At 70.4% G+C, this 55,358-nt stretch carries 57 protein-coding genes and 1 riboswitch (1 of these 58 running past the window's edge); of the genes, 36 read left to right on the plus strand and 21 right to left on the minus strand.

Going from position 1 to position 55,358, the window contains the following annotated elements; all coding sequences use genetic code 11:
• The first annotated feature begins 248 nt into the window (after positions 1-248).
• From AB0E90_RS24360 to metK, 7 genes are all read left to right on the plus strand, one after another.
• The gene (locus AB0E90_RS24360; RefSeq protein WP_360409781.1) at positions 249-1,523 is read left to right on the plus strand and encodes an adenosylmethionine--8-amino-7-oxononanoate transaminase; all 1,275 of its coding nucleotides are present in this window, start codon (positions 249-251) and stop codon (positions 1,521-1,523) included.
• A 299-nt stretch (positions 1,524-1,822) separates the two neighbouring features.
• Positions 1,823-2,653, plus strand: a complete 831-nt coding sequence (pyrF, locus tag AB0E90_RS24365) for an orotidine-5'-phosphate decarboxylase (protein ID WP_360409784.1) — start codon at positions 1,823-1,825, stop codon at positions 2,651-2,653.
• 185 nt (positions 2,654-2,838) lie between these two features.
• Positions 2,839-3,156 (plus strand): integration host factor, actinobacterial type, encoded by a 318-nt coding sequence (gene mihF, locus AB0E90_RS24370; RefSeq protein WP_203797403.1) that lies wholly within the window; start codon positions 2,839-2,841, stop codon positions 3,154-3,156.
• A gap of 33 nt (positions 3,157-3,189) precedes the next feature.
• A complete protein-coding gene (gmk, locus tag AB0E90_RS24375; protein WP_360409787.1) occupies positions 3,190-3,789 on the plus strand; it encodes a guanylate kinase in 600 nt (199 codons plus the stop codon).
• Between the two features lie 13 nt (positions 3,790-3,802).
• Positions 3,803-4,066 (plus strand): DNA-directed RNA polymerase subunit omega, encoded by a 264-nt coding sequence (rpoZ, locus tag AB0E90_RS24380; protein WP_015623990.1) that lies wholly within the window; start codon positions 3,803-3,805, stop codon positions 4,064-4,066.
• A gap of 86 nt (positions 4,067-4,152) precedes the next feature.
• Complete coding sequence (gene coaBC / locus AB0E90_RS24385; RefSeq protein ID WP_360409790.1) at positions 4,153-5,340, plus strand: bifunctional phosphopantothenoylcysteine decarboxylase/phosphopantothenate--cysteine ligase CoaBC; 1,188 nt, start codon at positions 4,153-4,155, stop codon at positions 5,338-5,340.
• Between the two features lie 105 nt (positions 5,341-5,445).
• The gene (gene metK, locus AB0E90_RS24390) at positions 5,446-6,636 is read left to right on the plus strand and encodes a methionine adenosyltransferase (protein ID WP_360409793.1); all 1,191 of its coding nucleotides are present in this window, start codon (positions 5,446-5,448) and stop codon (positions 6,634-6,636) included.
• Between the two features lie 50 nt (positions 6,637-6,686).
• Here metK and AB0E90_RS24395 read toward each other — a convergent pair whose 3' ends face one another.
• Positions 6,687-7,460, minus strand: a complete 774-nt coding sequence (locus tag AB0E90_RS24395) for a class I SAM-dependent methyltransferase (RefSeq protein ID WP_360409796.1) — start codon at positions 7,458-7,460, stop codon at positions 6,687-6,689.
• A gap of 96 nt (positions 7,461-7,556) precedes the next feature.
• Between AB0E90_RS24395 and AB0E90_RS24400 the strand changes: the two genes are divergently transcribed.
• The 6 genes from AB0E90_RS24400 to AB0E90_RS24425 all read left to right on the plus strand — a co-directional run bounded on the left by AB0E90_RS24400 (position 7,557) and on the right by AB0E90_RS24425 (position 14,735).
• Positions 7,557-8,150 (plus strand): TetR/AcrR family transcriptional regulator, encoded by a 594-nt coding sequence (locus AB0E90_RS24400; RefSeq protein WP_360409799.1) that lies wholly within the window; start codon positions 7,557-7,559, stop codon positions 8,148-8,150.
• A gap of 43 nt (positions 8,151-8,193) precedes the next feature.
• A complete protein-coding gene (locus tag AB0E90_RS24405) occupies positions 8,194-10,452 on the plus strand; it encodes a primosomal protein N' (protein WP_360409802.1) in 2,259 nt (752 codons plus the stop codon).
• A 50-nt stretch (positions 10,453-10,502) separates the two neighbouring features.
• Positions 10,503-11,711 (plus strand): cytochrome P450, encoded by a 1,209-nt coding sequence (locus tag AB0E90_RS24410; protein ID WP_360409805.1) that lies wholly within the window; start codon positions 10,503-10,505, stop codon positions 11,709-11,711.
• A gap of 66 nt (positions 11,712-11,777) precedes the next feature.
• Positions 11,778-12,335, plus strand: coding sequence for a peptide deformylase (def, locus tag AB0E90_RS24415; RefSeq protein ID WP_360409808.1), 558 nt, complete (start codon positions 11,778-11,780; stop codon positions 12,333-12,335).
• Positions 12,336-12,339: 4 nt separating this feature from the next.
• Positions 12,340-13,266, plus strand: coding sequence for a methionyl-tRNA formyltransferase (gene fmt, locus AB0E90_RS24420; protein ID WP_360409811.1), 927 nt, complete (start codon positions 12,340-12,342; stop codon positions 13,264-13,266).
• On the plus strand, positions 13,263-14,735 hold the full coding sequence (locus AB0E90_RS24425; RefSeq protein ID WP_360409814.1) for a transcription antitermination factor NusB: 1,473 nt from the start codon (positions 13,263-13,265) through the stop codon (positions 14,733-14,735). The genes fmt and AB0E90_RS24425 overlap by 4 nt, the downstream gene beginning before the upstream one ends.
• Here AB0E90_RS24425 and AB0E90_RS24430 read toward each other — a convergent pair.
• Entirely contained in the window at positions 14,732-15,997 is a 1,266-nt protein-coding gene (locus tag AB0E90_RS24430; RefSeq protein ID WP_360409817.1) for an enoyl-CoA hydratase-related protein, read from the minus strand. The two genes, AB0E90_RS24425 and AB0E90_RS24430, sit on opposite strands and share 4 nt — an antisense overlap.
• A 51-nt stretch (positions 15,998-16,048) precedes the next feature.
• Between AB0E90_RS24430 and AB0E90_RS24435 the strand changes: the two genes are divergently transcribed.
• Complete coding sequence (locus tag AB0E90_RS24435) at positions 16,049-16,342, plus strand: helix-turn-helix transcriptional regulator (protein WP_360409820.1); 294 nt, start codon at positions 16,049-16,051, stop codon at positions 16,340-16,342.
• Here the strand turns inward: AB0E90_RS24435 and AB0E90_RS24440 are convergent.
• Positions 16,330-17,193, minus strand: a complete 864-nt coding sequence (locus AB0E90_RS24440; protein ID WP_360409822.1) for a septum formation family protein — start codon at positions 17,191-17,193, stop codon at positions 16,330-16,332. The genes AB0E90_RS24435 and AB0E90_RS24440 overlap by 13 nt on opposite strands.
• Before the next feature lie 116 nt (positions 17,194-17,309).
• Between AB0E90_RS24440 and rpe the strand changes: the two genes are divergently transcribed.
• From rpe to ribH, 6 genes are all read left to right on the plus strand, one after another.
• On the plus strand, positions 17,310-17,987 hold the full coding sequence (rpe, locus tag AB0E90_RS24445) for a ribulose-phosphate 3-epimerase (RefSeq protein ID WP_360409825.1): 678 nt from the start codon (positions 17,310-17,312) through the stop codon (positions 17,985-17,987).
• A 34-nt stretch (positions 17,988-18,021) separates the two neighbouring features.
• Complete coding sequence (locus AB0E90_RS24450) at positions 18,022-19,032, plus strand: response regulator (RefSeq protein WP_360409828.1); 1,011 nt, start codon at positions 18,022-18,024, stop codon at positions 19,030-19,032.
• Between the two features lie 85 nt (positions 19,033-19,117).
• Positions 19,118-19,290: riboswitch (FMN riboswitch) on the plus strand.
• A 124-nt stretch (positions 19,291-19,414) separates the two neighbouring features.
• Positions 19,415-20,500, plus strand: coding sequence for a bifunctional diaminohydroxyphosphoribosylaminopyrimidine deaminase/5-amino-6-(5-phosphoribosylamino)uracil reductase RibD (gene ribD, locus AB0E90_RS24455; protein ID WP_360409830.1), 1,086 nt, complete (start codon positions 19,415-19,417; stop codon positions 20,498-20,500).
• Positions 20,501-20,511: 11 nt separating this feature from the next.
• A complete protein-coding gene (locus AB0E90_RS24460) occupies positions 20,512-21,111 on the plus strand; it encodes a riboflavin synthase (RefSeq protein WP_360409833.1) in 600 nt (199 codons plus the stop codon).
• Complete coding sequence (locus AB0E90_RS24465) at positions 21,104-22,309, plus strand: bifunctional 3,4-dihydroxy-2-butanone-4-phosphate synthase/GTP cyclohydrolase II (RefSeq protein WP_360409836.1); 1,206 nt, start codon at positions 21,104-21,106, stop codon at positions 22,307-22,309. Before AB0E90_RS24460 ends, AB0E90_RS24465 begins: the two co-directional genes overlap by 8 nt.
• Positions 22,310-22,354: 45 nt before the next feature.
• Positions 22,355-22,828 carry a 6,7-dimethyl-8-ribityllumazine synthase gene (ribH, locus tag AB0E90_RS24470; RefSeq protein WP_360409839.1) on the plus strand — a complete coding sequence of 158 codons (474 nt, stop codon included), beginning with the start codon at positions 22,355-22,357 and terminating at the stop codon, positions 22,826-22,828.
• A 5-nt stretch (positions 22,829-22,833) separates the two neighbouring features.
• On the opposite strand, the gene AB0E90_RS24475 is transcribed toward ribH, so the two are convergent.
• The 4 genes from AB0E90_RS24475 to AB0E90_RS24490 form a co-directional block, all read right to left on the minus strand.
• Positions 22,834-23,295: a hypothetical protein gene (locus tag AB0E90_RS24475; protein ID WP_360409842.1), complete on the minus strand. Its 462-nt coding sequence runs from the start codon at positions 23,293-23,295 to the stop codon at positions 22,834-22,836.
• 129 nt (positions 23,296-23,424) lie between these two features.
• On the minus strand, positions 23,425-24,165 hold the full coding sequence (locus tag AB0E90_RS24480; RefSeq protein WP_360409845.1) for an amino acid ABC transporter ATP-binding protein: 741 nt from the start codon (positions 24,163-24,165) through the stop codon (positions 23,425-23,427).
• Positions 24,165-24,935 carry an amino acid ABC transporter permease gene (locus AB0E90_RS24485; RefSeq protein WP_360409848.1) on the minus strand — a complete coding sequence of 257 codons (771 nt, stop codon included), beginning with the start codon at positions 24,933-24,935 and terminating at the stop codon, positions 24,165-24,167. The genes AB0E90_RS24480 and AB0E90_RS24485 overlap by 1 nt, the downstream gene beginning before the upstream one ends.
• 71 nt (positions 24,936-25,006) lie before the next feature.
• A complete protein-coding gene (locus AB0E90_RS24490; protein ID WP_360409851.1) occupies positions 25,007-25,879 on the minus strand; it encodes an ABC transporter substrate-binding protein in 873 nt (290 codons plus the stop codon).
• Between the two features lie 68 nt (positions 25,880-25,947).
• Between AB0E90_RS24490 and AB0E90_RS24495 the strand changes: the two genes are divergently transcribed.
• The 10 genes from AB0E90_RS24495 (at position 25,948) to pheT (ending at position 34,763) form a co-directional block, all read left to right on the plus strand.
• Entirely contained in the window at positions 25,948-26,220 is a 273-nt protein-coding gene (locus AB0E90_RS24495) for a phosphoribosyl-ATP diphosphatase (RefSeq protein ID WP_239133161.1), read from the plus strand.
• A 50-nt stretch (positions 26,221-26,270) separates the two neighbouring features.
• A complete protein-coding gene (gene hisG, locus AB0E90_RS24500; protein ID WP_360409855.1) occupies positions 26,271-27,113 on the plus strand; it encodes an ATP phosphoribosyltransferase in 843 nt (280 codons plus the stop codon).
• Between the two features lies 1 nt (position 27,114).
• Positions 27,115-27,567 carry a PH domain-containing protein gene (locus AB0E90_RS24505; RefSeq protein WP_360410169.1) on the plus strand — a complete coding sequence of 151 codons (453 nt, stop codon included), beginning with the start codon at positions 27,115-27,117 and terminating at the stop codon, positions 27,565-27,567.
• A gap of 335 nt (positions 27,568-27,902) precedes the next feature.
• The gene (gene infC / locus AB0E90_RS24510; protein WP_360410172.1) at positions 27,903-28,538 is read left to right on the plus strand and encodes a translation initiation factor IF-3; all 636 of its coding nucleotides are present in this window, start codon (positions 27,903-27,905) and stop codon (positions 28,536-28,538) included.
• 54 nt (positions 28,539-28,592) lie between these two features.
• Positions 28,593-28,787 (plus strand): 50S ribosomal protein L35, encoded by a 195-nt coding sequence (rpmI, locus tag AB0E90_RS24515; protein WP_203797340.1) that lies wholly within the window; start codon positions 28,593-28,595, stop codon positions 28,785-28,787.
• Between the two features lie 39 nt (positions 28,788-28,826).
• A complete protein-coding gene (gene rplT, locus AB0E90_RS24520) occupies positions 28,827-29,219 on the plus strand; it encodes a 50S ribosomal protein L20 (protein ID WP_360409859.1) in 393 nt (130 codons plus the stop codon).
• An 86-nt stretch (positions 29,220-29,305) separates the two neighbouring features.
• Positions 29,306-30,082: an RNA methyltransferase gene (locus tag AB0E90_RS24525; protein ID WP_360409862.1), complete on the plus strand. Its 777-nt coding sequence runs from the start codon at positions 29,306-29,308 to the stop codon at positions 30,080-30,082.
• Complete coding sequence (locus AB0E90_RS24530; RefSeq protein WP_360409865.1) at positions 30,082-31,074, plus strand: alcohol dehydrogenase catalytic domain-containing protein; 993 nt, start codon at positions 30,082-30,084, stop codon at positions 31,072-31,074. The genes AB0E90_RS24525 and AB0E90_RS24530 overlap by 1 nt, the downstream gene beginning before the upstream one ends.
• 148 nt (positions 31,075-31,222) lie before the next feature.
• Entirely contained in the window at positions 31,223-32,284 is a 1,062-nt protein-coding gene (locus AB0E90_RS24535; RefSeq protein WP_360410175.1) for a phenylalanine--tRNA ligase subunit alpha, read from the plus strand.
• Positions 32,285-32,288: 4 nt separating this feature from the next.
• Complete coding sequence (gene pheT, locus AB0E90_RS24540) at positions 32,289-34,763, plus strand: phenylalanine--tRNA ligase subunit beta (RefSeq protein WP_360409868.1); 2,475 nt, start codon at positions 32,289-32,291, stop codon at positions 34,761-34,763.
• A 22-nt stretch (positions 34,764-34,785) separates the two neighbouring features.
• Here the strand turns inward: pheT and AB0E90_RS24545 are convergent, their stop codons facing one another.
• Complete coding sequence (locus AB0E90_RS24545; RefSeq protein ID WP_360409871.1) at positions 34,786-35,154, minus strand: MerR family transcriptional regulator; 369 nt, start codon at positions 35,152-35,154, stop codon at positions 34,786-34,788.
• Between the two features lie 193 nt (positions 35,155-35,347).
• On the opposite strand from AB0E90_RS24545, the gene AB0E90_RS24550 reads away from it, so the two are divergent.
• Positions 35,348-36,220, plus strand: coding sequence for a DUF4143 domain-containing protein (locus AB0E90_RS24550; RefSeq protein ID WP_360409874.1), 873 nt, complete (start codon positions 35,348-35,350; stop codon positions 36,218-36,220).
• 3 nt (positions 36,221-36,223) lie between these two features.
• Here the strand turns inward: AB0E90_RS24550 and AB0E90_RS24555 are convergent, their stop codons facing one another.
• Positions 36,224-36,964 carry a hypothetical protein gene (locus AB0E90_RS24555; protein WP_360409877.1) on the minus strand — a complete coding sequence of 247 codons (741 nt, stop codon included), beginning with the start codon at positions 36,962-36,964 and terminating at the stop codon, positions 36,224-36,226.
• Between the two features lie 49 nt (positions 36,965-37,013).
• Here AB0E90_RS24555 and AB0E90_RS24560 point away from each other — a divergent pair, with 49 nt between their 5' ends.
• The gene (locus AB0E90_RS24560) at positions 37,014-38,027 is read left to right on the plus strand and encodes an LLM class flavin-dependent oxidoreductase (RefSeq protein WP_360409879.1); all 1,014 of its coding nucleotides are present in this window, start codon (positions 37,014-37,016) and stop codon (positions 38,025-38,027) included.
• Here the strand turns inward: AB0E90_RS24560 and AB0E90_RS24565 are convergent.
• The gene (locus AB0E90_RS24565) at positions 38,024-38,491 is read right to left on the minus strand and encodes a hypothetical protein (protein WP_360409882.1); all 468 of its coding nucleotides are present in this window, start codon (positions 38,489-38,491) and stop codon (positions 38,024-38,026) included. The genes AB0E90_RS24560 and AB0E90_RS24565 overlap by 4 nt on opposite strands.
• Before the next feature lie 133 nt (positions 38,492-38,624).
• On the opposite strand from AB0E90_RS24565, the gene AB0E90_RS24570 reads away from it, so the two are divergent.
• The 3 genes from AB0E90_RS24570 (at position 38,625) to AB0E90_RS24580 (ending at position 41,937) form a co-directional block, all read left to right on the plus strand.
• The gene (locus AB0E90_RS24570; RefSeq protein ID WP_360409885.1) at positions 38,625-39,377 is read left to right on the plus strand and encodes an ABC transporter ATP-binding protein; all 753 of its coding nucleotides are present in this window, start codon (positions 38,625-38,627) and stop codon (positions 39,375-39,377) included.
• Positions 39,374-41,230 (plus strand): ABC transporter permease, encoded by a 1,857-nt coding sequence (locus AB0E90_RS24575; protein ID WP_360409888.1) that lies wholly within the window; start codon positions 39,374-39,376, stop codon positions 41,228-41,230. The genes AB0E90_RS24570 and AB0E90_RS24575 overlap by 4 nt, the downstream gene beginning before the upstream one ends.
• 167 nt (positions 41,231-41,397) lie before the next feature.
• Positions 41,398-41,937, plus strand: a complete 540-nt coding sequence (locus AB0E90_RS24580; protein WP_360409890.1) for a hypothetical protein — start codon at positions 41,398-41,400, stop codon at positions 41,935-41,937.
• Between the two features lie 1,302 nt (positions 41,938-43,239).
• Here AB0E90_RS24580 and AB0E90_RS24585 read toward each other — a convergent pair.
• The 8 genes from AB0E90_RS24585 to AB0E90_RS24620 form a co-directional block, all read right to left on the minus strand.
• Positions 43,240-43,896 carry an FMN-binding negative transcriptional regulator gene (locus tag AB0E90_RS24585; protein WP_360409893.1) on the minus strand — a complete coding sequence of 219 codons (657 nt, stop codon included), beginning with the start codon at positions 43,894-43,896 and terminating at the stop codon, positions 43,240-43,242.
• A gap of 146 nt (positions 43,897-44,042) precedes the next feature.
• Positions 44,043-44,906 (minus strand): hypothetical protein, encoded by an 864-nt coding sequence (locus AB0E90_RS24590; protein WP_360409896.1) that lies wholly within the window; start codon positions 44,904-44,906, stop codon positions 44,043-44,045.
• Entirely contained in the window at positions 44,903-45,427 is a 525-nt protein-coding gene (locus tag AB0E90_RS24595; RefSeq protein ID WP_360409900.1) for a SigE family RNA polymerase sigma factor, read from the minus strand. Before AB0E90_RS24595 ends, AB0E90_RS24590 begins: the two co-directional genes overlap by 4 nt.
• A gap of 68 nt (positions 45,428-45,495) precedes the next feature.
• Positions 45,496-46,563 (minus strand): DUF3616 domain-containing protein, encoded by a 1,068-nt coding sequence (locus AB0E90_RS24600; RefSeq protein ID WP_360409903.1) that lies wholly within the window; start codon positions 46,561-46,563, stop codon positions 45,496-45,498.
• A 42-nt stretch (positions 46,564-46,605) separates the two neighbouring features.
• Positions 46,606-47,973, minus strand: a complete 1,368-nt coding sequence (locus AB0E90_RS24605) for a M28 family metallopeptidase (RefSeq protein ID WP_360409906.1) — start codon at positions 47,971-47,973, stop codon at positions 46,606-46,608.
• Between the two features lie 70 nt (positions 47,974-48,043).
• Complete coding sequence (locus tag AB0E90_RS24610; protein WP_360409909.1) at positions 48,044-48,649, minus strand: hypothetical protein; 606 nt, start codon at positions 48,647-48,649, stop codon at positions 48,044-48,046.
• 122 nt (positions 48,650-48,771) lie between these two features.
• A complete protein-coding gene (locus AB0E90_RS24615) occupies positions 48,772-50,094 on the minus strand; it encodes an ATP-dependent 6-phosphofructokinase (protein ID WP_360409912.1) in 1,323 nt (440 codons plus the stop codon).
• Between the two features lie 25 nt (positions 50,095-50,119).
• On the minus strand, positions 50,120-50,827 hold the full coding sequence (locus tag AB0E90_RS24620; protein WP_360409915.1) for an ElyC/SanA/YdcF family protein: 708 nt from the start codon (positions 50,825-50,827) through the stop codon (positions 50,120-50,122).
• Between the two features lie 6 nt (positions 50,828-50,833).
• Here AB0E90_RS24620 and AB0E90_RS24625 point away from each other — a divergent pair, with 6 nt between their 5' ends.
• Positions 50,834-51,526, plus strand: a complete 693-nt coding sequence (locus AB0E90_RS24625) for a GNAT family N-acetyltransferase (protein ID WP_360409918.1) — start codon at positions 50,834-50,836, stop codon at positions 51,524-51,526.
• Positions 51,527-51,556: 30 nt separating this feature from the next.
• Here AB0E90_RS24625 and AB0E90_RS24630 read toward each other — a convergent pair whose 3' ends face one another.
• From AB0E90_RS24630 to AB0E90_RS24640, 3 genes are all read right to left on the minus strand, one after another.
• Positions 51,557-53,794 (minus strand): glycoside hydrolase family 3 N-terminal domain-containing protein, encoded by a 2,238-nt coding sequence (locus tag AB0E90_RS24630; RefSeq protein WP_360409921.1) that lies wholly within the window; start codon positions 53,792-53,794, stop codon positions 51,557-51,559.
• 114 nt (positions 53,795-53,908) lie between these two features.
• Positions 53,909-54,142 carry a hypothetical protein gene (locus AB0E90_RS24635; RefSeq protein ID WP_360409924.1) on the minus strand — a complete coding sequence of 78 codons (234 nt, stop codon included), beginning with the start codon at positions 54,140-54,142 and terminating at the stop codon, positions 53,909-53,911.
• Positions 54,143-54,150: 8 nt separating this feature from the next.
• Positions 54,151-55,358: the end of a tetratricopeptide repeat protein gene (locus AB0E90_RS24640; RefSeq protein ID WP_360409927.1), read on the minus strand. Its footprint extends 1,660 nt past the window's final position; the window shows 1,208 of its 2,868 coding nt (coding positions 1,661-2,868); the start codon falls outside the window, past its right edge — the gene reads right to left on this strand; the stop codon is at positions 54,151-54,153.

A 55,358-nucleotide genomic window follows, 5' to 3' on the forward strand; every position in this document is an offset into this window, starting at 1 on the left:
TCGCGGATCGGGTGCGCGAGTGCGCGCGGCGCGGCGGGCGCGGTACCCGGCGGTGCGCGGGGCGCGGCGGTGCGCGGGGCGCGGCGGTGCGCGGGGCGCGGCGGTGCGCGTGGCGGTGCGCGGGGCGTGGCGGTGCGCGGGGCGTGGCGGTGGCGCGGGGCGTGGCGGTGGCGCGGGGCGTGGCGGTGGCGCGGGGCGTGGCGGTGTGGGAGTGCGCGCGTGGGGAGATGTGGCTGTGAGGTGTGGGCGTGAGTGAGGGTGCGCGGGAGCTTCTTGCGCTTGATCGGGCGCATGTGTGGCATCCCTACGGGCCGATGCCGGGTCGGAGCGATCCCTATCTCGTGGAGAGCGCCCAAGGCGTTCGGCTCCGGCTCGCCGACGGGCGGGAACTCGTCGACGGGATGTCGTCGTGGTGGGCAGCCATTCATGGGTACCGGCATCCGGTGCTCGATGCGGCCCTCGCCGATCAGGCCGGCCGGATGAGTCACGTCATGTTCGGCGGGCTCACCCACGAGCCGGCTATCGACCTGGCCACCACGCTGGTCGAGCTCTCGCCCGACGGCCTGGAGCACGTCTTTCTGTGTGACTCGGGCTCCGTGGGGGTCGAAGTCGCGATCAAGATGGCGCTTCAGGCGCAGCTCGCGCTCGGGCATCCGGGCCGGCGCCGGCTGCTCACCTGGCGCGGCGGCTACCACGGGGACACGTTCCACCCGATGACCGTGTGCGATCCGGAGGGCGGGATGCACTCGCTCTGGACCGGGGTGCTGCCGGTGCAGGTCTTCGCGGACGTGCCGCCGGCCGAGTTCGACGAGGGTTACGCCGCCGCGCTCACCGCGCTGATCGAGCAGCATGCGCACGAGGTGGCGGCGGTGATCGTCGAGCCGGTGGTGCAGGGGGCCGGGGGGATGCGGTTCCACCATCCGGAGTACCTGCGGGTGCTGCGGGAGGCGACCGCGGCGTACGGAATATTTCTGATCTTCGACGAGATCGCCACCGGGTTCGGGCGGAGCGGGGAGTTTTTCGCGGCCGATCACGCCGGCGTCAGCCCCGACATCATGTGCGTGGGCAAGGCCCTGACGGGTGGTTATCTCACTCTTGCGGCGACCCTGTGCACCTCGGAAGTCGCCGCGGCCATCTCGGCCGGTGCGGGTGGTGGGCTCGCGCACGGGCCGACCTTCATGGGCAACCCGCTCGCCTGCGCGGTCGCCAACGCCTCCCTGGGGCTGCTTCGCGGCGGAGACTGGCGGTCCCGCGTACGGCTGATCGAAAACGGTCTACGGCGTGATCTGGAGCCGCTTCGCGGGGCGCCTGGCGTGGCCGACGTGCGGGTCCTGGGCGCGATCGGAGTGGTGCAGCTCGATCATCCGGTGGACATGGCCAAGGCGACCGCCGCGGCTGTCGACGCCGGGGTCTGGCTGCGGCCGTTCCGGGACCTGATCTACACGATGCCGCCGTATGTGGCGGACGAGGACGACGTGGCCCGCATCGCCGCGGGCATCGCCGCCGCGGCGGCAGCGGGCTGACGCCGAAACCGGGCGGGCTGGCGCCGAAACCGGGCGGGCTGGCGCCGAAACCGGGCGGGCTGGCGCCGAAACCGGGCGGGCTGGCGCCGAAACCGGGCGGGCTGGCGCCGAAACCGGGCGGGCTGACGCCGAAACCCGGCGGGCTGACGCCGAAACCCGGCGGAGTGACGCTGGGACCTCGGTGGGGTGGGCCCGGCATGCCGTCGCGGAGGCGGCGGAACGACGACACCGTCGCGGTAGCGGCGGGCCGACTGAACCGTCGCGATCGCGACGACTGACACGGAAGAGGGAACGCCGCGATGGAGACCTTCGGGAAACGGCTCACGGACGCCATGGGGAAGCGGGGACCGCTCTGTGTCGGCATCGATCCGCACCCCGCTCTGCTGACCCGCTGGGGCCTTACCGATGACGTCGCCGGCCTGGAACGCTTCGCCCGTACGGTGGTCGACGCCCTGGCCGATCGGGTGGCTGTGATGAAGCCGCAGTCCGCGTTTTTTGAGAGATTTGGGTCACGTGGCATCGGCATTCTTGAGTCAACTATCCGACAGTTACAGGAGGCCGGAGCCCTCGTCCTGCTCGACGTGAAGCGCGGCGACATCGGTTCGACGATGGCCGCGTACGCCTCCGCTTATCTTGATCCGTCAAGTTCTTTGAGTGTTGACGCGATTACTCTCAGTCCCTATCTCGGGGTCGGCTCGTTGCAGCCGGCATTCGACCTCGCGGCCGCGAACGGGGCCGGCGTCTTCGTTCTCGCGCTGACGTCCAACCCGGAGGGAGCGAGCGTCCAGCATGCTGTCGCGAACGACGGCCGGACCGTCGCGCAGACCGTGATCGATGAGATTTCCCAGCTCAACAAGGGTGCCCAGCCGCTCGGCAACCTCGGGCTCGTGGTCGGAGCGACGATTGGACGGACCGGTCATGACCTGTCCGAAGTGAACGGTCCACTGCTCGCTCCGGGCCTCGGAGCGCAGGGCGCGACCCCCTCCGACCTGCGCGCGGTCTTCGGCGAAAGCCTGCGCAACGTGCTGCCGTCGTACTCACGCGAAGTTCTCAACGCGGGACCTTCCGTGTCCGAACTTCGGGCCGCGGCAGAGCGCGCCGTGGATGACTGCAGGGCCGCTCTCGGGTGAAACGCGCCTGCTTATCAGGCCCCTGGACAACCGGAGCGGGGGTACCCCCACGTTGCCGAAACCGTCGTTGACCGCTAGTTTTCCCGGCGCCGGGAACCACATGCCCCTTTGGTTCCCTGGCACACCACGTTTCACAGAAGCGCCGGTATTGATCTACCGCCGCGATAGGGACCTGAGGAGAACTGGTGCCGCTCCCGTCACTGAGCCCCGAGCAGCGCGCTGCAGCGCTGGAGAAGGCCGCGGAAGTTCGCAAGGCCCGGGCTGAGCTGAAGGAACAGCTCAAGTCCGGCAAGACCACCCTGGCCGCGGTTCTTGACCGCGCCGAGGGGGACGAGGTCGTCGGCAAGCTGAAGGTCTCGGCCGTGCTTCAGGCGCTGCCGGGCATCGGCAAGATCCGCGCGACGCAGATCATGGAGAAGCTCAAGATCGCTGACAGCCGCCGGCTGCGCGGTCTCGGCGACCAGCAGCGCAAGGCCCTCCTGGGGGAGTTCGCTGCGAACTGACTCATGGGCTCGTGTTGAATGAGCCTTGTGAGCATGGATGACGACGCGCGCCCGGCAGCCCGCCTCACCGTCCTGTCCGGCCCTTCTGGGGTCGGCAAGGACAGCGTGATCGAGCTGATCCGGGCGCGCTCGCCTTGGATCAAGCTCTCTGTGTCGGTGACGACCCGGAAGATGCGCGACTACGAGACCGACGGCGAGCATTACCACTTTGTGAACCGCTCGGAGTTTCAACGACTGATCGACGGCGGTCAGCTCTTGGAGTGGGCCGAGTTCGCCGGGAACCTTTACGGAACCCCGCGGGCCCAGGTCGAGGGCTGGCTGAGCCAGGGCCGTCCGGTCCTGCTCAAGATCGACCTGCATGGCGCGCGCCAGGTGCGTGCCGTCATGCCGGAGGCGCAGCTGGTGTTCCTGGCGCCGCCGAGTGTCGAAGAACTCAAGCGCCGGCTGGTCGGCCGGGGCACCGAGGACGAGGAAACGATTCGTCGCCGGCTGGCTCACGCCGACGAGGAGCTGTCGCACGAGAAGGAATTCGACCGTACGGTCGTCAACGACTTCGTCGAGCGGGCAGCGGACGAGCTGGTAGGATTGCTCGGTTCGTCATTTTTGACACCTGCGCAAGCTCCCGAGCATTAAGGATCTTCCAACAGTGGGAACCATCGCGAACCCCGAAGGCATCACCAACCCGCCGATCGACGAGCTGCTCGACAAGACCTCGTCGAAGTACTCGCTGGTGATCTTCGCGGCCAAGCGCGCCCGCCAGGTGAACGCGTACTACAGCCAGCTCGGTGAGGGCCTGCTGGAGTATGTCGGGCCCCTGGTCGAGACCACCCCGCAGGAGAAGCCGCTCTCCATCGCCATGCGTGAGATCAACGCTGGTCTGCTGACCGCCGAGGCCACGGACAACCCGTAAGCCCCCGGTTATCCACAGCTCTGAGTTATCCACAGCTCTGGCATCTGGTCCCGCGTCCGGTCCTCGGACGCGGGATCATTGCTGTCATGACCGAAGTCGTGCTTGGCGTCTGCGGCGGGATCGCTGCCTACAAGGCCTGTGAGTTGCTCCGTCTGTTCACCGAGTCGGGGCACAGCGTGCGGGTGGTCCCGACCGCCTCGGCGCTGCAGTTCGTCGGGGCGCCGACCTGGGCCGCGCTCTCCGGCAAGCCGGTGGCCACGCAGGTGTGGGACGACGCGCACGAGGTGCCACACGTGCGGATCGGGCGGCAGGCGGAGCTCGTCGTCGTCGCGCCGGCCACCGCCGACATGCTGGCCAAGGCCGCGCACGGCATCGCCGACGATCTGCTGACCAACACGCTTTTAACGGCAACATGCCCGATTGTGTACGCGCCGGCCATGCACACCGAGATGTGGGAGAACCCCGCGACTCGCGCGAACGTGGCCCTTCTCCGCGAGCGTGGCGCAATCGTGATCGAACCGGCCGTCGGTCGCCTCACCGGGGCTGACACCGGCAAGGGGCGGCTGCCGGACCCGTCGGCGATCTTCGAGCGGGCTCTCGGCGTACTCAAGCGGGGTCCGAATTTTGACCTTTCGGGCCGGCATGTGCTGGTGACGGCTGGTGGGACGCGTGAACCCATAGATCCCGTGCGTTTTATCGGAAATCGGTCATCCGGCAAGCAGGGTTATGCCATCGCCAAGGTGGCCGTGGCCCGCGGCGCGCGAGTAACGCTCGTCACTGCGAACGTCGCGCTGGCCGATCCGGCCGGGGCCGAGATCGTCCGCGTCGGCACCACCGAGGAGCTGCGCACGGCGACGGTCAAGGCCGCCGTCGATGCGGACATTGTGGTCATGGCGGCCGCGCCCGCCGATTTCCGGCCGGCCGCGATGGCGCACCAGAAGATCAAAAAGACCGAGGGCGGTGTACCGGAACCTATCGTTCTGGTGACGAACCCGGACATCGCCGCCGAGCTGGGCGCCAACAAACGTCCTGGTCAGGTGTTGGTTGCCTTCGCTGCCGAGACCAACGACGCGCTCGAGCATGCGCGGGTTAAATTGGTCAAGAAACGTGCCGACGTGATCGTCGTCAACGAGGTGGGTGTGGACCGCGTCTTCGGCTCCGACCACAATGAGGTCACGCTGCTTGGGGCCGACGGCAGCACGACGGCCCTCGGTGAACTCCGGAAAGAAGATGTGGCCGATAGGATTTTCGACCACGCCATCACGCTTCTGTAACGCCAGGTCGATGCCGGTGAGACGGCATAGCACCCATGCGTCCTTCGCGGTGCGTGATGACTACACTCTCGCGATACGTTGAAATTCGACAAGCTGAGGAGCACCGTGGCACGCCGCCTGTTCACCTCCGAGTCGGTCACGGAAGGCCACCCGGACAAGATCGCTGACCAGATCAGCGATGGCATTCTCGACGCTCTGCTGGCGCAGGACCCGCGCAGCCGGGTGGCGGTCGAGACGCTCATCACCACCGGCCAGGTGCACGTGGCGGGTGAGGTCACCACCCAGGCGTATGCCGATATCCCGAGCATCGTCCGCGAGACGATCCTGCGCATCGGCTACGACTCGTCCAAGAAGGGCTTCGACGGCGCGTCCTGCGGCGTGAGCGTGTCCATCGGTGCTCAGTCGCCCGACATCGCCCAGGGCGTGGACAGCGCGCTCGAGCTGCGTGCCGGCGACTCCGAGCACATCCTCGACTCGCAGGGCGCCGGCGACCAGGGCATGATGTTCGGCTTCGCCTGCTCGGAGACCCCCGAGCTGATGCCGCTGCCGATCGCCCTCGCGCACCGCCTGGCCCGCCGGCTCTCCGCAGCCCGCAAGGACGGCACGATCCCGTACCTGCGTCCCGACGGAAAGACCCAGGTCACGATCGAGTACGACGGTCTCAAGCCGGTCCGTCTCGACACCGTGGTGGTCTCGTCGCAGCACGCGGCCGACATCTCGCTCGAGTCGCTGCTCACCCCCGACATCCGCGAGCACGTGATCGCGCCCGAGCTCGAGGGCCTGGGCATCGACACCGAGGGCTACCGGCTGCTGGTCAACCCGACCGGCCGCTTCGAGATCGGTGGCCCGATGGGTGACGCCGGCCTCACCGGCCGCAAGATCATCGTCGACACCTACGGCGGCTACGCCCGCCACGGTGGCGGTGCGTTCTCCGGCAAGGACCCGTCCAAGGTGGACCGCTCCGCGGCGTACGCGATGCGCTGGGTTGCCAAGAACGTCGTGGCCGCCGGCCTGGCCGAGCGGTGTGAGGCCCAGGTCGCCTACGCGATCGGCAAGGCGCACCCGGTCTCGCTGTTCGTCGAGACCTTCGGCACCGAAAATGTGCCGGTGGAGCGGATCGAGAAGGCGATCAACGACGTGTTCGACCTGCGTCCCGCCGCGATCATCCGCGACCTCGACCTGCTCCGCCCGATCTACCAGCAGACCGCGGCGTACGGCCACTTCGGCCGGGAGCTGCCCGACCTGCTGTGGGAGAGCACCGACCGGGCGCAGGACCTGAAGAACGCCGCCGCCTGAGTCTGGTTCTTCGACCGGCGCCCCCGAGTTTCTCGGGGGCGCCGTTTCGTTCATGGCTTCGTCGCTGTGACCGCCACGGTGGCGTAGCGCATGACGAAGCTGTCGGCGATGGCGCGTTCGGTTGCCGCGAGCAGTTCATCCATTTTTTCCTTCGGGAGGCGGCTCATCCCGCCGAAGGTGGGCAGCTGGTCCAGCCAGTCCTTCTTCGTGTAGGCGCGCTCCCAGTCGACGCGCCAGCGCTCCGCCCGGGTGAAACATCCGGATTGCTCCAGGCCGCCCTCGGCTGCGGCGAACATCAGGTCGTACGTCTCGAGGATCGGGCGATCGCCCGCCCATACGTTGGGAAAGCCTGACAAAACAGACTCGTAGGTCGTGGCGAACGCTTTCCTTGTCGCGGGTTCGGGCTCGAAGACATTCCAGATCAGGGCGATGCGGCCGGTCGGGTTGAGGAGTTCGGCGGCCTTTGTCGCGCCGGCGATCGGGTCGACCCAGTGCCACGCCTGCGCCGCCACGATCGTGTCGAAGTGGCGGCCCTGGGCGTCCCAGTCCTCGAACTTCGACACCTCGACCTCGAGGCCCTGGCTGCGGGCCTGCTCGGCCATCCGTGGGTCGACGTCGAGGCCGAGCACCTCGCGCTTCTCGGCCTGGAACTGGCGGGCCGCTATGCCGGTGCCGCAGCCGACGTCGAGCACCCGTGGGCCGGGATTATTCGCGGCGATCCGGTGGATCAGCTCCGGGGGATAACTCGGGCGGGCGCGGTCGTAGCGCTCGGCCTCCGCGCCGAACGACTCGGCGGCCTGCCGCTGCTGATGTGACTCGGTCATCGGGCTCACGCTCCTTGCGGCCGTATAGTGGGCACGCGCCCACCTTAAGTGGGCGAGCGCCCACTCGCTACCCCTTCGTCGTTCGGGAGAGACTTCGTGCCAACCGGTGTGGCGCTTCGAGACGTCCGTGAGCAGTTGTTCGCCGCCGCCGAGCGGGTGTTGCTGCGCGACGGGCCGTACCTGCTGACCAGCCGGGCGGTGACCGCCGAGGCCGGGGTGGCCAAGGGCGTGCTGCACCGGCATTTCACGGATTTCGACGACTTCCTGACGGAGTTGGTGCTCAACCGGATCGGCCGGGTCGAGCGGCAGGCCGAGTCGCTGCTGGAGTGGGCCGGTCAGGGCTCGCTGGTGGCCAACCTGGCGACGGCGCTGCAGCAGATCTTCAACCCGGTGGCCGTCGCGATGGTCAGCCTGATCACCTTCCGCGACGATCTGCGCGCGCGGCTCCGGTCGGCGCGCGGACGACCGGGGATTCCGCTGCTGTCCGAGGCCGGCGAGATGGTGGCGGCCTACCTGGCGGCCGAGAAGGAACATGGCCGGCTGGCGCCCGGCGCCGACGTGGAGACGCTGGCCCCGATGGTGATCGGCTCCGGGCATCTGCTGTTCGCCGACCGCAGCGACGCGACGCCGTCACCGGCGGCGGTGGAACGGATGGTGGCAGCCGCGCTGTCGGGCGCCGTGCGCGGTTGAGCCCGCCGATTCCTGTCACACCCCTTCGGCAGAATGTTCCCCGATGACCAGCAAGAGCGCACACAGCGAACGAGTCCCGGCCGAGCGGTTGCCGGTCGCCCGGGTGTGCGTCGACGTGCCCCTCGCCCACCTCGACCGGCCGTTCGACTACCTGGTGGCCGCGGCCGACGACGAGGCGGCGCAGGCGGGGGTGCGGGTCAAGGTCCGGTTCGCGGGGCAGTTGGTGACCGGCTTCCTGCTCGAGCGGATCGAGTCGTCGCCGCACGCCGGCAAGCTGGCCTACCTCGACAAGGTGGTCTCGCCGGAGCGGGTGCTCGACCCGGAGGTGGCGCGGCTGGCGCGAGCGGTCGCCGACCGCTACGCCGGAAACCTCTACGACGTCCTCCGGCTGGCGGTCCCGCCCCGCCACGCCCGCGTCGAGGCGCAGACCACCCCCGACCCCAAGCCGGATTTATCCGACATGGAGGATCCGGCGGGCAGCGCGGCCCCGACCGTCGAGTCGCCAGGCCCAGGAGCTGCGGAGCCGGGTGTTGCGGGAGCTGCGGAGCCGGGTGTTGCGGGAGCTGCGGAGCCGGGTGTTGCGGGAGCTGCGGAGCCGGGTGTTGCGGGAGCTGCGGAGCCGGACGCTGCGAGGGCTGAGGCTGCGCAGGCTGTGGGTTCGGGCGCTGGTTCGGAGGCAGCTGCGGACTCGGGCGACTCGGGCGCGGGCGTGGGGTTGGCGGCGGTTCTGCCAGCGGGGAAAGGGCTGCCTGCCGCTGGGGGGTGGGATTCCTACACGGCGGGGCCGGCTTTTTTGCGGGCGCTCGAAGATGGGCGGGGGGTTCGGGCTGTTTGGGGGGCGCTGCCGGGGGAGGACTGGGCCACGCGGATTGCGGAGGCTGCGGCGGCGACTGTCCGGGCTGGGCTCGGGGCGGTCATCGTGGTGGCGGATGCGCGTGACCTCGAGCGGGTCGATCGGGCGCTGGGGGCGGTCCTCGGGGACGGGCTGCATGTGGCGCTCAATGCGGCGCTCGGGCCGGCTGAGCGATATCGGCGGTTCCTGGCGGCCAGCCGGCATCGGGTGCCGGTTGTCGCCGGAACACGGGCGGCCATGTGGGCGCCGGTCGCCAAGCTGGGGCTTGTCGTCATCTGGGATGACGGCGACGATCTGCACGCCGAGCCGCGAGCGCCCTATCCGCACGCCCGGGAGGTGCTGCTGACGCGGGCCCGGCTGGCTGACTGCGCGGCCATGGTGGCGGGGTATGCCCGCACCGGCGAGGCGCAGCTGCTGCTGGAGACCGGGTGGGCCAAGGAGATCGCGGCCTCGCGGGACGTGCTGCGCAACCGGGTGCCGGCCATCGCACCCACCGGTGACGATCCGCAGCTGGCGCGGGACCCGGGCGCGGCCACCGCGCGGCTGCCCAGCCTGGCCTGGCAGGCCGCTCGGCAGGCGCTGCAGGCGGAGACGCCGGTGCTGGTTCAGGTTCCGCGGCGGGGCTATCTGCCCTCCGTCGCGTGCGCGGAGTGCCGGACGCCGGCGCGGTGCCCGCACTGTTCGGGGCCGCTGTCGCTGGCGGGCGCCCGGGACGTGCCGACCTGCCGCTGGTGCGGGCGGGCGGCTGCCGACTATTCGTGCCCGGCCTGCCACGGGCGCCGGCTGCGGGCGTCGGTGACCGGCGCCAAGCGGACCGCCGAGGAGTTGGGGCGTGCGTTTCCCGAGGTTCCGGTGCGGACCTCGGGGCGGGACGAGATTCTCGGCACGGTGCCGGCCGGGCCGTCCCTGGTGGTCGCCACGCCGGGGGCCGAGCCGGGGGCCGAGGGCGGTTACGGCGCGGTGCTGCTGCTGGATACGTGGGCGCTGCTGACCCGTTCCGATCTGCGGGCGGCCGAGGAGACCATGCGGCGGTGGTTCAACGCGTCGGCGCTGGCCCGGCCGGCCAAGCAGGGCGGCAAGGTGGTCGTGGTGGCCGACGGGTCGCTGGCCACGGTGCAGGCGCTGATCCGGTGGGACCCGGCCTGGTTCGCGACCCGGGAACTGGCGGAGCGGCGCGAGCTGGGCTTCCCGCCGGCCGCGCGGATGGCCAGCCTCACCGGCCTGCCCGCAGCCGTCGCCGAGCTGCTCGGCGCCGCGAAGCTGCCCGACTCGGCCGAGGTGCTCGGCCCGGTCCCGGCCGACGACGAGCAGGAACGCATGCTCGTGCGCACGAACCGTTCGCAGGCCGCGGCGATGGCGGCCGCCCTGCACGAGGCCGCAGCGGTCCGCAGCGCCAAGAAATCCGCCCTCCCGGTTCGCATCGAGATCGATCCGGCAACGATCTTCTGACCGATGAATGCGGGGCGGCGGGGATTGCGTCTGGCGTGGATGATCGGGGGATGGATGCTGGTGAAGCCGCTGGGATTCTGCTTGCGCCGCCCACTGACCGGGAGCCGGATGCCGCCTATGCGGCGTTGCACGCGCACGGGCCGGTGCTGCAGGTCTCGGAGTCGCTCTTTCTTGTTTCCGGCTATGACGCCGTTGATCGGGCGCTGCGTGACTCGGCGATGGAGACGTTCGACAAGGAGCAGCTCGACTCGGCGTGGCCGGGGTGGCGGGAATATCGGGCGATCGCGCTCTTCGCCGATTCGATGCTGCGGTCCAACGCGCCGCACCACACGCGACAGCGCCGGCTCGCGGCGGGTGTTTTCACCGCGCGGCGGGTGGCGGCTCTGCGGGAGACCATCGCCGGGCAGGTCGACGAGTTGCTGGGTGGGCTCACGGCGTACGGCAGCGGGGTGGATCTTGTGGGTCGCCTGGCCTATCCGCTGCCGATTTGGGTGATCACCGCGTTGCTGGGGGTTCCGGAGGCTGATCGTGGGCGGTTCCGGCGGCTGGCCGAGGCGTTGACCGGGGTGCTCGAGCTGCACTGGACCGAGGAGGATCGGGTCAAGGCCGACGCGGCCGCTGACGAGCTCATCGACTACTTCGCGCACCTGGTCGAGCTGCGCCGGGCGGAACCGGCCGATGACCTGGTCACCGCGCTGGCTGCCGCGCACGATGCGGACGGGGAGCGGCTCACCGCCGACGAGTTGCTGGCCAATCTCGCGTTGCTGCTGGTAGCCGGGTTCGAGACGACCACCAACCTGATCGGCAACGGCGTGGTTCTGCTGCACGACCATCCGACGTACGCGGAAAAGCTGCGCGAGGATCAGGAGCTGGCCACGGCGTACGTCGAAGAGATCTTGCGAATTGATGCGCCGGTGCAGCTCACCACCCGGCGGGCCGCCCGGGAGGCGCAGGTTGCGGGGGTTGCCGTGCCGGCCGGGGCCGAGGTCGTGCTGCTGCTCGGCGCCGCCAACCGGGACCCGGGCCGATTCGACCGGCCGGACGTGTTCGATCCGACCCGGGCGGGGCCATCGCCGCTGTCGTTCGGCGCCGGTGTGCATTACTGCCTCGGTGCGCCGCTGGCCCGGATGGAAGCGCAGGTGGCGCTGTCGGCGCTGCTGCGGCGTTTTCCCGATCTCGCCCTTGCGGCCCGGCCGGTGCGTCGCGCCCGGATGAACCTGCGCGGCTGGCGCGAGCTCCCGGTCACGCTGGCGAGATGATCCGGTCGGCGACTCCGTAGGATAGGAGGCTGCCCGCCCCGCAATGATTGTCAGGAGTACCGCCGCGTGACCGTTCAGCCCATCCGTCTCTTCGGTGATCCGGTGCTGCGGACGCCGGCCGATCCCGTCGTCGATTTCGACAAGGAACTGCGTTATCTCGTCCGGGATCTGGTCGAGACCATGCAGGACGAGGGTGGCGCCGGCTTGGCCGCGCCTCAGCTCGGTGTCGGGCTGCGGGTCTTCACGTTCGACGTCGACGACGTCGTGGGGCACATCATCAACCCGGCGCTGAGCTTCCCCGACGAGGAGGAGCAGGACGGGCCCGAGGGTTGCCTCTCCATCCCGGGCATCTACATCGACACCAAGCGCCGGCAAAACGTCGTGGCCAACGGCTTCAACGAGCATGGCGATCCGATCCAGTTGGTCGGCACCGGTCTGATGGCTCGGTGTGTGCAGCACGAGACCGATCACCTCGACGGCGTTCTCTTCCTGGACCGGCTCGATTCGACCGGCCGCAAAGAGGCGATGAAGCAAATCAGAGCAGCCGAGTGGTACGACGCGGGGGCGGCCCCGACGATCAAGGAGAGCCCGCACAGTCGCGGCATCTTCGGCCTGGGGCGGTGACCGGATGCGCCTGATCTTCGCCGGCACGCCGGCCGTGACGCTGCCCGCTCTGGATGCGCTGGCGGCTTCAAAGCATGAGCTTCTCGCCGTCGTCACCCGCCCGGATGCGCCGGCCGGTCGGGGCCGCCGTCTGCTCCGATCGCCCGCGGCCGCCTGGGCCGACGAGCGTGGCATCGAGGTGCTGACGCCGGCGAAGCCCCGGGAGCCAGAGTTCCAGGAGCGGCTGAAGGAGCTGGCTCCGGACTGCGCGCCGGTCGTCGCCTACGGCGCGCTGGTGCCGCCGAGCGCCCTCGAGATCCCCAAGCACGGCTGGGTCAACCTGCACTTCTCGCTGCTGCCGGCCTGGCGTGGCGCGGCGCCGGTGCAGCACGCGGTGCTGCACGGCGACGAGGTGACCGGGGCCAGCGTGTTCGAGCTGGAGGCGGGCCTCGACACCGGCCCGGTCTACGGCACCCTCACCGAGGACATCCGGCCCGCCGACACCTCCGGTGACCTGCTCGGACGGCTCGCCGTCTCGGGCGCGGGCCTGCTCGTGGCGGTGCTCGACGCGATCGAGGCCGGCACCGCGGTGGCGCACCCGCAGCCGGGCGACGGGGTGTCGTTCGCGCCGAAGCTGACCGTCGAGGACGCGCAGATCCGCTGGTCGGACCCGTCGTTCGCGGTGGACAGGCGGATCCGGGCGTGCACGCCGGCGCCAGGCGCCTGGACGACGTTCCGATCGGACCGGGTCAAGCTCGGTCCGGTGAAGCCGATCGCCAATGGTCCGGCCCTCGCCCCTGGCGATCTCCTCGTGGAGCGCAGCCAGGTGCTCGTGGGCACGGCCACCACACCCGTTGCGCTCGGCGAGGTGCGCGCGGCCGGAAAGAAGGCGATGGCGGCCACCGACTGGGCTCGCGGCTCGCGGATCCAGTCAGGGGAGAAATTCGAATGACTTCGCATCAGGCAGATCGGCCGCGTGGGTCCGGAAGACCTCGCGGGGCCGCAGGTCCGGGCTATGCCCGCGACGATCGCACGGGCCGGGCTCCGCGAGGCGGTCGCCCTCCGTCGGATCCGGCACGGCAGGCTGCGTACGAGGCGATCGCCGCCGTTCACCGCGACGACGCGTACGCGAATCTCGTGCTCTCCGACATCCTCCGCGACATGGGGCTGAGCGGTCGCGACGCCGCGTTCGCCACCGAGCTGACCTACGGCACCCTGCGCGCGCTCGGCACCCTCGACCTGATCGTGGCCGACGCGGCGGGCCGTGACGTGGCCCGCATCGACCCGCCCGCCCGCGACGCCCTGCGGCTCGGCGCCTACCAGTTGCTGCACACCCGGGTGCCGGCGCACGCGGCGGTCAACCAGACCGTCGACCTGGTGCGGTCGGTGGCGCCGGGTGCGGCCGGCTTCGCCAACGCGGTGATGCGCACGATCTCCGAGACGTCGTTCGAGGACTGGATCGCGAAGCTCGCCCCGGCCTACGACGAGGACCCGGTCGGGAACCTGTCGGTGGTGCACAACCACCCGCAGTGGATCATCCGGGCCTTCTCCGAGGCGCTCGGTGGCGACCTGGACGACACCGCCCGGCTGCTGATCGAGGACAACCAGGCGCCGACCGTGCACCTGTGCGCGCGCCCGGGCCGGGCCGAGGCGGTCGAGCTGGCCGACGAGGTGGGCGGGCAGCCGGGGGCATTCTCGCCGTACGCGGTGTACCTCAACGGCGGCTCGCCGCGCGAGCTGGCCGCGATCCACGACGGTCGCGCGCACGTTCAGGACGAGGGCTCCCAGCTGGTCGCGGCCGCGCTGCTGGCCGCGCCGATCGAGGGCCGGGACACCCGCTGGCTCGACCTCTGCGCCGGGCCGGGTGGCAAGGCCGGCCTGCTCGGGTCGATCGCCGCGTCGCGGGGCGCCGAGGTGACCGCGGTCGAGGTGGCCGAGCACCGGGCCCGGCTGGTCGAGCACGCCACCGAGGGCATGCCGGTGACCGTGCTGCCGATGGACGGCCGTTCGGTGGGGCGCGATCCCGACCTGCCGGAGGAGTCGTTCGACCGGGTGCTGGTCGACGCGCCGTGCACCGGCCTGGGCTCGCTGCGACGCCGGCCCGAGGCACGCTGGCGGCGGCAGCCGTCCGATCTGCCGGCGCTGACGAAACTGCAGCGGGAACTCCTGGTGGCCGCGCTGCGAGCGGTCCGTCCGGGCGGCCTGGTGGCGTATGTGACGTGTTCCCCGCACCAGGTGGAGACACAGGTGACGGTCACCGAGGGGGCCCGGCGCAGCGGCGTCGAGGCCGACTTCGTCGACGCCCGCACCCTGCTGCCGCCGGGCATGCCGAAGCTGGGCCCCGGCCCGACGGTGCAGTTGTGGCCGCACCGCCACGGCACCGACGCGATGTTCCTGGCCGTCCTGCGCCGCACGGCCTAGTTTTTCGGCCTCTCGAGGGCCGCGAGGTGATGCAGCACGCCGCCGGTCCAGGGTGGGAAGCCGGCGGCGAGGACCGAGGCGACATCGGCGCCGGCCGGGTCGACGACCAGGCCGGCGTCGAGCGCGCGGTGGACGGCGGCGGCCATCGCGTCCGGGTCCGGGCCGGCGTCGAGCAGTGTCTGGACGAATGACGTCGCGCCGGCGCGGATCACGACCGGGATGCCGCCCTGGGCGCGGACCTCAGCGGCCGCGTCGTCGTCGGTGACCTCGACGACGGGCGCGTCCGGCGCGAAGAAGACGGCGGCCAGCGGGTTCGCGACGACCTGCGGGAACCCTTTCGGCCCAGTGGTCGCCGCGGTGGGTCCGGCCACTGTGCGCATGGCGTAGAAGAGATGACTCAGCGCGGGAAACTCCGGGGCGCTCAGCAGCGGGCGGAAGGCGGCAGTCTCGATCTCGAAGGCGTCGTCGATCGGTGCTGCCGCGCTGCGGACCGCGACGTCGAGAACCGCGGCGAGTGCCCGGACCGGCGAGCCCGCCGACCGGCGGCGGACCTCGTCGGCGAGTCCCGGAGGTTCCTCGGCCCCGCCCGGAATCCGGTAGCCGGGTCGCTCCCAGCGCTGGGTGAACGGGCCGGCCGGCTGGGCCAGCACCCAGGCGCGGGCGGCCGCCACCACGTCGTCGGCGAGATCGTCCACCAGGCCCGCGACCAGCGCCTGCGCCGGGTGGAACGTGGTGCCCGGGCCGACGATGTCGAGCACGGTCGCGGCGATGCCGGCCATCCGGGTCACCCGCACCACGCCGCCACCGCCGGGCATGATGCCCATCCCGGTCTCGGCCAGCGCCCAGACCACCGAGGGATCGCGCGGCCCGACCCGGTGGTGGCAGGCCAGCGCGAGCTCGAAGCCGCCGCCCAGTGCCGAGCCGTTGAGCGCCGCGGCGACCGGCCGCCCCAGCGTCTCGAGCCGGCGCGCCTGATCACGCAGCGGGACCAGCAGGCCGTACGTCTCGGCTGCCTCGTCCGGGGTGATCTCGCCCGGGACGAACTCCGGGCCGGCGATGAACGAGCGCTTCGCCGACGTGAGCACCACGCCACGCAGCTGGTCGAGCCGGCCGGAAAGGTCGTCGAGGCAGGCGGCGAGCCCGTCGTGGTGCCGCCGGTTGAGCATGTTGGCCGCGCGGCCGGGATCGTCGAGGGTCACGGTCACGACGCCGTCGGCGTCCCACATCCAGCGGGCCGAGCCCAACTGTTGGAGATTCGTCATACCGTCAAGCTAGCCAATTGTTGGATGAACATCCAACGGTAGTCTTGGGGCATGGCGGACGACGAGGATGCGGCTCTGGTCGATGTGCTGCGCGCCGTCGCCGACCCCATCCGGTTGCGCATCGTGCAGACGCTCGCCGACGGCCGGGCGCACGGCAAATGTGGCACTCACTGGGATTTCGGGGTGCACAAATCGACCATGACCCACCACTTCCGCATCCTTCGCGAGGCGGGGCTGACGCGCACCACGGTGACCGGCCGCACGCACACCATCGAGCTGCGCCGCGACGAGCTGGACGCCCGCTTCCCGGGCCTGATCGCGGCCCTGGCCAATCAGTTCGAGTAGTGGATCTTCAACTTCGACGGGCCGGCGTTGCGGTACGAGCCGGTCATCTTCTCGCCGTTGAGCCACAGGAAGCAGCGGATCGCCCGGTCGCCCATCTGCCAGGCGGTGTCGTCCGGTGGGAAGCCCAGCCAGCCGATCCGGCTCTCCAGGTTGCTGTCGTCGCGCAGACCGGTGAACTTGGCGATCGCCTTGTCACAGCCGTCGGCCAGGGCGTCGCTGCTGATGTCGTCGGAGTTCTTCGCGGTGGTGGCGAAGAGGCCGGCGAACTCGGCGGTGTGAGTGGTCGCGCAGGCCACCGGGTGCATCTCGGTGACCGACTCGCCGTCGATGGTGGGGTTGGCGCAGGCCATCCGCAGTTTGCCGCCCGCCTTGACGGCGCCCTTCATGGTGGCCGAGCGGCGCACCAGGGCGCCGTCGACCGGTGACGTCTCGGCCACGTCGCAGCGGACCCAGTGAGCGCCGCCGGCCAGCGCCTCCTTGCCGGGCAGCACCGGCTGCAGCACCACCCAGCCGGTGCGCCAGTCGGCGCCGAGGAACGTGGTGGCCTGCTTCGAGCAGGCGGCGAACGCCTGCGAGAGGCCGGCGTTCGCCACGTCGGTGACCGCGATCGTCTCGACCAGGTGCGGGTCGGTGCAGGGCACCGGGGAGTAGTCGTCGGCGGTGCCGGTCTGAGTCAGCTCGGCGTGGCAGGTGCCGGCGGCGGGGCGGAACTGGGTGGCGGCCGCCATCGGCTGCCAGCCGTTGGTGAGATCGCCGTCGACCCCGGCCGGAAGCCCGGAGCAGCCGGCGAGGAGCCCGGCACAACCGGCGAGGAGCGTGCACGCCAGCACGGCCAACGCCCACCGTCGCATCGGTCGCCTCCCAGCCCTGTCTCGGACGCGCCACTCTATCGGGTGTCCCGGGCCGGTTATCCACAGCCCGCGAGGAGTCGGAGCCCGGCCACGCCCGAAGCCCTAGACTTCCCCTCGTGAGCGCAAAGCCGATCATCGCCCCGAGCATCCTGGCCGCCGATTTCTCCCGTCTCGCCGACGAGGTGGGCGCCATCGAGGGTGCGGCCGACTGGGTGCACGTCGACGTCATGGACAACCACTTCGTGCCCAACCTGACGATCGGGTTGCCGGTGGTGCAGAGCCTGCGCAAGGCCACCGCCATCCCGTTCGACGTGCATCTGATGATCACCGATCCGGAGCGGTGGGCGCCGGGTTACGCGGAGGCGGGCGCTTACAACGTGACGTTCCACGCCGAGGCCTGCGACAACCCGGTGGCCCTGGCCAAGACGCTGCGCGCCGCCGGTGCCAAGGCCGGGCTGGCGATCGACCGGGACACGTCGGTGGAGCCGTACCTGGAGCTGCTTCCCTACGTCGACACCGTCCTGATCATGACGATCAAGGCCGGCTTCGGCGGGCAGAAGTTCATGCCCGAAATGCTGGAGAAGGTGCGCGACGTGCGCCGCCGGATCACCGCGAAAGATCTGTCGGTCCGCCTCGAGGTCGACGGCGGCATCGCGGCCGACACCATCGCCCAGGCGGCCGAGGCGGGGGCCGACGCGTTCGTCGCCGGCACCGCGGTGTACGGGGCGGAGGACCCGGCCGAGGCGATTCGCAAACTTCGGGCGCTGGCCGTGGAGGCGCAGTCGGCCGCATGATGGATCGGCCAACAGCAACGAGCGGGGAGACCGGATGAGCACCGGCGTGGTGCGGCACAGCGCGGAAGACCTCGGGGCCGACCCGGAGGATCGTCCTGACCTGATCCTGGTGGTCGACGACGACCAGGACATCGCGGGTTTCGTCGAGTTCAACCTCAAGGTTCAAGGCTACGAGGTGATCCGGGCCGGCGACGGCGAGGAAGCGCTCCAGATCATGGAGAACAAGCGCCCCGATCTGGCCGTGGTCGACTGGATGATGCCGGGCATGGACGGTGTCGAGCTGACCCGCCAGTTGCGCGCCGAGCCGCTCACCTCCGCCCTCCCGGTGATCATGCTGACCGCCAAGGGGATGACCGTCGACAAGGTCGTCGGTCTGACCGCCGGCGTCGACGATTACCTGGTCAAGCCGTTCGACACCGCCGAGCTGATCGCCCGGGTCGCCTCCACGCTGCGGCGCAACAAGGAGTTCCGCGAGGTGTCCCCGCTGACCGGTCTGCCCGGCAACGCGCGGGTGCGGCGCGAGGTCAACGACCGGATGAAGGCCGGCGGCGAATACTCGGTGGGTTACATCGACATCGACCGCTTCAAGAGCGTCAACGATGTGTATGGTTTCGACCGTGGCGACGAATTCATCACCTCGCTGGCCCGCAGCCTGCACAAGGCGAGCGCCGCGATCGGCAAGCCGTCGATCTTCCTCGGCCACATCGGCGGCGACGACTTCGTCTTCATCTGCACCCCCGAGCAGGTGCTGCCGCTGACCCAGGCCACGGTGACCGACTTCGAGCAGGCCGCCGACCGGCTCTACGACCCGAAGGACGCCGAGCGCGGCTACATCGAAGTCCCCGACCGGCGCGGCAACAAGAACCGCGCCGCCCTGGTCACCCTGTCGATCGGGGTCGCCCAGGCGACGCTCGAGGGCCGCAAGTTCGCCGACCCGCGGGTGGTCATCGCGGTCGCGTCGGAGATGAAGAAGGTCGCAAAGTCCCAGCCCGGGTCATATGTGGCGATCGATCGCCGCCGTGCCGACTCGGACGAGGAAGACTAGGTCAATTCCGCCCTACAAGATGTGAGATGGCTCGCGGGGCACTTGCAAAGTCGATCGCGCGTGTAAGACTCGGGGTTAACCCACCACGCGCTGGCGGGATCGGTGAAATTCCGAACCGGCGGTGATCCGAGGCGAAAGCTTCGGTAAGCCCGCGACCCGGACGCCTGACAAGGCGGCCGGTGGACCTGGTGAAACTCCAGGGCCGACGGTTGATCGAGCGAGAGTTCGGTCAGACAGTCCGGATGGGAGACAGCGCGCGGGATTGGACTCTGGGTGCTCCCAGAAGCCAAGGGTGCGCGCAGCGTACCCTTCTGTCCGATTCCTGGCGTTTCTCCCGCTCAACCTCAGCGCGTGACCGTGCCGCGCTGAGAGGACGAAGCGGATGGTGACCGAGGACGAGGCGATGCGCCGCGCGATTGCGCTGGCCGCGCGGGGCCTCGGCACGACCAGCCCCAACCCGGTGGTCGGTTGTCTGCTCCTCGACGCCGACGGCGAGATCGTCGGCGAGGGCTTCCACGCGTACGCCGGTGGGCCGCACGCCGAGATCGTCGCCCTCGCCCAGGCGGGGGAGCGGGCCCGCGGCGGCACCGCGCTGGTCACCCTCGAGCCGTGCAACCACACCGGCCGCACCGGTCCCTGCAGCCACGCGTTGATCAACTCGGGCGTCAACCGGGTGGTGATCGCGGTCGACGACCCGACGCCGGTGGCATCGGGCGGAGCGGTCACGTTGCGCGCCGCCGGGGTCCAGGTCGAGACGGGTGTCCGCCGTCGGGAGGCGGAGCAGGGCAACATTGCCTGGCTGACCGCGGTCCGGCGGGGCCGGCCCTACGTGACCTGGAAGTTCGCGGCAACGCTGGACGGGCGGTCGGCCGCCGCCGATGACACCAGCCAGTGGATCACCTCGGCGCCGGCCCGCGCCGACGTGCACCTGCTGCGCGGCACGATGGACGCGATCATGGTCGGCGCCGGCACCGTCGTCGCCGACGATCCGCAGCTCACCGTGCGCGACCTCAAGGACGGCACGCTTGCCATCAAGCAGCCCCTTCGGGTGGTGGTGGACTCTCATGGGCGTACACCTGAAAAAGCGCGAGTCCGCGACGTCGCCGCGCCCACCTGGATCGTCACCACCCGCGAGGTCGGCGCCGGGCCGGAGGGCCGCGTCGACCTGAACGCCCTGCTCCAGGCCCTGTTCGGCCGGGGCATCCGGTCGGTGTTGCTGGAGGGCGGCCCCACGCTGGCCGGTTCGTTCCTCGCCGCCGGCCTGGTCGACCAGGTGATCGGTTACGTGGCGCCGAAGCTGCTCGGCGCGGGCAAGGCCGCCCTGCTCGACGCGGGTGTCGCCACGATCAGCGACGCCATCGAACTTGATCTCACCGACATCGCGCAGATCGGTCCCGACCTGCGCTTCATCGCATCGCTCCGGACAAAGCCATCCGACCGCCCCGCCCACCACCCTTATTCGGAATGAGAGGCTCCTAAATGTTCACGGGCATAGTCGAGGAATTGGGCGAGGTAATTCGCCTCACCGACGCGGGCGGTGACTCGGCCGTCATCGCGGTACGCGGGCCGCTCGTCACGACCGACGCCAAGCACGGCGACTCGATCGCGGTCAACGGCGTCTGTCTCACCGTGATCGACAACGAGGACGGCGTCTTCACCGCCGACGTGATGGGCGAGACGCTGCGCCGGTCGTCGCTCGGCGCCCTCCAGGTCGGCAGCAACGTGAACCTCGAGCGGGCGGCCGCGCTCGGCGACCGCCTCGGCGGCCATCTCGTGCAGGGCCACGTCGACGGCGTCGGCAAACTGCTCAGCCGGGAGCCGGCCGATCAGTGGGAGGTCCTGCGCTTCGCCCTCCCCGCCGCCATTTCCCGGTACGTCGTGGAGAAAGGCTCGATCACCGTCGACGGGGTGTCGCTGACGGTCATGGCAGTGGACGACGAAACGTTCAGTGTCGGGCTGATCCCGACGACGCTGAAGCTGACCGTGCTGGGATCCAAAGCCGTGGGCGACCCGGTGAACCTCGAGGTCGACGTGATCGCCAAGTACGTCGAGAAGATGCTGGGAGCCCGCAATGTTTGAGGACATCGAACAAGCCATCAAGGACGTTGCCGACGGTCGCGCGGTGATCGTCGTCGACGACGAGGATCGCGAGAACGAGGGTGACCTGATCTTCGCGGCCGAGAAGGCGACGCCGGAGCTGGTCGCGTTCATGGTCCGCTACACGTCCGGCTACATCTGCGCGCCGATCACCGAGGAAGAGGCCGACCGCCTCGACCTGCCGCCGATGTACCACACCAACCAGGACCGTCGCGGCACCGCGTACGCGGTGGCGGTCGACGCGGCCGAGGGCGTGGCCACCGGCATCTCCGCCGCCGACCGGGCCCGTACGCTCCGGCTTCTGGCCTCGGCCGACACCCGCCCGACCGACCTCACCCGGCCCGGCCACGTCGTGCCGCTGCGGGCGAAGGCCGGCGGCGTGCTGCGCCGTCCCGGCCACACCGAGGCCGCCATCGATCTGGCCGTGCTGGCCGGTCTGCGCCCGGCCGGCGTGCTGTGCGAGATGGTCAACGACGACGGCACCATGCAGCGCCGCCCCGACCTGGAGAAGTTCGCGATCGAGCACGAGGTCACGATCATCACGATCGCCGACCTGGTGGCCTACCGCCGTTCGCTGGAGCAGACCGTCGAGCGGGTGGTGGAGACCAAGCTGCCGACCGAGCACGGCGACTTCACCGCGGTCGGCTACCGCGCCAAGGCCGACGGCGGCGAGCACGTGGCCCTGGTCTTCGGCGAGCTCGGCGACGGGCAGGACGTGCTGGTCCGGGTGCACTCGGAATGCCTGACCGGGGACGTCTTCGGCTCCAGGCGCTGCGACTGCGGCCCGCAGTTGGACGCGGCGCTGCAGCGGGTCGCCGAGGCGGGCCGGGGCGTGGTGCTCTACATGCGCGGGCACGAGGGCCGCGGCATCGGCCTGCTGCACAAGCTGCAGGCCTACCAGTTGCAGGACCGCGGCTTCGACACCGTCGACGCGAACCTCGAGCTGGGGCTGCCGGCCGACGCCCGCGACTACGGCACCGGGGCGCAGATCCTCTACGAGCTGGGCGTGCGCTCGATGACGCTGCTCACCAACAATCCGGCCAAGCGGGCCGGCCTGGAGGGCTACGGTCTGACCGTGCTCGGCCGGGAGGCGCTGCCGGTGCGGCTGTTCCCGGAGAACGTGCATTACCTGCGGACCAAGCGTGATCGGATGGGGCACCTGTTCGAGGCGTTGGGCTGACTCGCACTTCAGAAAAAGTGACAATGGCTGAAACAAGGGGGCGAAATGGCCGGCTTTGGTGACCCGCACATGGAGACCGTCGACGCCGCCGGGCTGCGTCTCGGCATCGTCGGTGCGCGCTGGCACACCGAACTGATCGACCACATGATCGAGCGGGCGAAGGCCGCAGCCGAGGCGTGCGGTGTGACGGACGTGATCATCCACCGGGTGGCCGGCACCGTCGAACTGCCGGTCGTCGCGCAGGCCATGGCCAAGCGGTGCGACGCGGTGGTCGCGATCGGCGTGGTGATCAAGGGCGAGACCGAGCATTTCGAGTACGTCTGTGACTCGGTCACCACCGGTCTCACCCGGGTCGCCCTCGACGAGCGCACCCCGGTGGCGCACGGCGTGCTGACCGTGCACAGCCTCGGCCAGGCCCGCGACCGGGCCGGCCTGGAGGACTCGATCGAGGACAAGGGTTGGCAGAGCACGGTGGCAGCGCTGGACGCCGCCCTCGTGCTGCGCGAACTCAAGTCCTGACCGGCTCAGCGACGCAGCACCACCAGACGGGCCCGGTCGTCCTCGGCCGCGATGCCGAGGCCGGTCGCGGCCTGCAGTTCGGCCGCGATGCGCGCCCGGCCGGGCTGGAACGACAATCCACCGCCGGTGGCGACGGCCCGCATCCGCACCGAGCGAGGCACGCCGTTGCAGAGGATCTCGGCGCCGCCCCGGCCGACCGCGACATGCGCGCCGGCCCGCTGCGCGAGCGACACGCCGACCCGGGCCGGCGCTCCCGGCGGGCAGATCGCCACATAATGCACGTCGACGATGGTTCCCCCGGGGAGCACCGTGGCCGATTCGAGGCGTAAGCCAAAACGGGCCACCGCGCTTCCCGGCGGAGCGACGGCCGCGTTTCCCGGCGGAGCGGCGGCCGCGCTTCCCGGCGGTGTGCCGGCGGCGGTTACGAACAGGAACGCGATCGCGAACATGGCGATGCGCAGGCGCATGGGACTGCCCTCCCGTGGGCCCGGGAGCCGCCTGCCCCAGCAGCGGTATCACCCCCGTGCCCGCCGGGACACCATGGCAGCCGCCCGCCGCCCGCGGGGGTGACCGTCCGTGATCCGACCCGGCGAGGATTACAGCCGGCCGGCCTCGATGATCCGGGCCACGAACTGGCGGGTGCGGGCCTCGATCGGGTCGCCGAGCACCTGCGCGGGCGGTCCCTGCTCCAGCACCCGGCCCTTGTCGAGGAACGCCACCCGGTCGGCTACCTGACGGGCGAAGCCCATCTCGTGGGTGGCCAGGACCATCGTCATGCCGTCGCCCTTGAGGTCGCGGATCATCGTGAGCACCTCGCCGACCAGCTCCGGGTCGAGCGCCGAGGTGACCTCGTCGAGCAGCAGCAGGCGCGGGTTGTTGATCAGCGCCCGGACGATCGCGACGCGCTGCTGCTGGCCCCCGCTGAGCCGATCGGGATAACTGCCGGCCTTGTCGGCCAGCCCGACCCGCTCGAGCCACTCCATCGCCTGCGCCTTCGCCTCGGCGATCGGGCGGCCGTGCACCTTGGTCGGGGCGAGGGTGATGTTGTCGAGCACGGTCATGTGCGGAAACAGGTTGTAGCTCTGAAAGACCAGACCGATCTTCTGCCGTACGACGTCGGGGTCGACCCGCGGATCGGTGATGTCCTCGCCGTCCAGCGTGATCGTGCCGTCGTCGATCTCGGTGAGCAGGTTGACGCAGCGCAGCAGCGTCGACTTGCCCGAGCCGGAGGCGCCGATCAGCGCGATCACCTCGTGCTCGTCGACGGTCAGGTCGAGCCCGTCGAGAACCAGGCTGTCGTTGAACGTCTTGCGGACGTCGGTGCAGGTGAGAACCATCAGGTCCCCGCATTCTGGCGTCGGGCGGCCCGCAGAGTCACCCAGTCGGTGATGCCGATCAGCGGCAGGGCAAGAAGAACGAAGAGCACACCCGCGACGATGTACGGCGTGAAGTTGTAGCTGCCGGCCTGACTGATCTGGGCCGCCCGGATCGCGTCGACCGGCCCGGCCAGGGAGATCAGCCCGACGTCCTTCTGCATCGACACGACGTCGTTGAGCAGCGGCGGGGCGGCCCGGCGCACCGCCTGCGGCAGCACCACGTGACGCATCGCCCGGCGGTAGTTCAGCCCGAGCGAGCGGGCCGCCGCCATCTGGCTGGGGTGCACCGACTCGATGCCGCCCCGCAGCACCTCGGCGATGTACGCCCCGTAGGTGATCGTGATGGCGGCGCCGCCGAGCACGGTCACGCTGGGCGTCCCCTGCAGGCGCAGACCCGGGACGCCGTACGCGAACAGGTAGATCGTGATGATCAGCGGCAGGCCGCGGAGAGTGTAGGTGTAGCCGGTCGCCAGCGCCCGTACCGGGAAGAACACCGGCCCGCGCAGGGTGCGCAGCACCGCGATCAGCAGTCCGAGCGCGACCGCGCAGGTCGCGCAGACGACGAACAGCCGGAGGTTGAGCCAGAGCCCGTCCAGGATGGCGGGCAGCGCTTTCCGGCCGAGATCGACCCGGAAGAACGACTGCTTGACCCGCTGCCAGCCCGGCGCGCCGGTGATCAGCACGCCGAGCAACGTGCCGAGGACCGCCGTGGACAGGGCCGCGAGCAGCACGGAGCGGATCGCCTTCCGGCGCCGGAAGGCGATCCGTCCTAGCTGAACGTCACTCGGCTGGGGTAACCCGCTCACTGGAGCTCGGGAGCCCCGCCCGTGCTGGCCAGCCACTGCTTCTCCAGCACCGCGAGGGTGCCGTCCTGGCGCAGCTGGTCGACTGCGGTGCTGACGCAGGTGGTCAGCGACGAGCCCTTGTCGAGCACGAGGCCGAACTGCTCGGGGGTGCCGACCGAGGCGAGCTGGCCGACGATGATGCCGCCGTCGAGCTCGGCCGAGGTCATGTAGAACGCGGTCGGCAGGTCCACCACGATGCCGTCGACGGTCTTGTTGACCAGGGCCGCCTTGGCGTCGTCGTTGTTGTTGAAGACCGACGGCTGGGCCGATGGCTTGATCACGTCGGTGATGGCCTGGTAGCTCGTCGTGCCGACCTGGGCGCCGAGCTTGGCGTCCTTCAGATCGGCGAGCGACTTGGCGTTCGCGATCTTCGAGCCCTTGATCGTGATCACGGTCTGCTTGACGAGGTAGTACGGCGAGGAGAAATCGACGGCCTGCTTGCGCTCGTCGGTGATCGAGAACTCGTTGATATCGAAGTCGTACGACTTCGGGCCGGGCGCGATGGCGTTGTTGAACGTCACAGAGACCCAGGTCACGTTTTCGGCCGAATAGCCCAGTCGCTGCGCCACCTGATAGGCGACGGCCGACTCGAATCCCTTGCCGTTGCTGGGCTTGTTATCGCTGAACCACGGCTCGTAGACCGGGTTGTCGGTGCCGATCGTGATCTTGCCGGCGGTCTTCGTGGCCAACGTCGAAGGCGTGCAGACGTTGGTAGAAGCGCTGGCAGAGGGGGTTGTGGCGGTGGTCTCGTCGGCGGGAGCGCAGGCCGCGAGGGCGGCGAGAGCGAGAGCAGCGCCACCACTGGTGAGGAGGGTGTTTCGGGTGACCATGACGGCGAGCCTAGGGCACGTCTCACCTGCTGGGGGCGTTCGTATCGATCCCGTGATGACTTGTCACAATGGCGGCCGTGAAGACGTTCGAAGAGCTGTTCGCCGAGCTTCGGGAGAAGGCGGAGACGCGCCCCGAGGGCTCGTCCACCGTTGTGGCCCTGGAGCGAGGGGTCCACTTCATCGGGAAGAAGGTCGTCGAGGAGGCGGCCGAGTCCTGGATGGCCGCCGAGCACGAGGGCCCCGAGCGGGCCGCGGAGGAGATCTCCCAGCTGCTCTATCAAGCTCAGGTCCTGATGATCGCGACCGGTCTCGACCTCGAGGATGTGTACCGACATCTCTGACGTGCGGTTGTGAAACCCATCCGGATTTCAGGCACGAAGGAGCACGTCCGATGCTGCGCATCGCCATTCCCAACAAAGGCACGCTGTCCCAGCCCGCCTCGCAGATGCTCAAGGACGCCGGCTACCGCCAGCGCACCGACCCGAAAGACCTGATCTGCCGCGACGAGCCCAACAACGTCGAGTTCTTCTACCTGCGCCCGCGGGACATCGCCACCTACGTCGGCTCCGGCGACCTCGATCTCGGCATCACCGGCCGGGACCTGCTGGTCGATTCCGGTGTCGCCGCCGAGGAGATGGTCGACCTGGCGTTCGGTGGAGCGACGTTCCGCTGGGCGGCCCCGCCCGGCACGATCGCCTCGGCCGCCGAGGTCGGCGGCCGGCGCATTGCCACCGCGTACCCCGGCGTGGTCTCGCGGTATCTGGCCGAGAACGACCTGAAAGCCGATGTCGTACGCCTGGACGGCGCCGTGGAGAACGCGGTCCGCCTCGGGGTGGCCGATCTGATCGCCGACGTGGTGGAGACCGGCGCGACCCTGCGTCAGGCCGGCCTCGTCACGCTCGGCGAGCCGCTGCTGCGCTCGTCGGCGATCCTGATCGGCCGGCCCGGCAACGCGCCGGCCGGTGTCGCCCAGCTCATCCGCCGGCTGCAGGGCGTGCTGGTGGCCCGCAGCTACGTGATGCTGGCCTACGACGTACCGGCCGAGCTGCTGGAGAACGCGACCGCGCTGACCCCGGGCATCGAGTCGCCGACGGTGTCGCCGCTGCACCGGGAGGGCTGGGTCGCGGTCGAGGCGATGGTCAAGCGGGCCGAGGTGCACCGGGTCATGGACGAGCTCTACGAGCTCGGGGCCAGGGCCATCCTGGTCACCGATATCGCCAACTGCCGGCTGTAGGCTGAGCCGCGTGGAGACGGTGACATATCGGCCGCGCAAGATTCGCTGGGTCGCTGGTTCGCTGGCGGGCGGCGTGGTGGTGCTCTTCACCGTGATCAGCTTCGGCCTGCACGGGTCGAGCGGCTTCGAGAACTCAGGGCAGTTCGAGCGCGGCGACCAGACCGCCATGATCGGCCTGGGCATTCTGCTCGGGCTGGGCATCCTGGCGTTCTGCCGGCCGCGGGTGATCGCCGACGCCGACCACATCCGCATCCGCAACGTGGTGGGCGGCTACGACCTGCCCTGGTCGGTGGTGCGGGCGGTGCGCTTCGACCGCAACTCGCCGTGGGCGCAACTGGAGCTGGCCGACGACGAGCAGGTGTCGATCCACGCGCTGCAGGCGGCCGACAAGGACTACGCGGTCGAGGGAGTGCGCGCACTCCGGGCCCTCCATTCGGCCGCCGTCAAGGCCTGATAGACTTCCCGGCAGTCGACCACGTCTCCGGTTTGCCGGAGGCGCGAAAGAGGAGCCCGCTGGTTCCCACCCGCCGTCATCAAGACGTCGGGTCCGGTCACCCGGATCGGCCTGATCTTCAAGGAGATTTGGTCCGATCTCGGGGAGCGCTCCTCAAGAGCGCCGATGACCGGTCGAGCGGGCCCTGGCATGCGCTGATTCAGGCGCAACACCGGGGCCTTCTGCTTTCCCGGCGCCCCGTACCAGGGGATGCGCTGGGGCCGACCGACATTGGCAACGCCTCCGCGGGTGGGACCGCGGCGGCGTGGAAAAGTAAACCGTTCTGAGGAGGCCCCATCAGCGTCGAACCACGCGTTAACGAACAGATCCGGGCACGTGAGGTCCGTCTGGTCGGCCCGGAAGGTGAGCAGGTGGGCATCGTCCCGCTCGAGCGCGCCCTCCAGCTGGCTGCGGATGTTGACCTGGACCTGGTCGAGGTTGCTCCGATGGCGCGGCCGCCGGTGTGCAAGCTCATGGACTTCGGCAAGTTCAAGTACGAGAGCGCACTGAAGGCACGCGAAGCGCGGCGCAACCAGCAGCAGACCGTCATCAAGGAAATGAAGCTCCGCCCGAAGATCGACCCGCACGACTACGAGACCAAAAAGGGCCACGTGGTGCGGTTCCTCAAGGCGGGCGACAAGGTCAAGGTGACGATCATGTTCCGCGGTCGTGAGCAGAGCCGCCCCGAGCTGGGTTTCCGGCTCCTGCGCCGGCTCAGCGAGGAGATCTCGGAACTGGGCTTCGTAGAGGCCAGTCCGAAGCAGGACGGCCGCAACATGATCATGGTTTTGGCCCCTCACCGGGCTACCAAGGCAGCCGCAGCTGCGACGATCGCGGCCAACGCACGCCCGCCGCGGGAGCCGCGCGAGGGCGATGGTGCCGAGAGTGCCGAGGCACCGGCGGCCGAGGTCGTCGACACCACCGCAGAGTAGTCAAGCTTTTCCGCCCGGCCCCGGCCGGGCGGAAAGATCAGAAAGAGGCTTCAAGTGCCGAAGTTCAAGCCCCACACCGGTACCGGCAAGCGGGTGAAGGTAACCGGCAAGGGCAAGCTCCTGACCGAGCAGGCCGGCAAGCGTCACCTGCTGGAGGGCAAGTCCTCCAAGGTCACTCGTCGGATGACGGGCACGGTCACCGTGGCCAAGGCCGACACCAAGCGCATCAAGAAGTTGCTGGGCCGCTGACGCGCGCGCCACATACGTTCCCCTGTTAGGAGTACTGAAATGGCACGCGTCAAGCGGGCTGTAAATGCCCAGAAGAAGCGCCGTACCCTGCTCGAATCGGCCAGCGGGTACCGCGGACAGCGTTCGCGGCTGTACCGCAAGGCCAAGGAGCAGGTGCTGCACTCGATGCAGTACGCGTACCGCGACCGCCGTGACCGCAAGGGCGACTTCCGCCAGCTGTGGATCACGCGCATCAACGCGGCCGCTCGTGCGAACGGCATGACCTACAACCGCCTCATCCAGGGCCTCCGGCTCGCGGAGATCGAGGTGGACCGCAAGATCCTGGCCGACCTGGCCGTCAACGACGCCGCCGCCTTCGCGGCCATCGTCGAGGTCGCGCGGGCTGCCGTCGTGGCCGAGGGCACCGGCGGCGCTTCCGCCCAGGCTGCCTGATTCACGAATCGAAGTTGGGACGCCCTCCGAGTATCGGGGGGCGTCCTGCTTTTCGCGCCCGAGTCCCGGAACGGTCGGCGTTTTCGATGACTTTTACGACTCGTACTCCTCGAATTGTCGCGGCCCGGCGTCTGCAGCGCCGTAGGGATCGCGATCAGAGCAGGCGATTTCTGGCCGAAGGGCCGCAGGCCGTGCGCGAGGCGCTCGCCGCGGGGGTGGTGCTCGAGCTGTTCGGCACCGAGGCCGCGCTGAACCGGCACGGCGATCTCGCGCTGCTCGCGCCGAGTGTCTCCGCGGTCGACGACGACGCGATCGAGGCGCTCACCGAGACCGTGCAGCCGCAAGGCATCGTCGCGGTCTGCGAGCAGATGGACGTGACGCTGAGTGCGGCGCTCGCCAAGCGACCACGGCTGGTGGCGGTGGTGGCGGAGATCCGTGACCCCGGTAACGCCGGGACGGTCCTGCGGACCGCTGACGCGGCCGGCGCGAGCGCGGTGATCTTCGCGGGCGACGCGGTCGATCCCTTCAACGGCAAATGCGTACGCGCGTCGGCGGGCTCGCTGTTTCATGTAGATGTGGTGCGGACCGATCTCTCCTTGCTCGACGACCTGCGGGATTTCGGGCTGCAGACGCTCGCGACCAGCGGATCCGGCGCGGATGACCTTGATTCGCTGATGGACGACGGGGTGCTCGAGGCGCCGACCGCGTGGATCTTCGGGTCGGAGGCGCACGGGCTGCCGCGCGAGGTGCTCGACGCGGCCGACCGGCGGGTGCGGGTGCCGATCTACGGCGGCGCGGAGAGCCTGAACCTGGCCGCCGCGGCCGCCGTCTGCCTGTTCGCCTCGGCGCGGGCACAACGCTGATGCGCGCCCTGGTCTACGACGCTGTCGGCGCGCCGGTCGCGATGCGGCAGATCCCCGAGCCGGTGCTGCCGCCGGACGGCGCGATCGTCGAGGTCCGGGCGACCGGGGTGTGCCGATCGGACTGGCACGCCTGGCGCGGTCATGACCCGGTGTCATTGCCGCACGTGCCCGGTCATGAGTTCGCCGGGGTCGTCTCGGCGCTGGGGCGTGACGTCGACGGCTTCGCGGTGGGTGACCGGGTCACGGCGCCGTTCGTCAACGGGTGCGGGCAGTGCGACTACTGCCGGTCCGGCAACGCTCAGGTGTGCCCGGACCAGACACAGCCCGGCTTCACCCATCCGGGATCGTTCGCCGAACGGGTGGTGGTGCGCGCGGCCGGCACCAACCTGGTGCGGCTGCCGGACGAGATCGACTTCGTCGGCGCGGCCGCGCTCGGCTGCCGGTTCGCGACCGCGTTCCGGGCGCTGCGCGGAGAGCTGCCGGCGAACGCCACCGTCGCGGTCTACGGCTGCGGGGGAGTGGGGCTCTCGGCCGTGATGATCGCGGTGGCGCTGGGCGCGCGCGTGCTCGCGGTGGACCCGTCACCGGCTGCTCGCTCGGCGGCCGCCGACCTCGGCGCGGTGCCGAAGACCGAGATCGTCGGCGAGGCGGACGTGGCGATCGACGCGTACGGCTCGGCGGCCACCGCGATGGCCTCGGTGCGCAGCCTGCGCCGCCGCGGCCGGCACGTGCAGGTCGGCCTGATGCTGGGCGGCGAGGCCCGCGCGCCGCTGCCGTGGGACCTCGTCGTCGCGCACGAGCTGGAGATCTTCGGCTCGCACGGGATGGCCGCGGCCGACTACCCGGCCATGCTCGACCTGGTCGTCGCGGGCAAGCTGAACCCGCGGCGCCTGGTCGGCTCGACCATCCCGCTGGCCGAGGCCGGCGACGCGCTCATGCGGATGGACGATCCGGTGGCCCGCGCCGGAGGCATCGTGGTGGCGGTATGCTGACGGCGTGTCAGGTCCGATGATGCTGTTTATCCGGCCCGCTGGTCGCGGGCGCCGGATCTGACTTCTGCGCGCTTCTCCCTGACCGGCGGGCTGCGGCTCAGCCGCTCTCCGTAGACTGCCCCGTGGCATTTCCGGTGTGAGGGAGACCATGTCCTACCGCAACGATCCGTACGATCCGAAGCAAGCCGTCCTGCTGTCGCCTGACTCGCTTTCCGAAGCCGTCGCGGCCGCTGAGAGCGCGTTTGCCGCCGCGTCCGATCTGGACGGGCTGGGTGCGCTGAAGCCGGCTCACCTGGGCGACCGCTCGCCGGTCTCGCTCGCCCGCCGGGAGATCGGTTCCCTGCCGCCGGCCGCGAAGTCCGACGCCGGTAAGCGGGTCAACGAGGCCCGCCAGGCGATCCAGGGCGCGTTCGATGCCCGCCACGCCGCGCTCGAGGTCGAGCAGGCCGCGAAGGTGCTGGTCGAGGAGCGTGTCGACGTCACCCTCCCGTGGGACCGGCGGCCCCGCGGTGCCCGGCACCCGCTGACCACGCTGATGGAGCACATGGGCGACCTGTTCGCCGGCATGGGCTACGACGTGGTGGAGGGCCCCGAGCTGGAGCTCGAGTGGGCCAACTTCGACGCGCTCAGCATCGGGCCGGACAACCCGGTGCGCGGCACCATGGACACGTTCTACGTGGATTTGCCCGGCCTGGTGCTGCGCACGCACACGTCGCCCGGCCAGGTGCGCACCATGCTCACCCGGCAGCCGCCGATCTACGTGGTCTGCCCCGGCCGGACCTACCGCTCGGACGAGCTGGACGCCACGCACAGCCCGGTCTTCCACCAGATCGAGGGTCTGGTCGTCGACGAGGGCATCACGATGGCCCACCTGCGCGGCACCCTCGACCACTTCGCCAAGGCGATGTTCGGGCCGGACGCGCGCACCCGCTGGCGGCCGCACTACTTCCCGTTCACCGAGCCGTCCGCCGAGTTCGACGTGTGGTTCGCTCATCACCGGGACGGGCCGCGCTGGGTCGAGTGGGGTGGCTGCGGCATGGTCAACCCGCGGGTCCTGGTGGCCTGCGGCATCGACCCCGACCGGTACTCGGGCTTCGCGTTCGGCATGGGCGTCGACCGCACCCTGATGTTCCGCAACGGCGTGGGCGACATGCGCGACCTGGTCGAGGGCGACGCGCGCTTCACCGTGAACTTCGGCATGGAGGTCTGAGGCGATGAAGACTTCGCTTTCCTGGCTGCGTGACTACGTCTCGCTGCCCGCCGGCCTCTCGACGGAAGAACTCGACGATGCGCTGACCAACCTCGGCATGGAGGTCGAGTCGATCGTCGACCAGGCTGCCACCGTCCAGGGTGACCTGGTCGTCGGCAAGGTGCTGACCATCGAGGAGCTGACCGGCTTCAAGAAGCCGATCCGGTTCTGCACGGTCGACGTCGGCCGCGGCGCCCCGCAGGAGATCGTCTGCGGCGCCCGCAACTTCGCGGTCGATGACCTCGTTGTCGTCATCCTCCCGGGCGGTGAGCTGCCGGGCGGGTTCAAGATCGGCGCGCGGAAGACCTACGGTCGCAACTCGAACGGCATGATCTGCTCGGCCGCCGAGCTCGGGCTGGGCAGTGACCACTCCGGCATCATCGTGCTGCCCACCGGCACGCCCGGTGCGGACGCCCGCCCGCTGGTCGGGCTGGACGACGTCGTGGTCGACGTGGAGATCACGCCGGACCGGGGCTACGAGATGAGCCTGCGCGGGCTCGCGCGCGAATTGTCGTACAGCTTCGAGGCCGCGTACACCGACCCCGCTCTGATCGCGGCGGCCGCCGGCACGGCCGATGTGCCGCACGCCGTGACCGTCGAGGACACCGTCGGCTGCGACCGGTTCTCGGCCCGGGTGGTGCGCGGCATCGATCCGAACGCGCCGTCGCCCGACTGGATGCAGCGCCGCCTCGTCGCGGCCGGCATCCGCACCATCTCGCTGCCGGTCGACATCACCAACTACCTGATGCTCGAGCTCGGCCAGCCGATGCACGTGTTCGATCTCGGCCGGCTCAGCGGCTCCCTCGTGGTCCGCCGCAGCCGGCCCGGCGAGAAGCTGACCACCCTCGACGGCGTGGCCCGCGTGCTCGACGCCGAGGACATGGTGATCTGCGACGACACCGGCCCGATCTCGCTCGCCGCGGTGATGGGCGGCGAGACCAGCGAGTGGCAGCCGGACACCGTTGACGTGCTGCTCGAGGCCGCGCACTGGGACCCGATCATGGTGGGTCGCACCGCGCGGCGGCACAAGCTGTTCAGCGAGGCGGCCAAGCGCTGGGAGCGGGGCGTCGACCCTGGCCTCACCCTGGTCGCGCTGGAGCGGGCGGTGCAGATCCTGACCGCGCACGCCGGCGGCACCGTCGACGAGCGGGTCCTCGACCTCGACCACCGCACTCATCCCTCGGTGATCCTGCTCGACCCGGCACTTCCGGGGCAGCGGGTCGGCGTGCCGTACCCGGCTTCCCAGGTGGTGGAGCTGCTCGAAAAGGTCGGCTGCACGGTCACCGGCGTGGAGCCGCTCGAGGTCACCCCGCCGAGCTGGCGGCCCGACCTGGTCGCCCCGATCGACCTGGTCGAGGAGGTGGCCCGGCTCGCCGGTTACAACGACATCCCGAGCCTGCTGCCGCCGGCCCGCGGTGGCAGCGGCATCACGGCCGCCCAGCGTCGCCGGCGCACGGTCGGCCGGGCGATGGCCGAGAGCGGCTACGTCGAGGTGCTGTCCTACCCGTTCGTGGCGCCCGCCCTCGCCGACGCGCTCGGCTACGCCACCGACGACCCGCGGCGTAGCGCGGTGCGGCTGACCAACCCGCTGTCCGAGGAGGAGCCGCTGCTGCGCACGTCGCTGCTGGCGCCCCTGCTCGGCGTCACCCTCCGGCGCAACCTCAGCCGCGGCCTGCGCGACCTGGCGCTGTACGAGATCGGCACGGTGTTCCTGCCGTCCGGGTCGACCACCCCGCCGCCCGTCATGGGCGTCGACCGGCGGCCCACCGACGCCGAGTGGGACGCGGCCAACGCGTTCGTGCCGGCCCAGCCGTGGCACCTCGCCGCCGTGCTGACCGGCGAGTTCGCCCCGTCCGGCTGGTGGGGCGCCGGTCGCGCCGCGATCTGGGCGGACGCCATCGCGGCGGCCCGGGTCGCGCTGTCGGCCGCGGGCATCGCCGACGCGCGCGTCACCGTCGCCGCGGCTGCGCAGACCCCGTGGCATCCGGGCCGGTGCGCGGCCGTCTCGGTGGACGGCACGGTCATCGGGTACGCCGGCGAGCTGCACCCGGCCGTGGTGTCGGCGCTCGACCTGCCCAAGCGGACGGTCGCCATGGAACTCGACCTGAGCGCCATCCCGGCCGCCCCGGTCGTGGAGGGCATCCGGATCTCGGCGTTCCCACCGGCGCTGATCGACGTGGCACTCGTGCTCGACCGCACGGTTCCGGCCGCCGAGGTCGAGGCGGCGCTGGCGTCCGGCGCGGGCGAGCTGCTCGAGTCGGTCGCGCTGTTCGACGTGTACGAATCGGATCAGCTCGGCGAGGGCAAGCGGTCCCTCGCGTACAAGCTGATCTTCCGTGCCCCGGACCGCACACTGACCTCCGAGGAGGCCCTGGCGGCCCGGGACGCCGCGGTCGCCGCGGTCGCCGCCCGGCACGGCGCGACGCTGCGCGGAGCGTGACGGCCGGTCACCGGCCCGCAGTTCAGTCCTGTGGGCCGGTGACCGACCGGTAGTAGGCGATCTTGCCGCGGATGTGCGCGCGCTGCCGCAACAGCGTGTCGATCCGCTCCTCGACCTCCCGGTCGTGCTCCTCGAGCAGCGCGATCCGATCGGGAATCGACTCCTCTTCCCGGCTCAACTCGGCGAACTCGAGCATCCGCGCGATCGGCATGCCGGTGTCACGCAGGCACCGCAGCATCTCCAGCCAGCCCACGTCGTCATCGCGGTACTGCCGCCGCCCGCCGGACGTGCGCGGCACATCCTCGAGCAGCCCGATCTTCTCGTAGTAACGCAGCGTGTCCAGGCTGAACCCGGTCTTCTCAACGACCTGTCCGGGGGTATAGGTGGGCATGCCCGTCAGGCTACGCGTCGAGCAGCGGCCGACTGACCACGAGCCAAGCGGCCAGATCACCACGTAGACAGCGGCCAGGTGACCACGAAGGGCATGGCCAGATGACCACTGATCATGGTTCTGGGTCGACATCCTGACCGGCTCGTCGCGGATCCTGGCCCTGCGCACGCTCCCGGACGCTCTGCCCGGCCGGATGGAGATCATCGAGCTTTGGCCGTTCTCGCAGGGCGAGATCGCGGGCGAGCCCGATCGCTTCGTGGACGCCGCCTTCCAGCACGGCCCGGGCCTGAGCCACACTTCCGCGCTGCGCCGGAAGGACTATCTGGAGCGCGCGGTAGCGGGTGGATTTCCCGAGGCCGTGCGTCGCGTTCCTCGTCGCCGAGCCGCCTTCTTCGACTCGTACCTCACGACGCTCATCGAGCGTGACGTACTGGAGATCTCCAGCATCGAGCGCCGCGGCGAGTTGATGAAGCTGCTCGCTCTGCTGGCCGCCGGCGCGGCGCATCTGCTGGTCCCCGGGACGTTGGCCGGCCAGTCCAGCATTCCGCGCAGCACGCTGGTGCGCTATCTGGAGCTGCTGTCCTCGGTCTTCCTGATCAAGACCATCCCGGCCTGGTCATCCGATCTGACCCGGCGGGCCATCGGCACGCCGAAGCTGGCCGTGGTCGACACCGGAGTGGCCTGTCACCTCATCGGGCAGGACTCGGTGCGCCTCAACGAGCCCGGTGGAGCCGCCGGGCAGATCATCGAGAACCTCGTCCTGATGGAACTGGCCCGGCAGCTCACCTGGTCGCAGGAGCGGGCGTCGCTCCGTCACTACCGCACGAAGGACGGCGTCGAGGTGGATGCCGTGCTGCAGACGCCCGACGGCCGGGTCATCGGGGTGGAGGTGAAGGCCGGATCAAACGTCCGCACCGAAGACCTGCGCGGACTGCGCCAACTGGCCGACCTGCTCGGCGACCGGTTCATCGCCGGCTACGTGCTCTATGCCGGACAGCAGACGCTTCCGTTCGGCGAGAAGATCCGGGCTCTTCCGCTCGATGCGTTGTGGCGGCTTGCTCCCTGACGGTCAGGCGATCTGGACCGGGGTGCCGTTGGGTGGGGCGCCGAAGCGTTCGGCGGCGTTGCCGCCGCGCAGGAGCAGTTCGTAGAACGGGCTGTCCCAGCCTGAGCTGCCGGGGGCGAACGACATCGTGCCCGACGGGACGGCGAAGACTCCGTCGCTCACCACTGCCTCGGCTTCCGTCTCGCCGATGCGGACCCGGACCGTGGCGCCGACCGGGGCCGGTGGCTCGTGCCAGGACGTTTTCAGGTTGCCGTAGCCGTCGGTCCAAACCACCGACCGGGGCGGCGGGGGTGGGACGGTCAGCTCGGCGCCGAGCAGGTCGTTGCCGCGGGCCAGGTCGGCGACGGCGGCCGGGAACACGTCGCGGGAGCGGAACTGGGAGCCGGCGTCGGCGACCTTGACCGCGCGGATCGGGCGCTCCAGGAACGACATGCTGAAACCGGCGGCCACGCCCACCACCAGCACGCCCGAGGGCAGGCGGCACGCGGACAGCGGTTCGCCGGCGTTGTCGGTGCGCGCGTCGTCCTCGTCGGTGCGGGGCGCTACGTTCGCGTACACAATCCGGTTTGATGGTCCGTCGCCGAAGGCGAGTTGAGCGACGCAGAAGCCGGCGCCGACGGTGTCGAACGGGCGCACCGGCACCTCGGTCGTCTCGGCGTGCCGCATCAGTTTGGCGAAGCGTTGCCGCACCTCGGCGAACGCGAGGTCGCCGGCCCCGTAGTCGGCGACGATCGTGATCAACATATGGGTAGGTTATCGGCATGTGAGCAGGCGCCGTGACACTCTGGATCTCATGCGGGACGAACCACTTCGCCAACTCGGCTTCCTCACCATCGGGCTGTTCGATCCGGAAAATCCCCGGGCCGGCCACGAGTCGACCTTGGAAATCATCAAGCTGGGGGAGGACCTCGGCTTCGACAGCGCCTGGGTGCGCCACCGGCACCTGCAGTACGGCATCTCCTCGCCGGTCGCGGTGCTCGCCGCCGCCTCGCAGCGCACCTCGCGGATCGGCCTGGGCGCCGCCGTCATCCCGCTGGGCTGGGAAAACCCGCTGCGCCTGGCGGAAGATCTGGCCACCGTCGACGTGCTGTCCGGCGGCCGGCTCAACCCGGGCGTCAGCGTCGGCCCACCCATGCAATGGGACAAGGTCAAAACCGCGCTCTATCCGCACACGGCCGACGCGGAAGACTTCAGCTACGGCCGGGTGGAAAAACTGCTTGCTTATGTACGCGGTGAGCCCGCCACCGACTTCGCCGGCAACGAGGGCTTCGAGGTCTTCTCCAACCGGATCGAGCCGCACGCGCCGGGACTGGGCAGCCGGATGTGGTACGGCGGGGCCAGCCTGCGGTCGGCGCAGTGGGCCGGCGAGAACCGGATGAACTTCCTGACCAGCAGCGTCGTCAAGGCCGAGGAGGCGGAGGACTTCGCCGAGATCCAGCTCTCGCACATCCGCACGTTCCGCGCCCACCACCCCGACGGCGAGAAGGCCCGGGTGTCCCAGGGCCTGGTGGTGATCCCCACCGACTCGGCAACTTCCGATCAAAAGGCCCGCTATCAGGCGTACGTCGAGAAGCGCACCCCCCGTACCGCCGCCCCGCAGGGACCGGCGCGGATGCTCTTCTCGATCGACTACGTCGGCAGCTCCGAGCAGATCGCCGAGAGGCTGCACGCCCACGCGGCGTTCCGTGAGGTGGACGAGGTCGCGTTCGCGCTGCCGTTCAGCTTCGAGCACGACGACTACGTGCAGATCCTCACCGACATCGCCACCAAGCTCGGGCCGGCGCTCGGCTGGAAGGCTTCGGTCTAAAGAGCCGGCACACTCGCCGGCTGCCCGTCGACCAGGTCGGCGACCGGGATCAGGGCGGCCGGCTTGCCGGACATCAGCACCAGGGTGGTGGTCGGGGCGGGCGTTCCGGTGTCCTGGGCGGCCATGCTCCGCAGCCTGGCGACCTCGGCGGCGGACACGGTGACCTTGCCGTCTTTGCGGGTGGCCCGGACGTCGCCGAGGGGGCCGTTGAGCACCAGGCACAGTTTCCGGTCGCCCTGCTCGGCGTAGTAGGTGTCCGCGTCGCACATGCCGATCACCCGGCCGACCAGGCCCGGGGCCTTGGTCACCTCGGTGGAGATGCCGTCGTTCACCGCATACACGGTCAGTTCGTGGTCGCCCGGGAGCAGCAGCGGATCCCGTACCACCGCAAGTGCCGCGGTCGCGCCCAGCGCGACCAGCACGACCGCCCCGGCCACCCACGGCCATCTGCGTTTTTTCGCCATGGCAGAGACCCTATGGACGCTCGCCGGGCCGGCGCCTGAGCCTTTGTACTCAGCGGAGGTACGGCTAGCACTACCCCCGAAAAGGGTGCCTGCGGTAGGGACTTCCGGCGCCGCCCCGAATAGCGTTTTCGCCATGACGACAACGACCATGACCAGGGCATCCGCGGCGGTGACGCTGAGCGCGATCAGCCGGGTCTACGGGCGGGGCAACGCCTCGGTCCGGGCCGTCGACGACGTGACGCTGGAGTTTCCGCGCGGCGCCTGGACGGCCGTGATGGGCCCTTCGGGCTCCGGCAAGTCGACCCTCTTGCACTGTGCCGCCGGGCTCGAGCGGGTCGACTCCGGCCAGGTCCTGCTCGGCGACACCGACCTCACGACGGCGGGCGACCGCCTCCTGACGTCGCTGCGCCGCACCCGGATCGGCTTCGTCTTCCAGAGCTTCAACCTGATCGGCTCCCTCACGGCGGCGCAAAATGTGGCGCTGCCCCTGCGCCTGGCCGGCCGGCGGCCGTCGTCCGCGCTCGTGCGCGACACGCTCGCCTCGGTCGGGCTGGCCGACCGGGCCCGGCACAAGCCCCGCGAGCTCTCCGGCGGCCAGCAGCAGCGGGTGGCGATCGCCCGGGCCATGGTGACCGGGCCCGACGTGCTGTTCGCCGACGAGCCCACCGGAGCGCTCGACTCGACCTCGGCCGTGACCGTGCTGGAGCTGCTCCGCCAGATGGCGTCGGCCGGTCAGAGCATCGTCATGGTCACCCACGATCCGCTCGCCGCCGCCCGCGCCGACGCGGTGGTCTTCCTGCGCGACGGCCGGGTGGTCGACCGGCTCGCCGGCGCGAGCGCGCGTGACGTCGCCGCCCGGCTCGCCTCGCTGGAGGTCGGGTCATGATCGCGCTGTTCGCGGGTTCGCTGCTGTCGGTCACGCTCGGCGTGGCGCTCGTGCAGTCGTCACTGCTGCTGCTGATCACCGCGGCGACCCTCGACCCGCCGGCCGGCCTGGGCACCGCCGAGCGGATGGAGTTCTCCGACAACATCACCGCCGCCGTCTCCATGCTCGGCCTGATCCTCGGCATCGCCACGTTCCTGGCCGGATTCATCATCAGCTCCACGTTCGCGTTCACCGTCGCCCAGCGCCGCCGCGACTTCGCCCTGCTGCGCCTGGTCGGCGCCGGCCGTGGCCAGGTGCGCCGGCGGCTGCTGCGCGAGGCGGTGCTGCTCGGCGGCCTCGGCGCGGCGGCCGGAGTGCCGGTCGGCCTCGCGGTCATGGCCGGGCAGGCGGCGCTGATGAGCCGTCTGGGCTTCGTGCCGGCCGGCTTCGAGGGCCGGTGGCAGCCGTGGATCCTCGGCGTCTCGTTCGGCACCGGCATCGTCCTGGCCCTGGCCGGGGCGATGGTCGCGGCCCACCGGGCGGCGCGGGTGCAGCCCCTGGAGGCGCTGCGCGACACCGGTGCGGCGGCCAGGGTGATGACCGCGACCCGGTGGATCGCCGGGCTGATCTTCGCGGGCGGCGCGCTGGCGCTGATCATCGTGGCCCCGGTCGGCGGTCCCGGCGGCGGCGCGGCCATGGCGATGAACGTGCCGTTGCCGGCGGCGATCGCGGCCGCCGCGCTGAGCCCGCTCGTGGTGCCGCTGCTCGGGCGTCTGCTGCCGACCGGCCGCGGAGTGCTCGGGGTGCTGGCCCGGGCCAATCTCTGGGACGCGCGACGGCGCAGCGCCTCGGTGGCGGCGCCGCTGATCGTGCTGGTCGCGCTGGTCGTCGGCACGGCCGCGGCCGGCGCGTCGTTCACCGACGCCGGCATCAACGAGCTGCGCCGCCAGACCCACGCCGACCTGGTGGTCACCGCCACCGGCCCGGTCGGTCCGGCGATCGCCGCGGTCCCCGGCATCGCGTCGGCCTCCACCGAGCTGTCGATGCCGGCGACCGTCGTCGCGGGCGACGAGTCGGAGTCGGCGTCGGCCCTGGTCGTCGACCCGGCGACCTACGCTCTCGCGCACTCAGTGACCGGCGGGCTGTCGGCGCTGGCGGGTCACGCCGCGGCGGCCGGTCCCGGCGGCGAGGTGCCGACCAGCGGGACGGTCCGACTGTCGCTGCCCGACCTCGATCTCGGTGCGGTGCCGATCGTGGCATCGGTGCCGGTCACCATCAGCGGTGGCGTCAACCTGCTGCTGCCGCCGGGCCTGGTGCCGGACCGACTGCTGGCCGACGCGCCCGCGCAGTCCTTCGTCACCCTGGCCCCGGGCGCCTCCGCCGAGCAGGTGCGGGCAGCGCTGGGCCGGATCGGGACGGTGACGGACGCCGACGACTGGCTGCGCGACGACGCGGCCGCCCGCTCCGCGGTGAACGACAAGATCTTCCTGGTGGTGATGGGCCTGGGCGCCCTCTACGCGCTGATCGGCGTGGTCAACTCGATCGTGATCGGCGCCGCGTCGCGCCGCCGGGAGTTCGCCGCGGCCCGGGTGGGCGGCCTGAGCCGCCCGCAGGTGCTGCTGGCGGCCCTGCTCGAGTCCTCTGCCGTGACGGTGGCCGCGATCCTGCTGGGGGCCGCGGCCGGCGCCGGCGCCCTGATCGCCGCCGCCCGCACCACCTCCGCGGTGACCGGCACCGCCACCGTGACGCTGCCGTGGCCGCTGATCGCCGCCGTCTGCGCGGTGGCCCTGGTCGCAACCGGAGCCACCAGCCTGATCACCTCCTGGTCAGCAACCAGGCCCGCCCCGATCACGCTGCTGGCCGCCCGCGAGTAACCGCAGCCAAGTGCCGCCTCGCATCGCCCGGCACGGCTGCGCGTTCTCAACCAACCTGGTTGAGCCTCGGTCCAGCCGCGCACTGATTTGCCGAGAAGAGCGCGTGCAGCCATGCCGACATACGGATGTGATAACCCGAACTAGAAGGGTCGAGGATAATGAGATATATGGCACGCGACAGTTGGGTGGCGGATCGAATTCAGGAGTTCGATCGGTTACGTGGGCGGTGGGTAAAAGCATGGTCGGGTGTTGAGATGGCGCTCCGCGAGGAAGCTGCTCTGGGTGGTGGCCCGCAGTTCGAAGATCCTGCCGTGGCTTGCCTCCAGATGCTGGTTCTCGGCGCCCACCTGAGCGATGACTCTTTCGTGACCGTTGGCACCTATCAGGACGACGATGTCTGGGGTCTGCGATTAGGCCAGCAGACCAATTACGCGTCAGCAGAATGGACTGGAATCTACCGTCTACGAGGTCTGCCTGAGCTGCCGATCGGCGAGATCAACGACGTCTCAGTACTTCTCGACGAGGAACTCCTTGCCGAGGTGGTCTTGCGCATCCACGGTCAGCCGGTACTGCTGATGGCCGGTGAAGTGTACGAGTCTGCCGAGAATCGACTGAGCCTCGTTGCCCTGGACGAATCGGTTCTGGTGTTCACTGACCCTTCGGCAGCGGAATCATCGGAATGGGTTCCCAAACAGCGCAGGAAATAGCCCGTCTAGGTTTCCCGTGATTACGAGTTCCACGCGGCGGTGATGTTGGCATTTTCGCGCTACGACGCGACCCTTGACAGTATTCGGCGGCCGGATCGTCCGCCGAGCCGATAGCGTCACGTGAACTCGGCGTTGCGGCACTCAATTAGCTGCCGACGGCGCTCGTGAGCGGAAACCTCTACAGCAGCCCTTGGCCGAGCGAGAGTGCGAATGCGGGGCCTGGTCGGCGCGGCTGCCAGCCGACGGCCAATGCCTGCTGGATGCCCGCGGCAACGGTCGCGGGGCGAACAGGCACGCTCGGTAGACTGAGCCAGTTCCCGGGATGCGCGTACGGAAGCGCCACCACCAGCGGTGCACCGGATCCATCAGGGAGTTCGGCAACGAACGTCAACGGTGACCAGCCGAGGGCTTGACTGTAGGTCGGCCTACGTCTCACCAGCCAGCGAAATTCGAGGCCATCCACGACGATGCGTCTGGATCCTCTACTGGGCAATGTCACGAACCACCTCCGCGTTAGGCCCGCCCTGATTCGGCAGGCTAACCGAATAGCGCGGCAACGACTACCGAGTTCAGGTTCATGCCATCAGTTATGACGGGCAGTTGAGGGTCTGCAAGACCTTGCCAGTCTCAACGTCCAGGACGACCGCTGCCCTGGCTGAGAATTGGCCACAAACCGTTGCCGCGTCGAAGGATCTCACCGTGTGAGCGGGTTCCCCAGGAACGCCAAGAAGGGCCGCGCCCGTTGCCATGATGATCAACCAGCGTGGATGTCGCCACAGTGTCCGGCTCGGAGCGATCTGAGGGGGAGAGTCGAGATCGATGACGGGCACGTCCGTGATCCTAAAGGCTGAAAGCGTGGCCGCGTCCACACTTGGTGGGCCAGAACCCGAAACTCGCGGACACGACGTCCGCCGACGATCAAGTGGTGCCGAGTCTCGTTGAAACGGTGCCCAGACCCGCAGAGATAGTCACTGGCATTGCAGGAAGGGCGAGCCTTTAGCGTTTAAGCCGGCCAAGATCAAGTATCCTCATCTGCCGCAGACAGGCGCAGCGGCGGGTCGTCGACCGGGCCGCTCCGATCTGTCCGATGCGCAGGGTGCGGGCGCCGGCCACCTTGGGGAAGGCGGCGCCGGTGTTCACTTGCTCAGCCTGCCGCCACCCGGCCCAGCTCAGGGCCGCCCGCCGCCCTCGGCCAGACCAACGCACGGCGGTGAGTTCTCCATGCACCTGATCCGGTCGACGCGGGGCTGAGCTGGAACGGATCAGGTCGATTTGCCGATATGCGGACGTTGCCGTGACGGGTCAAGCAGGCTTTCGTGCACTGCGTTCGTCGAGGCGGTCAGGGCGAAACGTATCGACCGCGGCGGACATCGCGTCCTCGCCGGCCGTGCGGAGTCCGGCGACGACACCATCGATGTCTGCGGCTGGACGATTCTGGCTGAGCTTGAACTTCGCCTCTACCCGGCTGATCACCAGCTGCACGCCGACGATGGCGCGCAGTTGACCGGTGAGGTACTTCTCCGGCGCGTCGTCGACCGACCACGGGTGTTCACGTCCCTGCTCGTGCCGCTCGGTCAGCCGCCTGACCATTGCCGCCACCCAAGCTGGGTCGTCGTGCACCCGGAGCTCACCGTAGACGTGTGCGGTCACGTAGTTCCAGGTCGGCACCACTCTGCCGTGCTCCCGCTTCGACGCGTACCAGGACGGCGTGATGTAGGCGTCCGGCCCGCGGACGATTGCCATCGCCTCACCGATCGGCGGCACTTTCCACTGCTCGTTATTGCGGGCCAGGTGCGCCAGCAACGATCCGTGCGGGCCGACGTCCGGGTCGTAGATCACCGGCAGATAGGTGGCCTGCAGGCCATCCACCGTATTGGTGGTCAAGTCGGCGGCATTCGCGTTCCTCAGCAGCTCATCAACGTCGGCGCCGGTAGCGGAGAATTGCGCGGAGGTGTACACCGGCGTCCTCGATTCTGGGGCTGTGGCAGAGCTGCGCCGCGGGATCGAACGGCACAAGACTAGTCGCCGGCTGGACGGCGTCCGGGTCTGCGAGCCGGCCGCTGCGCAGCGCGGGCGCCGGCCCCCGGGGAGGCCGGCGCCGGCGTTTACTTGGTCGGCACTACGTCGGCCGGGCGCTGGACCTGGACCGGGACGCCGTAGTCGGACAGTTCGACGATGAGCTTGCCCTTGCCGGACTGCAGCTTGCCCTTGACCGTGGAGCTCCACGTGAAGCCGGTGGCCACCTTCGCGATCCGCTTCTGGGCGTCGAGGGTCACGTCGCCGCGGGTGGTCGACGTCGACTTGCCTGCGTCGCTCGTCACGGTGTACTCGAAGTGGAGCGTGCCGTCGGCGTTCTCGGTGATGGTCGCGTTCTGCTCGCGCAGCGCCTTCATCAGCGCCGTCGGATCGGGGGTCGCGGCGGCGTTCTCGACATCGCCGCCCTCGATGGAGAGGTGGTCGAAGGTGCCCGGGTGCTGTCCGTAGCGGCTGTACTTCTCGCCACCGCTGTGGGGTGGCTTGCCGTCGGCCGGGGGCTCGGTGCCCTCGTACTTGGTGCCGTTGATGAGCAACTGGACCAGGAAGCCGTACTCGTTGGCGGCCTTGAGATAGCCGGTCTTGCGGGCCGGGTCGAATGCGCCCTGGTAGACGGAGTAGTCGGTGGTCACCTTCACCCGGTAGCTCGAGTCGCCGCTCGCCGTGGCCGCCGCGGCCAGTCGCAGCGCCGGGGTCTGCGCGGTTGCCGGGGGAGGGCCGGCCACGGTCGGCGCCTGGGTGCCGCCGGTGATCGTCAGGCCGGCGGCGAGAGCTCCGGCCAGGCCGGCCGCGCCCAGCGCGTACCCGATGCGCATTTTGGTCTGGTGATGGTGGTGGTTGCGGGCGGCGCGGGCGACGAGGCCGGCGGGGAAGTCGACACCGTCGGCCTCGTGCTGCATGGCCGCGGGCAGGTGGTGCTCCAGCTCAAGACTCATGATTTTGCTCCATTCCAGGCCCGGGAATCCTCTACATCCCAGGCGGCGGTCAGCTCGCGGAGACGTGCCATGCCCCGCGAGGCGCTCGACTTGACGGTGCCGACGGAACAGCCGAGGGTCGCGGCTGCCTCCGCGTCGCTCAACTGCTCCCAGTAGCGCAGAACCAGGACGGCGCGCTGCCGCGGCTGGAGCTGGGCGAGCGCCTGGATCAGCGCATGCCGCAGGGCCAGCACGTCGGCGCCGTCGGGTTGGCCGGGCGGCTCGACCTCGGCGAAGACCTCCGGCCGTCGCCGGCGACGCCGCCAGCTGTCGATCGCGAGGTGATAGAGGGTGCGTCGCAGGTAGCCCTCGACGTCACCCTGCACGCGGCCCCACGAGCGCATCACCCGCTCGAGCGCGGCTTGCAGCAGGTCCTCACCCGCGGTGCGGCTGCCGGCCAGCAGCACCGCGGTGGCGAGCAGGACCCGGCCGCGTTCCGCGACCAGGGTGTCCAGCCCTTCGAAGCTCGGTCTCCGTCGCACAAGCTCTCCTTTCGTCCGTCGCGACCAAGGACGATGGCGCGGCGCGAAAGGTTGACTTGTCGTTGTGGCTAGCGGCCGGGGAGCAGCAGGACGTCCGCGATCACACAGCCGTCGTCGGTCAGGCGGGCGCGGGCCGGGCTGTCGTAGACGACCAGGACGCGGTCGTTGCCGAGCATGCTGATGCCCTCGGCGTGGTCGTCGCCCTCGCCGAAGGTGAGCTCCAGCTCGCGGGAGATCAGGTTGTCGCGCACGATCTGGGGCGTGTCGAGGCGGGCGGCGCCGTGCCACCGGTAGATCCGCACCGGGCCGTCCAGGTCCATCGTCGGGCCGGCCAGGATCAGCAGGTCGTCGCCGTCCGGGCAGAGGTCGCGCACGCCCAGGCCCTCCAGGTCGAGCACGTGCTTGCGGTACGGCTCGCCGTCGTCGAACTCGCGCAGCCGCAGGCGGTCGGGGTTGTCGTCGGCCACGAACGGGCGCAGCTCCAGCACGAACGCCCAGCCGCGCAGCACCGGGCCGCGCAGGCCGAGGTAGACCCGGTCGCCCCGGACCGCGATGCCCTCGATATCGAGGCCGTTGTCCTTGCCGGGAATCGGCAGGAACGGGCCCAGGTGCTCGTCGTCGCGCAGCAGCGACCGGATGTTGTCCCGCCGGCTCAACGCGGCCGCCCGGTGCCGCACACCGTCGACCACGGTCTCGCGCACCGGCGTCGGCACGCCGTCGACGTCGGCGATCGGCACCCGCACCAGGATCTGCCGGTTGTCCTGCCCCTCGACCCGGGACAGCCGCTTGAGGGCCTTGCCGCCCTCGTGCTGCTCCTTGATCTGCTTGCGGCGCAGGCTGTGTGACCCCACCGCCCACAGGAACTCGCCCACGCGGGCCAGGCCCTCGACGTCGGCCTCCTCGTCGGCGTCGTCGCCGGGCAGGTCGACGAGGTCGGCGAGCCGGAACGAGGTCTCGTCGCCGAACTCGGCCGCCTTCTTCGGGTCGTCGGCCATCAGCCGTTCCACGGTCGCGGTCTCGTCACCCGCGATCCAGAGCACGTGCCCGTCGAGCCGGACCGCGGAGAGGTTGGTGTGGGTGGCCGCGTCACGGGACGTCTCCCCGAACCGCAGCCGAACCGTGTAGTCGACCGTCATGGCGTAATCGTGTCACCGCCGCGCACGGCCGTTGCCGGATTGTCAGCTTGACGGCTGAGGCGCGGCCACCGGGCTGCGGTTGCCGGCCTCGTCGACGGCGCGGACGCCGAAGAAGACGTTGTCCTTGGAGAGGTCGACGGTCGCGGTGGTCACGTCGCCGACCGGCAGGCTGTGGGTCCAGTCGGGGTCAGTGGTCTCGCGCCACACCAGTTCATAGCCGGCCAGGTCGGGCTCCGGGTTCGGCTGCCAGCGCAGGGTGGTCTCGTTGGTCAGCTGGGTGGTGTCGATCACCACGCCCTTCGGGGTGCCGGGCGCCTGCGCCAGGGACCACAGGGCCGCCGCGTTCACCCGGGCCACCCGGGCGATGTAGCCGAAGTCGCAGAACTCGATCAGGTCGCCGAACTGCACGCCGTCGACCACCCGGACGTCCTGGTGCTCGTGCGCGAAGTTCTCCCGGGGCTCGGTGAAGCGGGCCGCCGGGTAGCCCCGCAGCAGGAACGAGATGTGGTCGCTGCCGCGCAGGTAGCGGTCGCGGCGCCAGATCGGGCGCACCCGCATGCCGGTCAGCGATTGCCGGGCGACGGCGGTCACGAAGCGGCCCAGCTGCCGGGACGCGCCGTCGTTCTCGCCGCCGACGCTCCGTCGGATGTTCGCCTCGGCCGCGGTCTCCGCGGTGGGCACACCCTCCACGAACAGCCGGACGGTACGGGAATCGTCGGGCGTGCCGTCGTGCGCGTCGCCCGTTCCCACGATGTCGTTGCTGAACGCGCCCTGCACGTCCGTGCCCTGGTCCTTGAAGGTCTGGGCCAGGTGGTCGGAGCCGTACAGCCCCTGCTCCTCGGCGGCCACCGCGGCGAAGACGATCGTCGCCGCCGGGGCACGGGTCGCCATCACCCGGACCAGCTCCAGCACGACCGCCACCCCGGACGCGTCGTCGTCGGCGCCGGGGGCGTCGCTGGTCGCGTCCATCACGTCGGTCACGCGCGAGTCGTAGTGGCCGGTCACCACGTACACCCGATCGGGCGTGACGCTGCCGCGCAGCGTGGCCACGACGTTGGTGATGCGGGTCGGCGCCGGGATCCGGTTGGACACCGGCTGGATGAACGAGTCGAGCGCGACCGTCATCCGCCCGCCGGAGCGCGCCGCGTGCGCCTGCATCTCGGCGAGGATCCAGTCGCGGGCCGCGCCGATGCCCCGCGCCGGGTCGTCCTGCGCCGACAGGGTGTGCCTGGTGCCGAAGGCGACCAGGCGCCGGATGATCGCCTCGACGCGCTTCGGGTCGATCTCGCGGAGCATCTCGCGCAGCTGCGGATCAGCCGGCTGGCCGGCCGCCTCCGCCGGGCCGGCGAGACCGGCCGTCACGACCGCCGCGGATGCTGCCATGAACGTGCGCCGAGTCGGCTTGGCCATGCTGACCACTCTCGTCCCGGCGCCACGTCATGTCCATGCCTGTCGATGTCCGGCCTCTCGGTTGCCGGCGTCAGGAGGTGGCGCTGGGGACGGGCGCCGGTGTGCCGGGGACGGCGCCGTTCCCGGGGCCGTTGCCGTTGCCGTTACCGGGGCGCTGGTGCGGGCCGCCGTTGCCGAGCGGGCCGTTGCCGCGTTCGCCGAAGCCGCCGCCGCGCGGGCTGTGCTGGAAGTTCATCCGGCCCCGGTCGTCGTGCCGGTCGAAGACGGCCCATGCCGCCCCGGCGCCGCAGGCGCCCAGCACCAGGCCGATGACCAGCGCGCCGATGGCGGCCAGCAGCGGCACGCGCCGGGTGCGCAGGCCTTCGCGGGGCGCTCCGGCCGGCTGCCACCCGGGCGGGGGCTGCGAGCCGGGCGGCGGCGTCCAGCCAGGCGGGGGAGTCCAGCCGGCCGGCGGCGGTGTCCAGCCGGGCGGGAACGGCCCGGACTGCGCGACGTGCTCAGCCTGGGCGGGCGGGCCGGAGGCGGGCGGGCCGGAGGCGGGTGTAGAGGCGGCGGGTGTAGCGGCGGCGGGTGTGGCGGCGGCGGGCGTCGCCGGCGGCACGGGTGGCAGCTTCTGGGTGGGCTCGTTCGACGGCTTGGCCGCCGGTTCCTCGGCGCTGGGAGTGGGCTCGCTCATCGACGGCTCCGGATCGGAGGGGTGGTGCTGGTGGGTACGAGCATGGATGACATACCTGAAAACCCCATGGGCGTACGCCTATGAAATGCCTTTGAATCGGCCAGCGCGAGGCTGTGAGATCGTCAGGCGGCGGCCTGCTGGCGGAGCCCGGCGGTGAACACGGTGGGCTGGCCGGTCGCCTCCAGGACCGACATCCACAGGTCGCCGTTCGGGTCGACCTGGTTGCGACTGGCCACTGCCACCGGGATCGGGACGTGCACGAAGCGATTGCGCCAGCTGCCGACGACCATCTCGGTGCGGCCGGCCATCGCGGCATGCACGGCCGCCTGGGCCAGGCGAAGGCAATAGACGCTGTCGTACGGGTTGGCCGGCACGCTGCGGATCACGTAGCTCGGGTCGATGTATTTGAGGTTGGCCTCCTCACCGGCCGCGGCGAAGTCGTCGAGGATGCGGCTGCGCAGATAGATGCCGAAGTCACCGAGCCGCTTGTTGCCGGACGCGTCGGTGCCGTCCGCGCCCAGATAATCCTGCCCGGCGCCCTCGGCCACCACGACCAGCGCATGGCCGCGGGACCGGACCCGTTCGCGCAGGTGCGGCAGGAACGCCTCCACGTCGACCGGCACCTCGGGGATCAGCACGTAGTCGGCGTCGTTGTTGGCCAGCGCCGCATAGCAGGCGATGAAGCCGGAGTGCCGCCCCATGAGCTGCACCAGGCCGATCCCGCCGGGCTGCGCGGTGGCCTCGGTGTGCGCCGCCCGGATCGACTCGGTGGCCTTGCCGAACGCGGTCTGGAACCCGAAGCTGTGCCCGATGAACGGGATGTCGTTGTCGATCGTCTTGGGCACGCCGACGACCGAGATGCGGCGGTCCCGGCTGCGGATCTCGCGGGCGATCCGCTGGGCGCCACGCATCGAGCCGTCGCCGCCGATCACGAAGAGGATGTTGACGCCGAGCTGGTCGAGGCAGTCGACGATCTCGGCCGGGTCCTGGTTGCCGCGGGAGGTGCCGAGGACCGTGCCGCCGTGCTCGTTGATGTGGTCGACGAACGACGGGGTCAGCTCGACCACGTCCTGGCCGTGCCGGGCGACCATGCCGCGGTAACCGTTGCGGAAGCCGACGATCCGCCGCACGCCGTAGTGCGAGGTCAGCTCGAGCACCAGCCCACGGATGACGTCGTTGAGGCCGGGGCAGAGACCGCCGCAGGTGACGATGCCGACCCGGATCTTCGACGGGTCGAAGAAGATCTGCCGGCGCGGCCCGCCCGGCTCGAACGACGGCGGCTCGCCGGTGCGCCCGGCCAGCAGCGCCAGGGTGTCGTCGAACAGCACCCGGTCGTTCTCGTCCACGTAGTGCTCGGTCGTGCCGCGCCGGGTCACGAGGCTGCCGAGCGGCGAGCCGATCCGGCACTCGCCCAGCGTCTCCACCCGCAGATCAGCCGAATCCATGGCGGCAGGTTAGGCCGCCAACGTTTCAAGAAAGGGCCTGCTCGATCCCCGTCTCTTGGCGGCCCAGGAAGACCGGGTCGCGGTGGGACAGGGCGTCGTACGCGGCCTTGACCACGGCGCCGCGTTCGCGGATCACCGAGTTGCGCCACGGGGCGGTGTAGATGCGGACGGTGTCGTCGCCGACGCCGGTCGCGTCGACGCCCAGGTGGCGGCAGAGCGTGACCGCCCGCTCGATGTGGTAGCTCTGGGTGACCACGATGGCCTTGTCGACCCCGAAGATGCGATGGGCCCGGGCGCACGAGTCGTAGGTGTCGAAGCCGGCGTAGTCGAGCACCACCTTCGACGCCGGCACGCCCCGGGCGACCAGGTAGACCTGCATGGAGCCGGGCTCGTCGTACTCCCACCGGCGGTGGTCGCCGGACACCAGGATCGCCTTTACCTTGCCCGCGTCGAGCAGGCGCTTCGCGATGTCCAGCCGCGCCGCCAGGAACGGCGACGGCTCATTGTCGGCGTAGACCTGCGCGCCGAGCACCAGGGCCACCGGCGCCTCCGGCACCGAGGCCTCGGCGTACACCTGCCCGGCGGCCCCGCCCCGCACCCAGAGCGACGAAGAAACCAGCACGAGTACGGCGAGTAGCCCGCCGAACGCACCGACCGTGATCAGCCGGCGGCAAAAGCGAAAGACCAGGTACGGGAGCGGCACCTGCTCGACGATGCCATTTCGTGTCAACATGGCGGGATGGTCCATGACATCGACGATCCCCTCATGCTGTGGGCGGCTGAGCAGCCGGGGGCGCGATTCTGGATCCGGCCCGGTGCGATGGCGGTGGCCTGTGCCGACCTGTGCCGCGGCGACCGGGTGGCGATCCACGGCGATCCGGCGGCGGTGGCCGCGTTGCTGCGTGACGAGGTGCTGCCCGATGTCGGTCCGAGCTATCGACCGGTCGGCGGCGAGCAGTTGATCGCTGACGTGGTCGGGCTGTCGCCGCAGCTCAAGGTGGCGGGGCGATTCGCCTGGATGGACGTGGCCGGGGCGGTCGATCGCAAGCAGGCCGGGCGCTGGCTGTTCGACGACGAGCTCCCGGGCGTGACGGCGCTGCTCGACGAGTTCTTCCCGAAGTCGTACGCGCGACCCGGCGGCAACGGGGTCTACCGATGGGCGGGGCTGCACGACTACGACGGCACTCTGCTCGCTGCGGCCGCCGACGCGTGGACCACTCCGGCCGTCGGGTTCCTGGCCGGAGTGATCACCCATCCCGCGGTGCGCGGCCGGGGCGTGGCCCAGGCGATCTGCGCGTATGTCACTAACGAGCTGGCGGCCGGTCGCAACCGGGTCGCGCTGCTCGCCGACTACGACAATGTGGCGGCGATCAGCGCGTACCGCAAGCTGGGTTTCGATCTTCGGCCGGTGGCCGCGGCGCGGGTCAGCTAAGCCTTTCAGCTAAGCCTTTCAGCTAAGCCTTCAGTTGAGTCGGAAGCCGGCCTTGAGCAGGTCGCGTTCGCGCGACGACGGGCCGACCCGCAGTTCGAAGTCGCCCGGCTCGACCACCCGGCGGCCGTCCGCGGTGACCAGCGAACAGGCCGACGCCGGCAGCTCCAGCTCGACCGTGATCCGCTCGCCCGGGGGCACGGTGACCTGCTTGTACGCCTTCAGCTCGTGCACCGCCCAGGTGACGCTGGTGACGAGGTCGGAGACGTACATCTGAATTGTCTCGAACGACGGCCTCGTGCCCTCGTTGCCGAGGGTGACCGTCCCCTTGACCTGATCTCCTTCGACCCGGACCGACAGGTCGCTGTACGTCACCGGCGAGTACGACAGGCCCTCGCCGAAGACGAACAGCGGGTCCTGGGTGAGGTCGGCGTAGCGGGTGCCGTGCTGACCGCGCAGCTGGTTGTAGTAGACCGGCTGCTGGCCGACGTGCCGCGGCACCGAGAGCGGCATCCGGCCGGTCGGCTCGATCAGGCCGAGGACCAGCTCGGCGACCGCCCGGCCGCCGCGCATGCCGGGGTTGAACGCCTGGACGACCGCGGCCGCGTTCAGCGCCGACGGGGGCAGCATGCACGGCTTGGAGTTGAGCAGGACCACGATCATCGGGGTCTTGGTGGCCGCGATCGCGTCGAGCAGCGCGATCTGCCCGCCCTGCAGCTCCAGGGTCGCGGTCGACTTGTGCTCGCCGGTCAGGTTGACCGTGTCGCCGACCACCACGACCGCGTAGTCGGCCCGGATCGCCTCGCCCCGGGCCAGGTCGATCAGGTGCTCGTCGACCGGCGCGCCCTGCGAGACCGGCGGCCGCGGCTGGCCGTCCGGGTAGGTGTCACCCTCCGGGTCGGCGACCAGGCGCTCGATGTCGGCGCCGCGGGCGTGCGTGATGTCCCAGCGCTGCGGCGCGACCGCCCGGAAGCCGTCGAGAATCGTCTCGGTCAGCTCGCGCGGGTGGCCGTCCGGCATCCAGTCGACCTGGCCGGAGTTGCCGGCCCAATCGCCGAGCTGCGCGGACACGTCGTCGGCGTTCGGCCCGATGATCGCGATGCGCGTGAAAGCGCTCTCCGGATCGAGCGGAAGCACCCCTTGGTTGCGCAGCAGCACCAGGGAACGGCGGGCGACCTCCAGGTTCAGCTCCTGGTGCTCTTCGATCCCGATCACTTCGCGCTGCCGTTCCGGAGAAGGCGCCCGAGGATTTTCGAACAGGCCCATCGCGAACTTGAGCCGCAGGATCCGGCGGACCGCGGCGTCGATCTCCTCCTCGGTGAGCAGCCCGCGCTCGACCGCCTCCTGAGCGCCCTCGAAGAACGCCGGCGTCGTCATGACCAGGTCGTTCCCGGCCCGCACCGCGACCGCGGCGGCCTCGGCGTAGTCGGCGCAGACCTTCTGCTCCCACACCATCCGGCCGACGTTGTCCCAGTCGGTGACGAGGGTGCCGGTGAAACCCCACTCACCCTTGAGCACGTCGTTGAGCAGCCAGCGATTCGCGGTGATCGGCACGCCGTCCATCGACTGGTAGCCCAGCATGAAGACCTCGCAGCCCTCCTTGGCCACCCGCTCGAACGGCGGCAGGAACCAGGAGCGCAGCTTGCGCGGGCTGATGTCGGCCTCGCTCGCGTCCCGGCCGCCCTGCGTCTCGGAGTAGCCGGCGAAGTGCTTGGCGGTGGCCAGGATGCCGGTCGGGTCGGAAAGCCCGCCACCCTGGTAGCCGCGGACCATCGCCGCACCCAGCTCGCCGATCAGGAACGGGTCCTCGCCGAACGTCTCGTCGGTGCGGCCCCAGCGCAGGTCGCGGGTGATGCACAGGACGGGGGAGAAGGTCTGGTGGATGCCGGTCGCGGCCACCTCGACGGCGGTGACCCGGGCCACCCGCTCGACCAGAGCCGGGTCCCAGGTCGCCGCCATCGCCAGCTGCGTCGGGAAGATGGTGGCGCCCGGCCAGAACGAGTGGCCGTGGATGCAGTCCTCGGCGGTCAGCAGCGGGATCCCGAGCCGGGTCTCGGCGACGAGGTCGATCGCCTCCAGCATCTTCGCCGGCGAGGTGTGCAGGATCGAGCCGGCCAGCTTCTCGCTGACGATCTCCTTCACATCTCCGCGGGCGTCCAGCTGGAGCATCTGCCCGACCTTCTCCGGCAAGGTCATCCGGGCGATCAGATCCTCGACCCGTTGCCCGACCGGCAGGTCCGGATCGCGGTACGGGAAGACTTCAGCGGGCACTCGTGCCTCCGGTCGTCACGACCGCGGTGGCACGGTCAGTGGAACGCTAACAACCGGCAGTCTTCCAGGACGGAACCGGTTCCGGCACCCCGTGCCGGTTCCGGAACTGTTCACTTAGCTATCCGAATCACTTTCATCGATGCTCGGGACCTCGAAGCCCGCGGCCACGATGGCATCGAGGCGGGCCTCCTCGGCTTCTTTCTCGCGCTCGGCGAGCGTGGCGTATTCCACCAGGGCCGACGGGTCCGCTCCGTCCTCGAGGCGGTCGAAGAAGCGCTGGGTGGTCCGGACGGCCTCGGCGTAGGCAGCCGCGGTCTCCCGGATCGTGATGATCGACTTGTCTGTCATGCGCACAGTCATACCCCGCGGCGCGCGGTGATGCCTAGGGCGGCCGCCTCATCGTCGCGCCCGTGCCGGACGTAGGCGGCCCGGAGGCGTTCGATCGCTTGCCGACGAAGCTCCTGGTAGAGGTCCGGGTCCCGGTCGATCAGAGCGTCATAGCCGAGCAACTCTTCCCGGCGGTGCGCGAACTCACCCTCGTGGTCGCCCAGCTCGCAGCTGACGACCGCCAGGTTGCGCAGAGCGGAGGGGAGATGGTGCTGGTCGGCGGGGCTTTCCGCGGCCAGCGCCCGCAGCAGGGAGACGGCCTCGGCGGCGGCCGTCTGCGCCTCCGGATGTTCCTTCAGGGCCGAGTGCCGCAGGCCGAGATTGCTGAGATGACGCGCCAGGTCGGACCGGAGGACCGGGTCGGCGGCCGCGAGGTCGCGGTACCGGCGCACCGCCTCGGCGGTCCTCTCGTATGCCTCGCGATGGTGGTCGAGATGAGCCAGGAAGTTGCCGAGATTACCCAGGGCGCTGGCGAACTCGGCCTGGTCGGCGGCGTTCTTCGCGGCCAGCACCCGTAACAGCGCGACCGCTTCGCGGCCCGTGGTCAGTGCCTCTCGCTGCCGGCCCAGCGTCCACAGGCGAATGCCGAGGTTGTTCAGGCCGCGGGCGAGTTTGTCGGAGAAGGCGGCGGGATTGTCGGCCGCGAGGATCCGCCACAGCGCAACGGCCTCGGCGGTGACCTCGTGGGCCTGCTCGTGTTCGCCGAGGTCGGCCAGGCGGGCGCCGAAATTGACCAGGATGCGGGCCCGATCGGGCTGGCGGCCGGCCGGGAGGGCCTGCAGGATGTCGACCGCCTCGGCCGTGACGTCCAGGGCCTGCCGGAACTCGCCCAGCGCACTCAGGTTCTGGCCGAGGCCGCACAGGGCCAGGGCGAGATCGGGGCTGCCTGCCGCCGAGGCTCGGAACAGGTCGACGGCCTCGCTGGTGGCTTCGTGGGCCGTCCGGTGGTCGCCGATCGCCGCCGCATAGGCGCCGAGGTTGATCAGCACGCCGGCGAGCGCGGGCCGGCGCCGGGCGTCCTCCGTGGCCAGGATGCGGCCCTGGGCGGCCGCCTCGGCGATGGCCTCGATCGCTTCCCGGTACTCACCGAGGTCGGCGAGGCTGTTGCCGAAACTGTTCAGAGCGCGTGCCAGGCCGGGCCGATAGTCGGGATTCTCGACGGCGACGACGCGCCACA

The sequence above is a fragment of the Actinoplanes sp. NPDC026619 genome, assembly GCF_040638295.1.
Taxonomy (GTDB): domain Bacteria; phylum Actinomycetota; class Actinomycetes; order Mycobacteriales; family Micromonosporaceae; genus Actinoplanes.

Bases quoted from the DNA above. Each gene is read 5' to 3' on its own strand.
- AB0E90_RS24625 (WP_360409918.1), top strand. From the start codon at position 50,834: ATGGTCCATGACATCGACGATCCCCTCATGCTGTGGGCGGCTGAGCAG.
- AB0E90_RS24525 (WP_360409862.1), top strand. From the start codon at position 29,306: ATGACTTTTACGACTCGTACTCCTCGAATTGTCGCGGCCCGGCGTCTG.
- AB0E90_RS24605 (WP_360409906.1), bottom strand. From the start codon at position 47,973: ATGGCCAAGCCGACTCGGCGCACGTTCATGGCAGCATCCGCGGCGGTC.
- AB0E90_RS24425 (WP_360409814.1), top strand. From the start codon at position 13,263: ATGACTTCGCATCAGGCAGATCGGCCGCGTGGGTCCGGAAGACCTCGC.
- AB0E90_RS24550 (WP_360409874.1), top strand. From the start codon at position 35,348: ATGGAGATCATCGAGCTTTGGCCGTTCTCGCAGGGCGAGATCGCGGGC.
- AB0E90_RS24535 (WP_360410175.1), top strand. From the start codon at position 31,223: ATGTCCTACCGCAACGATCCGTACGATCCGAAGCAAGCCGTCCTGCTG.
- AB0E90_RS24450 (WP_360409828.1), top strand. From the start codon at position 18,022: ATGAGCACCGGCGTGGTGCGGCACAGCGCGGAAGACCTCGGGGCCGAC.
- AB0E90_RS24435 (WP_360409820.1), top strand. From the start codon at position 16,049: ATGGCGGACGACGAGGATGCGGCTCTGGTCGATGTGCTGCGCGCCGTC.
- AB0E90_RS24480 (WP_360409845.1), bottom strand. From the start codon at position 24,165: ATGGTTCTCACCTGCACCGACGTCCGCAAGACGTTCAACGACAGCCTG.
- rplT (WP_360409859.1), top strand. From the start codon at position 28,827: ATGGCACGCGTCAAGCGGGCTGTAAATGCCCAGAAGAAGCGCCGTACC.
- AB0E90_RS24490 (WP_360409851.1), bottom strand. From the start codon at position 25,879: ATGGTCACCCGAAACACCCTCCTCACCAGTGGTGGCGCTGCTCTCGCT.
- fmt (WP_360409811.1), top strand. From the start codon at position 12,340: ATGCGCCTGATCTTCGCCGGCACGCCGGCCGTGACGCTGCCCGCTCTG.
- pheT (WP_360409868.1), top strand. From the start codon at position 32,289: ATGAAGACTTCGCTTTCCTGGCTGCGTGACTACGTCTCGCTGCCCGCC.
- AB0E90_RS24555 (WP_360409877.1), bottom strand. From the start codon at position 36,964: ATGTTGATCACGATCGTCGCCGACTACGGGGCCGGCGACCTCGCGTTC.
- AB0E90_RS24395 (WP_360409796.1), bottom strand. From the start codon at position 7,460: ATGACCGAGTCACATCAGCAGCGGCAGGCCGCCGAGTCGTTCGGCGCG.
- AB0E90_RS24495 (WP_239133161.1), top strand. From the start codon at position 25,948: ATGGCGGCCGTGAAGACGTTCGAAGAGCTGTTCGCCGAGCTTCGGGAG.
- AB0E90_RS24600 (WP_360409903.1), bottom strand. From the start codon at position 46,563: ATGACGGTCGACTACACGGTTCGGCTGCGGTTCGGGGAGACGTCCCGT.
- ribD (WP_360409830.1), top strand. From the start codon at position 19,415: ATGGTGACCGAGGACGAGGCGATGCGCCGCGCGATTGCGCTGGCCGCG.
- AB0E90_RS24440 (WP_360409822.1), bottom strand. From the start codon at position 17,193: ATGCGACGGTGGGCGTTGGCCGTGCTGGCGTGCACGCTCCTCGCCGGT.
- AB0E90_RS24615 (WP_360409912.1), bottom strand. From the start codon at position 50,094: ATGGATTCGGCTGATCTGCGGGTGGAGACGCTGGGCGAGTGCCGGATC.
- AB0E90_RS24430 (WP_360409817.1), bottom strand. From the start codon at position 15,997: ATGACGAATCTCCAACAGTTGGGCTCGGCCCGCTGGATGTGGGACGCC.
- AB0E90_RS24545 (WP_360409871.1), bottom strand. From the start codon at position 35,154: ATGCCCACCTATACCCCCGGACAGGTCGTTGAGAAGACCGGGTTCAGC.
- AB0E90_RS24610 (WP_360409909.1), bottom strand. From the start codon at position 48,649: ATGAGCGAGCCCACTCCCAGCGCCGAGGAACCGGCGGCCAAGCCGTCG.
- AB0E90_RS24620 (WP_360409915.1), bottom strand. From the start codon at position 50,827: ATGTTGACACGAAATGGCATCGTCGAGCAGGTGCCGCTCCCGTACCTG.
- AB0E90_RS24460 (WP_360409833.1), top strand. From the start codon at position 20,512: ATGTTCACGGGCATAGTCGAGGAATTGGGCGAGGTAATTCGCCTCACC.
- AB0E90_RS24590 (WP_360409896.1), bottom strand. From the start codon at position 44,906: ATGAGTCTTGAGCTGGAGCACCACCTGCCCGCGGCCATGCAGCACGAG.
- AB0E90_RS24575 (WP_360409888.1), top strand. From the start codon at position 39,374: ATGATCGCGCTGTTCGCGGGTTCGCTGCTGTCGGTCACGCTCGGCGTG.
- gmk (WP_360409787.1), top strand. From the start codon at position 3,190: ATGGATGACGACGCGCGCCCGGCAGCCCGCCTCACCGTCCTGTCCGGC.
- AB0E90_RS24580 (WP_360409890.1), top strand. From the start codon at position 41,398: ATGGCACGCGACAGTTGGGTGGCGGATCGAATTCAGGAGTTCGATCGG.
- coaBC (WP_360409790.1), top strand. From the start codon at position 4,153: ATGACCGAAGTCGTGCTTGGCGTCTGCGGCGGGATCGCTGCCTACAAG.
- AB0E90_RS24565 (WP_360409882.1), bottom strand. From the start codon at position 38,491: ATGGCGAAAAAACGCAGATGGCCGTGGGTGGCCGGGGCGGTCGTGCTG.
- AB0E90_RS24530 (WP_360409865.1), top strand. From the start codon at position 30,082: ATGCGCGCCCTGGTCTACGACGCTGTCGGCGCGCCGGTCGCGATGCGG.
- AB0E90_RS24410 (WP_360409805.1), top strand. From the start codon at position 10,503: ATGGATGCTGGTGAAGCCGCTGGGATTCTGCTTGCGCCGCCCACTGAC.
- pyrF (WP_360409784.1), top strand. From the start codon at position 1,823: ATGGAGACCTTCGGGAAACGGCTCACGGACGCCATGGGGAAGCGGGGA.
- AB0E90_RS24405 (WP_360409802.1), top strand. From the start codon at position 8,194: ATGACCAGCAAGAGCGCACACAGCGAACGAGTCCCGGCCGAGCGGTTG.
- AB0E90_RS24475 (WP_360409842.1), bottom strand. From the start codon at position 23,295: ATGCGCCTGCGCATCGCCATGTTCGCGATCGCGTTCCTGTTCGTAACC.
- ribH (WP_360409839.1), top strand. From the start codon at position 22,355: ATGGCCGGCTTTGGTGACCCGCACATGGAGACCGTCGACGCCGCCGGG.
- AB0E90_RS24560 (WP_360409879.1), top strand. From the start codon at position 37,014: ATGCGGGACGAACCACTTCGCCAACTCGGCTTCCTCACCATCGGGCTG.
- AB0E90_RS24570 (WP_360409885.1), top strand. From the start codon at position 38,625: ATGACGACAACGACCATGACCAGGGCATCCGCGGCGGTGACGCTGAGC.
- AB0E90_RS24465 (WP_360409836.1), top strand. From the start codon at position 21,104: ATGTTTGAGGACATCGAACAAGCCATCAAGGACGTTGCCGACGGTCGC.
- AB0E90_RS24635 (WP_360409924.1), bottom strand. From the start codon at position 54,142: ATGACAGACAAGTCGATCATCACGATCCGGGAGACCGCGGCTGCCTAC.
- hisG (WP_360409855.1), top strand. From the start codon at position 26,271: ATGCTGCGCATCGCCATTCCCAACAAAGGCACGCTGTCCCAGCCCGCC.